Genomic DNA, 57,549 nt, shown 5'->3' with positions numbered 1-57,549 from the left:
GGGATAAACTCTGACGTTTCAGATTGTAGACAAACCTCTTTGCAAAATCAAACAAAGAGTTTTTTTGTCTGAAATATAGAATTGAAAAAATTTTAAAGTTCAAATCCATATTTTTACAATTAAATTATACCATAACTCAACTACACCATTTTTCTTTTTCGAAAAATGGCAAGAATTTGACCCCACTGATTTTAGAAAATAAAATTTAATAAATAAAAAATATATACCGTGGGCCACATTCTAAAACCAACTTTAGAAGGATCCACGGTGATCATATATTTTATTTTATTATCATTTTCATGATACCACTATTCTCATATCTTTCTAAATTGATAAATTTTTCCAAAAATAACATTCTATTTAAAATATAGTATTTGAATCAGGTTTATATTTCGGAATTAAAATTCTAATATTTATTGGTGGATAATTAAAATTCACCTGCCTTTGACAGCAATTTGGCGATTTTAAGGGAAATGGAACGGTAGAATGCGGGTTTGAGGCGTGTATTTTTCAGGAAGTCGAAAAATTGTGTGGCTAACTTTTGTTACAGAGAATTAACTATAATTAGTAATATATTAGTCCTTTTGGTGGTATAATATATATGACAACCACTGAAAGGAGATGTTTTAAAATGTATCCTAAAATATCAAAAGTGAAAGGAAAAAGATATTTAAGGATAATGGAAAGCAAAAGAGAAAATGGAAAAGTGAAACAGCATACAGTAATAAATTTTGGAAATATAGATAAGTATAGTAAAAAAGATATAACAAAACTTGTAGATAGTCTTTTTAAAATATTTGAAATAGATGAATATGAAAAAATAGAAGATGATTTAATGGAAGAAATAGCAAGAAGAAATTACGGAGCCAAAGTAATAGTAAATAAGATATTTGAAAGATATGAGATGAAAAGATATTTTGAAAGACTGGATAAAGAAATAAAATACAATGCAGAAGAAATGTTAAAAATAATGGTGATGAATAGAATAGTAGAACCGAAGAGTAAATTGGGAATATTTAATAATTTAGAGTATTTTGGATATAACAAAGTGGAAGTTAAAAAAGAAAAAGACCTGGAAGAAAAGATGTAATGTTGCACTGGTTATACAGAACATTGGATATATTAGCAGATAATAAAGAGTCGATAGAAAAACATATGTATAATCAAAGGATAAGTTTGTTTAATACAACGGTAGATTTAGTATTTTACGATGTAACAACATTAGCGTTTGAAACACACCTGAGTTTGACACTATTATTATCAACAAAATTCTAAAAAGTAGAATTATTCAAAAAAATAGCTATTGTTAACTTTTTATAAAAAGAGAAATTAGCCACACACCTCCTCCTTTTTGGCTTTTCATGCGTGTTTTAGGAGATTATTTTTTTAAATTCATCTAATTCCATCATTTTTTTCGGTTTTTCTATTTTTAATGTTTTTAATATGGCTTTTTGAAAATCGTTTAAATTGGCTCTTAATGCAAATAATTTGTCTTTTAATCTTATTTCAGAGTATTCCATTTTTTTTATAGCTTCTCTTATTTTTTCATGAGAGTATTCAATATTATTTTTTTCCAGTTCTAATTCTAATGTTCTTTGAATTATGTAAGATATGAAACTCATTACAATATGTCCTTTTATTCTTTTCGGTGTCCAATGAAATACCGGTCTTGTTTCAAGATAATTTTTTAATGTTCTGAATGTTTCTTCTACTTTCCATAATGTATGATATTGTTCTAATATTTCTTTTGGAGATAGTTTTGTGTTTGTTATTATTCCATAGTATCCATCGTATTTTTCATCATTTTCTATTTTTTCTATGTCCAATATATAATTTTGTTTGTTCTGTTCTTTTAAATATTTTTTCGCTCCTCTTTTACTTTTTGAATCTATATTTCCTTCTTCTAACATTTTTTTCGCTTTTTCTATTAATCGTAGTCTATCTGCTCTGTCTTTTTTGGCTCTTTCTTCTGAATATATTATGAGTAATCTTTTATTTTCATATTCTACTTCTCTATATTTTATTCCTTTTGCTATTTCTATGAATTCTCCTTCAAATATATTTACTTTTTTTAACTGTTTTATTGATTTTCCTACTATGAATTCATAATTAGAATTTTCTACTACTTCTATATTTTTTTTACTCATCATTCCTCTATCTGCTACTACTATTACTTTTCCTAATTGATATTCTTTTTTCATTTTTTCTATTGAATCTTTAAATGTATGCCCTTCAAATGTATTTCCTGCATATATATCAAAACTAACTGGCATTCTATCCTGATCTATTGACATCCCTAATACTACTTGCGACTCATTAAATTTCTTATCCTTTGAATATCCCATTTGTAATATTTCATTTGTTTGTTGTGTTTCAAACGCTAATGTTGTTACATCGTAAAATACTAAATCTACCGTTGTATTAAACAAACTTATCCTTTGATTATACATATGTTTTTCTATCGACTCTTTATTATCTGCTAATATATCCAATGTTCTGTATAACCAGTGCAACATTACATCTTTTTCTTCCAGGTCTTTTTCTTTTTTAACTTCCACTTTGTTATATCCAAAATACTCTAAATTATTAAATATTCCCAATTTACTCTTCGGTTCTACTATTCTATTCATCACCATTATTTTTAACATTTCTTCTGCATTGTATTTTATTTCTTTATCCAGTCTTTCAAAATATCTTTTCATCTCATATCTTTCAAATATCTTATTTACTATTACTTTGGCTCCGTAATTTCTTCTTGCTATTTCTTCCATTAAATCATCTTCTATTTTTTCATATTCATCTATTTCAAATATTTTAAAAAGACTATCTACAAGTTTTGTTATATCTTTTTTACTATACTTATCTATATTTCCAAAATTTATTACTGTATGCTGTTTCACTTTTCCATTTTCTCTTTTGCTTTCCATTATCCTTAAATATCTTTTTCCTTTCACTTTTGATATTTTAGGATACATTTTAAAACATCTCCTTTCAGTGGTTGTCATATATATTATACCACCAAAAGGACTAATATATTACTAATTATAGTTAATTCTCTGTAACAAAAGTTAGCCACACAATTTTTCGACTTCCTGAAAAATACACGCCTCAAACCCGCATTCTACCGTTCCATTTCCCTTAAAATCGCCAAATTGCTGTCAAAGGCAGGAAACTCATAACAATAATTAAAATTGCCCAGGAAAATATATATCTTGCTGATATTGTTTTATCCTTTAAATTATATCTAACATTTAATACATGAAAAAATAAAAGGAAGAAATAAGATATTAATGTTGTTATTGCTGCAATTTCATATCCAAATTTTGGTATTAATAATATATTTAATATTATATTTATTATTCCAGCTAATAATGTACCTATAGATATCGATCCTGTTTTTTTATAGAAAAACGCAAAGTTTACATATATTGTATATAAAAATTGCATATAATATGATGCAACTATTATCGAAATTATTGTTAGTGAAGAATTATAACTTTTAGGTGCCATTATTAATCCTAGTTCAGGTACTATTATAAATATTAAGGATAATATTATTACATATATCTCATTATAATATTTTGATTTAGTATTTATTTCTCTTCTTTTATTTTCATACATTTTATCATAAAACCATGGAACCACGCAAGATTTGTTGCTCCTAATATTATCAAGGGAATCATGCCTAACGTATATGCATAACTATATAATCCTACTTTTCCTGATCCCATTATTTTTTGTATCGCTAATCTGTCAAACTGAGATAAAATAAGACCAGATAAATGATGTGGAATTAGAGGAACACTTATTAACATTGAGTATTTCCATGCCTTTTTAAATAATATTTTTTTCCCTTTTAATAATACTACTAAAAATAATATTGAAGATATAATAAATTTAGAAAATATATCTCCATATATTTTACCCTTATAACTTTTAATTATTAATAATATATATATAGACATTCCAATATTTAATAGTGAAGATAATAAACTTAATAAAGTTTTCTTTTTATAATTTTTTTCGAATACTAATTTTGTTATAAAAAAATTAATGATAAAAGAAAAATACCCTGATAATAACGAAAAAATAATTATATCTTCAGTAATTTTTAATTTTATTGATAAATATTTTTTAAAAAATATAATTCCACTAGCTATAAAAAGAAAATTAATTAATGATAAAAACAATATCGAGGATAAAAATTCATCTTTTGTATGTTTGAAATCATATAACCCTGTTCCAATTGAACTATTCAAGTCTAATCCTGTAATTATAGCAAATATTCCTACTAAAACCATATATATAGATACTAATCCATATTCTTTAACTGATAATAATCTTGTAAAAATCGGAAGAGTTATAAATGCCATTCCTTTTAACATAAAATCTGTTATTATATACCATATTCCAGATTTTACTGTTATATTATCTTTTATAAGCCTTTTTATTATATTAATTATTCTCACCTCTTACTAAACGCTCATTCACTATACTTATTTATAAACTTCACAACATATTTCATTTCTTCTTTTGACATTCCATTGTACAAAGGTAAACTCAATATACTTTCTGAATATTTTTCAGTTATAGGAAAATCCCCTTTCTTATATCCAAACTCTCTATACGCACCAGAAAGATGTGGTGGAATTGGATAATGAATTTGGGTATAAATTCCACCACTTTCTAAATATTTTTGAAAGTTATTTCTATTTTTGGTTTTTACTACAAACAAATGCCAAACATGTTTAGATTTATCCTGTATTTTCGGCAATTCAATTAGCGGATTATTGATATTTTTTAAGTAAAATTCAGCAATTTTTTCTCTTTCTTCATTTAATTCATTTAAGTGTTTTAATTTTACATTTAATAAAGCTGATTGAATCTCATCTAACCTAGAATTAACTCCTTCTATTTCATGATAATACTTTTTCACACTACCATAATTTCTTAATAATTTAATTTTATCAGCAATATTCTTGTTATTTGTAACTATAGCTCCACCATCTCCAAATGCTCCAAGATTTTTTGTAGGAAAAAAACTAAAACAACCAATCTCTCCAAATGTTCCAACTTTTTGCCCATTATATTCTGCACCATGTGCTTGAGCACAATCTTCAATTACATATAAATTATACTTTTTAGCTATTTTCATAATTTTTTCCATGTTAGCTGGTTGACCATATAAATGAACTACTAATATAGCTTTTGTCTTATCAGTTATTTTTTCTTCTATTTTATCTGGATCAATATTAAAATATTCATCTGGTTCTACAAAAGTTGGAATTAAATCATTTTCAGTTACACCTAATACAGAAGCTATATAAGTATTTGCAGGAACAATAACTTCTGACTCTTCAGGTAAATTTAATGCTCTAAATGCTAGTATAAGAGCATCTAATCCTGAATTTACTCCTACACAATATTTTGCTCCTATATAATTAGAGAAGTTTGTTTCAAATTTCTCTACATTTTTTCCTAATATATACCATCCTGATTCTAAAACTTCTATAGCAGCCTTGTTATATTCTTCTTTATATTTCAAATATTGATATTTCAAGTCATTAAAAGGTATTTTCATTCCAATACCCACCTTTCACCATTTCTATAAATTCATCATAATTCCTAATATAATCATTTTCATTATAATAATCTGAAGCTAATACGAGCAAAATACTGTTATCTTTTAACCATTTCATCGTATGCCATACACCTTCCCCAAGATATAATGCCTCAGAAGGATTGTCTAAAATATGTTGCTTTTTTAATTTACCATTATCAACTTCCACTTCAATTTTTCCATATATGCAAATCAAAATCTGTTTTAATTTTTTATGAGCATGATGTCCTCGAATTATGTCTTTTTTTACTTCGTAAGTATAGTATACCCTTTTTATTTCAAAAGGTATATGATGTTGTGATTCTATAAATGTTAAAAAACCTTCGTTTAAATTTGATGTATTTATTTTTGGAATTTTTATAATTTCTGTATTCATGTTTCACCTCGTCAAGTAATTCTTCTCATAAAACTCCAAATATTCACCAGATATTACTCTTTCCATCCAATCCTTGTTTTCCAAATACCATTCTATTGTTTTTTCTATCCCTTCATCAAACATTATTTCTGGTTCCCATCCTGTTTCTTCTTTTATTTTTGTTGGATCTATTCCATATCTTCTGTCATGTCCCAATCTATCTTTTACGTGTTTTATTAATCCTTCATTTATTTTTTCATCTCCTGTTTTTTCTCTTAATATTTCTATTATTTTTTTTACTATGTATATGTTTTCTTTTTCGTTGTGACCACCTATATTATATACTTCTCCTGTTTTTCCTTTTTCAAATACTAAGTCTATTGCTCTACAATGATCTGTTACATATAACCAATCTCTTATTTGTTTTCCATCTCCATATACTGGTAATTCTTTGTGTTTTAATGCATTGTTTATCATTAACGGTATTAATTTTTCTGGAAATTGATATGGTCCATAGTTGTTTGAACATCTTGTTATATTTACTGGCATTTTGTATGTGTCATGATATGCTTTTACTATTAAATCTGCACTGGCTTTACTTGCTGAGTATGGACTGTGTGGATCTAATGGTGTTTTTTCTGTGAAGTATCCTGTTGGTCCTAATGAGCCATATACTTCATCTGTTGATACCTGTAAGAATTTTACTCCGCTTTTGTATTTTTGTGGTTCTTTTTCCCAGTATTTTTTTGCTACGTTTAATAATGTTTGTGTGCCCAGTATGTTTGTTTTGAGAAATATTTGTGGATCTAATATTGATCTATCTACATGGCTTTCTGCTGCAAAGTTTATTATTCCTTCTATTTTGTATTCTTCGAATATATATTCTATTAATTCCTGGTTATTTATATCCCCTTTTATGAATATAAACCTTTCTTTTTGTTCTGGTGTTAGTTTTTCTAAATTTTCTAAGTTTCCTGCATAGGTTAATTTATCTAATCCTATTATTTTTCTATCTTTATATTTTTCAAGATAATAATATACAAAATTACTTCCTATGAATCCTGCTACGCCTGTTACCAATATGTTCATTATTTTTCCTCCAATTCATCTGCAATTCTCAATATATATTTTCCATAATCTGTTTTTTCGTACTTTTTTCCTAATTTTATTAATTGCTCTTTATCAATCCATTTATTTCTATATGCAATTTCTTCAATACAAGACACATATAATCCTGTTCTTTTTTGAATTGTCTTTACAAAATCAGTTGCGTTCGCTAAACCATCATATGTGCCTGTATCTAACCAGGCATAACCTCTTCCCAATAAACTTACTTTTAACTTACCTTCCTTTAAATACTCTTTATTTAAATCTGTTATTTCCAATTCCCCTCTTTTTGATGGTTTTAAACTTTTTGCTTTTTCAACAACTGTATTATCATAAAAATATAATCCAGGAATTGCATAATGTGATTTTGGATTTTCTGGTTTTTCTTCTAAAGATAATACTTTCCCTTTATCATCAAATTCAACTACTCCAAAATCTCTAGGATTATTTACATAATACCCAAATATTAATGCACCATCTTTTAGTTTTGAAGCTTCTTCTAATATTAGCCTAAATCCAACTCCATAAAATACATTATCTCCAAGTATTAAAGACACTGGCTCATCTTTTATAAATTCTTCACCCACTATAAATGCATCTGCTAAGCCTTTTGGCTTTTCTTGAATTTTATATTCAATGTTCATTCCCAAATGATTTCCATTACCAAATAAATTTTTATATAAATCTACATACTCTGGGTTTGAAATAATTAAGACGTCTCTAATTTTTGCTAACATCAATATAGATAAAGGATAATATATCATGGGTTTATCATAAATTGGCAATAATTGTTTACTAATCGCGTGTGTAATAGGATATAATCTAGTTCCACTTCCACCTGCTAATATTATACCTTTCATTTTTTTCACCTCTCGTGTATACTGTTATTGAATAATTAATAAATTTGATAATTATTTTTAAAAAAAGAATTCTAACTCTGAGTTATTATTTAACTATAGTAATTCTATCACCTCTTGCACTTTAAGTGCTCTAAAAAGTCTGACTAACTTTGGTATATAAGTTGAATTGCTACCGGAGAATGAGCATTAGCTCCTACATACAGCGAGACTCTTTTCTTATATACCCAGAGTTAGAATTTAATCTAGAAAGGTTGTGTTTTTATGTTGTTTGTTGGTATTGATGTTTCTAAAGATAAGCTTGATTATTTCCTTAATAATTCTATCAAAGGCGTTGTTGATAATTCTATCGATGGTTATGAGATACTTGTTTCTATTTTTAAAGATAAGTAGTTGCTTTTTGTCTTAGAACCTACTGGTATTTATTCTAATAATATCATTATCTTTCTTAAATCTCATGGATTTAATAATTTATATATTGTTGCTCCTTATGATGTTTCTAATACCAGAAAGATCCTTAACTGGCCTAAGACTGATAAATTAGACGCTAAAATTATTCAAAAAACTGCTCATAAATTCCCGGAGAATCTTACTCCTTTTGTTCCTAAGGATTCTTTTTTGAATCTCTTAGAGAACTTACTCGCTCTAGATTCCATATTTCTCATCAGCTTGCTGCTGAAAAAACTTATCTCGCTGAGTTGATTGCTGCTTATTTCCCAGGTTTATCTAAGAAACTTAATTTATCAAAAACTCTTTTAACTATTTTATCCGACTATTCTGCTGATGATATTGTTAATATGTCCATTCAAGATTTGTTTGATATTGTCGCTTCTTTATCAAAAAGAAAACTTGGTATTGATTTTGCTAAAAAACTTAAATCCATTATTACTAAAATTTATCGTTCTACTTTAAATGATTTTAATACAGCCAATTTTAATATTGCTCTTGCTTTTGATAGAGTTAAACTTTTAAAATCTCAAATCAAGCGTATCGACAAACAACTAGAATTATATTTTAAACGTATTAATACAACTCTTGATACTATTCCAGGTGTTTCTGTTGTTTTATCTGTTTCTATTATTTCTGAGATTGTTAATATTGATAATTTCGCATCTGATTCTAAGCTTTCTTCTTATGCTGGGTTACGTTGGGATTTAAATGACTCCGGTAAAAAAATTGACAATCACAAAAATTTATCCAAAAAGGGTAATAAGTATTTGCGTTATTATCTTTATCAGGCTGCTTCTTTAGCTATTATGAATGACCCGGTTTCTAAAGCTTATTACAAAAAGAAAAGAGCTCAAGGTAAAATTCACAAAGCTGCTGTCGTTTTAACTGCTAGAAAATTATTTAGAAGTATTTTCTATATGCTTAAAAATAATGTCCCTTATAACCCTATCGAATTATCTCAACCTTCTAAAAAGGTGGTCTTTTTAAAAGATATTTCATAATAGTTAAAAAATTCCAATTTAATATTCTCTTTGTCTCTGCACTTTGTGCATAATCCTTTTTATTCCTTTTTTCATTTATCGTATATACCATTTACAATTCTGTTAATTTTTTTGTTTTTTTTCGTTCCACTCTTGATTTAAGACCGGAGACTATAACTTTAAATCATCTTTAAACATGCAATACCATATTAAATCACAATATCCTCCGTTAATATATACATGTTTTCTAAAAATCCCTTCTTTTTAAAACCAAATTTTTCATAGAATCTTATAGCTCTCTTGTTTGTAGATAATACATTTAAATATATTTTATTGAGATTAATTGCATTAAAACCGTATTTTAATATTTCTCCTGTTGCTTTTGTGGATATTCCCATACCCCAATATTTTTTTCTCAGTACAATAGCATATTCAGCATGCCTATCAATATAATTTATATTTTTCAAGCTTACAGTTCCAGCATATTCTTTATTTACTTCTATTGCGTAATGGAGATTTTCTTTACTTTCCCAACTTTCTTTTATAAAGTCTATCATCTTTTTTTTAGAATAAGGATACCTTGTAAATATAAAATTGCTCGAAATCTCCTCATCTTCAATAAACTCAAACATATATTCTATATCTTCTATCTTTAAACTTCTTAACTTAAAATCCAATTTCTTTCCCCCTTTTTAAGATAGAATTACTATTATCTCCCAAATTTCATTCTTTTTATTATTTAAAACGAGCTTATCATAAAATATTTTTATATTTTTTGTATTTATTTTAATCTTTGGCTTACTTCCAAATTATTTTTATTTTTCTGTTTTGTTTATCCCTTCACTATTTTTTGCCTTAAACTAGCCCTTTATTCCAGCTGAATCAATTTTTTTGAGTTTCCTTACATTCCTTCGTTCTATTTGAGGATAGTGAGTTCGATTTTTCTTAAATTAAGGATTTTCTCATAATTGGAAAATTCTGCATTTTACCTATACATATACCCTTTCTGTGTCATACTTTGCTTTACTTTTTGCTATTTTAAATATTATTCTTAACATTTTTAATCCTATTGCTACTATTGCTTGCATCCTTTTTAATGGATTATTTCCCTTTTCCCTCAACTTTTCATATTTTTTCTTCACCCCGTTATTGCATTTGATTTCTAGCACAATTCCACCTAGAAGATTTGGAAAAAATAAGAAACTTGGTTTCTAATATTAAAGAAAGATAGAGGTGAGTTTAATGAGAAAACATAAAAATTTTTCTCCTGATCTCAAATTTCAAGTTGTTAAGGAATACCTTAATTCTGATGAGTCTCAAAACGATATTTGTTCTGAATATAATATTTCTCCATATGCCTTTTCTATATGAATTAAAATATATGGGGAATAGTTTGTTTTTTGTTGTTAAAGGAACCAGAAAACCTCATTTTAAAGGTTTTTCTTTTACCAGTGATGGTGAAAAGGTTTCTGATGATTATATCAAGCAATTACTTATAAATTTATTATCTGTTGATAATCTTATCTCATTTTTTTTACAAAACTCTTGGCTCTAAGAAGTTATCTGCTATTTTTAGACAAAAGTATAATATTATTATTAATCACAAGAAGATTCACAGATTAAGAAAAGAATTAAATTTAATTAGAAACTATCATTATCCTCCCAAACACCCAAGAAAAAGACCTAAAAAAACCATGATATTACTAAACCAAATCAATATTGGGAATCTGATATTAAATTTATTCCTACTTCTGTTCAACATGAATTTGTTGAATCTATTGATTTTAATTATATTGATGATGTTTATAATTATTATATTTCATATATTTATTTTTATAATAATTTAATACCTCATGGTTATTTACATTATTTTACTCCAGATTTCGTTTTTAATCTTTTTTCTGATCAAATTAACAATATTGAATTATATGAAATTAAATCTATTAATTTTAATGACTTTGTTATTTGTGTGAAAAAATAAGTTTTTATTTTTACCTTCTCTAATATTTGAGGTAGAACACTATTTATTCCTTAAATCGTTTCTATTATCCATTTTTACTTATAAGGTTCTCCCCATTTCTTTTTAACTTTTAGGTGCAAAATTTTTTAAATCAAATCTATTATATTTATTATAATAAAAAATTACTATTATTAATATCAATCTAATAAAACTAGATATCAATAACCCTAAACAAAAGCCCCAAAGACCATATAGTTTTAAAAAATAAATAGACAAAAACATATAACTTAATATATCAATTCCATTTATAAATAATTGCCATTTAGCACTAAAAAACTTTAAAATTATAGAATTCATAATATTACCTATTGTTCTTATAATAATGTACAGTGTAGTAACATTTAAGTATTTTAAAGCCTCTTCATATAATTGTGGATATAAAAAAACTAAAAAATATTTATTAACCAGAATAATAATAAAATACCCAATGCTTCCAAATACAATCGATATAATTAACAAAAGATTAAAGTAAAAATTATTAAAGCTCTTCATATTAGATAAATAACTAAGTAGTACTCCTACTACAGAGTTTGCAGCTAAAGAAAAAGTTTTTCCTAAAATACTTGCAGCAAAATATATTGATAATTCTTCTCCTCCCAGCAAAGGAAAAATTATTAATTTATCTACATAAGTTAACAAACTAACCAAAATACCTGATATTGCAAGTAAAGATGTTTCTTTAACTGTTTGTTTAAATAAACTGGTTCTTTTAAAAGGCTCTTTTAATATTGAAGTTTTTATCAAAATATAAATAAAACTAAAAAAACTACCAAAAAAAAATATATATATCCATTTCCGTGTATATAAAAAAAACTGATATCCAAACATATAACCTATAAATATTAAAAAATTATTTAATAAAATTTTTTTATAATTTAGTTTTATTCTAAATTCAACACTTGCATATGAATTTAGCACTAATAAAACTGAGATTATCACAACAATAATTAATTCATAAAAAGTTAAAAATTTACCATAATAGATACTCCCTATTATTACAAAAAATATATCCATTATTATACTAATGATTAACAAAATATTAAAATCACCTTTATGTTCTAATTTTTCATATTTTTTAGATTGAATCAATCTAGAATTATTTAATACATTCCCAAAAATAGCAACAGATAAATTTATTAATGATATTAATGCTAATACTTGACCATAATATTCTTTATCCATTTTTAATGCTATTTTAGGAAGTATGTAAAATTGCAACACAAAAATTGGAATAAAAGTAGCTATTATGTTAAAAAAAGAATTTAAAAAAAACTTTCTCATTAAAAGCACCACCTAATTTTATCTAGAAAATATTTTTTGTTATTAATTATTCTAACACATTAGTCTTATCCAAGATCAATGGATAGTCTAAATTTAACCAAAAATAGCATTTTAATTTATGCAACTTTTTTCTAACAAATTTAATGCTTCATATACTTTTTCTTGTGAAGTCATGTAATTGATAGAACTGTGTATTCTTTTTCTATCGTAATCACCCCTTGGAAAATTTGGAGAAAAAATAAGAAAATGATATTATTAAACTAAAGAAATGAAAGGGGTGTCTTATATGAGAAAAAAGAAAAAATATCCTTCTGATTTTAAACTTCAGGTTGTTAAGGAATACCTTAATTCTGATAAATCTCAAAACGATATTTGTTCTGAATATAATATTTCTCAATCTGCCTTTTCTAGATGGATTAAAAAATATGTGGATTCTGGTTATGATGATAACATTTTTAATTCTAAAAAAGGAAGACCTAACTCTATTATTTCTGATATTTCTAAGGTTCCTCCTTTTATTTATGAGTCTGTTGGTATTGTTAAATCTGATAATAATTCCAATGATGCTATTCTTTAAAAAGGAAACTTGAATATTATGAACATCTTCTTCTTGAAAAAGATGTACTTCTTAAAATTCAAGAAGATGAAATTAAACTTTTGAAAAAAAACAAAACTGGAAAAAGTGACTTTTATTGGTGATTTGTTGATCATTTCTAAATTTACTAATTTTGGTATTTCTTTGTATTTCCTTCTCAGGAAATACAACATTAAACCCTCTACTTTTTATTACAAGAATAGATTGTTTTTTGTTGTTAAAAGAAACAGAAAATTTTATTTTAAAGGTCATTTCTATACTGTTGATGGTAAAAAAGTTTTTGATGAATATATTAAACAATTGCTTGTTGAATTGTTATCTGTTGATGACCCTTTGAATCCTGAATTTTTCTACAAAACTCTGGGTTCTAAGAAGTTATCTGCTATTTTTAGACAAAAGTATAATATTATTATTAATCACAAAAAGATTCACAGATTAAGAAAAGAATTAAATCTTATTAGAAATTATCATCATCACCCTAAACATCTAAGAAAAAGACCTAAAAACCATGATATTACTAAACCTAATCAATATTGGGAATCTGACATTAAATTTATCCCTACTAAATATGATGGTTATATTCCCATACTTAGCATAATCGATGCTTTTGATAGGTCTATTGTTGGTGTTTATATCGGTAATTCTATTAAAGCTAAAGATTTTATTTCTACTCTTAGCAAAGCTATTGTATTTAGAGGAGCTGATCCTGATTACCTTATTATCAGAACTGACAATGGACATTTGCTAAAATTACTGCTGCTTTTATGGAAGAACTAAATATTACACACGAATTTGGTTACAAAAATAATCCGAATTCTCAAGCTTATATTGAGTCATTTCATTCTAGTGTTCAACATGAGTTTGTTGAATCTATTGATTTTAATTATATTGAAGATGTTTATAATTATTATATTTCATATATTTACTTTTATAATAATTTAAGACCTCATGGCTCTTTACATTATTTTACTCCAGATTTTGTTTTTAATCTTTTTTCTGATCAAAATAATAATCTTGAAGAATTTAAATCTATTAATTTTAATGACTTTGTTGTTTGTGTGAAAAAATAAGCTTTTCTTATTTTATCTCCAATAGTTAGGGGTCAATCCGCACACCATTTCTGGTTTATCGTTGTTGTTTCAAAATCCCGATTTATTATGTTTAGCAATTGTTTGATTCCTTCTTTTGTTTTGTGATTCTTAAATTTTCTTATTACTATTGATCGGATTTTTAATTTTTTCATCCTCTTTTGAACTGTTTTTATATTAACCTTTATACCAGTCTTTTCTAATATTTTTTGTATCTTTGGTGCTCCATAGCGTTTTTTACTATCATAATATATCTCCAATATTTTTTGATCTAGTATTTCATTGAACTTTTCTAGCTTGCTTTTTTTACGATTTTTTGCTTTATAATATGTGCTCCTTGGAAATTTTAATACTTTACATATCATTATTACAGGGTAATATTTTTTGTATTTTTCTATAAATCTTACTATCTCTCTTGTTGTTTTCGTGCGAATATGGCTGTAGCTTTTTTTAATATTTCATTTTCCATTCTTAATTGCTGTAACTCTTTTTGCATTTTTTCATATTCTTTTTTACTAATTCCACCTTCTACTAATGGTTTTGTTTCTTTTATCCATTTATATATTGTTACCCTACTTATGCCATATTCGCTGCTTAATTCATGCACTTTTTTTCCCATTTCATGTAATTTTACTATTTGCTCTTTGAATTCATCATTGTATCTTTTGCCATTTTTACTCATATGGGTCACCTTCTTTCTTATTTTATTATACTATTTCCTTGTTAACTTTTCGGTGCCCACTTTTTTAGGTTAAATCCATATATATTTTACTGTTACCGTACTTATACTATTTTCACTGCTTAGTCCATACTCTTTTTTTCCATTGCATATAACTTTACTATTTGCTCTTTGAATTCCTTGTTATATCTTTTGCCGTTTTTACTTACATGAGTCACTTCCCTTCTGATTTCATTATATTATTTCCTTGTTAACTTTTTTGTACCCAAATTTTTAGGTTAAATCCACATCTTTCATTCTTTCAGTTATACAAAGAATATTAGATTTATTTTCTACTTATAAGATTTGCCTTGAAAATTTTGTAATATTTTATACTTTCCTTTATAAAATATCATTGTATAGATTTTTTTGCTATATTTATATAATGAAATTCTTTACTAATAGCAAATGTTTTTTCTTTATATTTATAAAGATTATTTTCATTCAGAACATGTTTTATTGCATATAGAATAGATTCGACTGTGGGTTTTTCAATTAAAAAACCATTTCCATTTCTTGTTAAATATTCATTTTGTGGAGTTTTTGAAAGAATTAAAGGTAATCCTGCACATATTCCATCAATAAAAACATGTGATAATGATCCAGGTTGAAGTAAAACATCACCTCCAATAAGTAATTTTTTTAATTCTGACGCTGTAGCCCAACCCAAATATTCAATTCTAGAATCTTTTTCCAAAAAATTTTTTAAACTATTCATTAATTTATCTTCCACACTTCCAACTAAAAACAATTTATAATTTTCATTACTTAATTTAGAAAAAGCTTTAAGTACTTCTAATGTTTTTTTTCGTTCAGACATTTTTCCTGTATGAAAAATAATCTTTTCTCTTTCAGATACTCCAAATTTGTTCCTAACATTCTGTCTAATTTCATTATATCTATCTAACAACGAACAATCACCTGGAAGGGGTAAATGTTCTAATTTACTTTCATTAATTCCATAAATTCTTATTGCAAAATCTTTACTTTCAGGTGCTACATAAAAAACTTTATAATAATATTTTTGAATTTTTTGAATTATTTTCTTCCAAAATACTTTATGATATATTTTACCAATAATTGTACTCATAGAATTATTTAATGTCGAATGTATGTCGACAACTAATCTTGTGTGAGGATGTTTTTTTACATATCGAACACAGGTTAGTAATTGGGGAGAATGATCATGAAAAAATATTAAATCTGGGTTAATTTTTTCTAAATATACATATAAATTTTTTAAAATGACAAATCTATTTTTATTTTCATATAAACTTTTAACTCTAATAATTTTTACTCCTTTATAATCATATTCACCCAATTCATATATTCTACTATTTTTATTAAATGAAAAATCTGGTTCATATCTACTAGTAATTATATAAACATCATTTCCAATTTCATATTGGCCTACAGTTAATAGATTTTCTTGATATCCTGCATCTGGTTTAAAATAACTTAAAACATGTACAATTTTCAAAATTATCGTCCTCCTAATATCTTAAAAGTTTTATATAGATTCTTTTTAAGAAATATTTAATTATTGGAACTTTAGGAAAAATTTTTTCATTTTTTTGCAATTTCATAGAACTATTTTTTATTACTAAATAATATTTCGGTGCTATTAATTCTATGTCAAATTGTTGGATTTTTTTTAAAGTTAATCTACTATAATATTCATAATTATTTACTATATTTTCTACACAAGTTTTTATTTTTTTTAAACTCATATTATCTTTTAAAACTGTTTCTCCCAAATTATATCCACTATTTTCACCAAAAATACCTAAACATACTGGCTCTTTAAATTTTTTATAGGAATTAGAGGGTAACATTGGTGCTATTAATGTTGGAAGCCCTAACTTAGCTGTTTCTAAAACTGATGTACCCATACAATATCCTATATGGTTTTCTTTAATAATATTATTTATTTCTTCTGGTGATGATTTCCCTATTATTTTAATATTTTTTATATTATTAAATTTAATATACCTTTCTATTTTTCTTTTATAATTACCATATCCTACTAAGGTAAAAAAGTACTTTGGATTTTCTTTTATAAAATTTATCATCATAATTATCGAAGAAATTTTAAAGTCTACAAATCTTCCAACCCATATAATTTTTATTCTATCCAATGAATACAAATTTCTTAATTTTACATTTTTATTAAGAGATATTGGGAGAGGAATTATATAACTAGTTTTTAATTTTTCACAAATTTGAGAATTTTTAGAACATTGTATGGAGTTATATAAATTTTCCTCATTCATAAAAATTACGGAGTTATTTTCTACATATTTTTTAATAATTCTTTATTTTTTTTTATTATTTTTCTCTTTATTAAACTATAACTAGATAAATATTTCGTATCATTTGGATGATAAATCCCTGTACTAAAATGTATTTTTGTTTCTGTTAATTCAGAAAACGCCAAATGCGCATTATATATATCCCTAAAACAAAAAGTAAATATATTTAACTCTTTATATTTTATAAACTTTTCTTTAAAGAATTTAATCACTTCTTTTTTCTCACTTTTATTCATATATAAAATACTATCATTTTTAGATGGCCAAACTATATAATTAAATCCATTTTTTTCTGCTTCTTCTAAAATATAACTACCTTTATATCCAATAACACAAAATTTAATATTTTCTTCTTTGAATTTCTTAGCAAGTCTTATAAGTAAGACTTCACCTCCACCTAAATACGCATTCAGATTAAATAGTACAATCATTGTATTTCGCTCCTTCAATAAAATTTTAATAATTGATAAAAAATATATTTATTATACTCCTATAAAGGCAATTCAGAGAAGTTAATACTAAAAAAACAATTAAATTGATTTTACTATATAAAATTTTATAATTTGGTCTTATACCCAAATCATTGATGGTCTAAATTTCCCATCTCAAATACTGTACAAATTTAGACTGCCCAAAAGTAAAAAATAGGCACTCCTTATTCAAGGTTAACACAAAAGAATAGAAAAATCAATACTTCCTTTGTTAAAAATGAAATTATTTTTGTTTTTAATATTATTGATATATTTTTTAAAGAGTCAAATTATTCTTTTGGTAGAAGAAAAAATATTCAGATAAAGTTATTTTAAAGATATTAATATTACTAAAGATGACAAAATTATCATATAGAAAATCTGAAAGTTTATTTCGTAATCATCCTGAATTTCTGTCTTTAATTGGAATAAATGAAATACCTTCATTTCAAACAATATCATACAGAGCTAATAAATTAGATTTTAGAAAAATTAATAATGATTAGATTAATTGGATATATAACAATATAAAATTATATAAAACACACGCAACAATAGATGCTAATATAATTAAGCCTTGTAAAGATACTAGATTAGGTATAGCTAAAGCTACTTTTAATAAAAATGAATTTGGGTTTACATACACAACTAAAGGTAAAGAATTTGGTAAAAAATTTTATTTATCTTTAGATATCAACAATGATTTTATTCTTGATTTTACTGTGGCTAAAGCATCTATTCACGAATCAAAATTTTTTGATGATTTATTTATCTCAATAAAATCTTTTTCAAAAATTTTATTAGATGCTGCATATGATTCATATGATATATTTTCAAAAATTAAATCTTCTGGTTCTATTCCTGTTATTGATTTGAATAAGAGAAATACTAAATATCTTGAATCATATAATAGATATGTTATGAAATCTAATGACTTTTAAAAACGATTATAAATTACGTTGGGAAATAGAACGAGTGAATGACATTATGGATATGTATTTTGGGACTGAATATGTTTGGTATATTAGAAATAGAAACTATTTAACTTTTGTTGGTATTTCTGTTATTTTATTTAATTTGATTGCTCTCTTTAATCTTTTTCATGGTTATGAGTTAAAAAAGGTTTCCAATTTTTTTAGTATTTAGACTTTTTGGACAGCTTATGTATAAATTAGTAATGGACAATCAATATTTTTATTTTAAGAAATTTAAGCCAATTAATTTTAATGATTTTATTGATTGTTTAAAGATGAGAGCCACTTATATCTTCTCTGATATTCTTGAACCAAAAAATTATTTGTTTTTAAAATTCATCGTTGCCTTTTTCTGTTTTTAACAGAAAGTTCATTCATTTTGGTTTTATTATATTATTCTTGAAAAATTTTTTAATCAAATATATTTGTGTTAACTTTTATGTGACAATTTTTTATATCTATCTCAAACTTTTAAGGAAATTTTATATTATTTTTATTTTTATAAATTTATCTGAAGATATATCAATAGTATAAACAATCAAAATATATATTAAAAAATAATCTGTTAGAAATAATTGAAAAATTGAAGAATTTATCAATTCAAATATATATACACTTCCTGTAACAAATGCAAAAAAATTACTTTTTCTTGAAGCTAAATATATTACATATATAACAAAACCAAGCAATATTGAGGCTATAATAACACCAATAATTCCAAGTTCTGCATATGCTGTAGCGATATATCCAGTATTAGCATTTGTTCCCTTTCCACCAAAGTAAGCTGTATCTATAATAAATCCTAATGGTTTTTGATAATTTTTTACTTGAAATAAAAATCCCAATTTTGATCCATTAAAAAAATTAAAAGGGTTAATTTTAAAAAATTTATAATATAAAATATTTAACATACCGGCAAATATATAAATCTATCAAGATAAGGATATATTATATGGGATTTTGAACAACCGCTATAAATTTTGAAATTATCATAATTAAAATCATAAATGTTGGCAAAAATAATGTATTATATTAAATAAATTTATATAAACGTATGATATAATTAATATCAATAAAAATATAAAAAGTATATTTTATGAGCAAAGGTTAAAAAAGAATACTATTGCCTAAAAAAGCTATAGTTAAATTTAAAATTTTTCTTTTTTAAATCCACTTAAAGTTAAATAAGGAGATATTAGCATTATAAATCCTTTTACCAAATATCCATCAATCCATAAAATTTATTTTTTTTCTAATATCATATATGTTCATAAATACATAATAAAATTAATATTAGAATTGTACTTTTTTAAAGAATATAGTATAATAAATAAACCATATAAAATAAAAAATATTTCTAAATATTTTTCATTAATTTTTTTCCCAATTTTTAATTTCGGTAATTTGATCATAAGTTTATATGAAATAATAGATATTATAAAAGAAGAAAAAAATAAAAAACTATATTCTAATGAGTTATCAATATAATTTACAAAAACTGTTACTGGAAAATATATGTAATATAAAATAATTCCAAACATAAATTTTATTACAATGTTTTTTTGTGGTATAAAAAAATATGCAATCGAAGTCATAATTAGGTTAATTATAAATTTAATCATTGAAAAGTTTAGATCTAGTCTCCACATATAATTAACAATAGGATTAACTTCTCTATATAATAAATTTAATAATATTAAAATAAACACAATTAATATTTCATCTATTACAAATTTTTTTATATGCATATTCAACTTCCTTCCAAAAATTTCTTTCATATTTGACAACTTTGTCATTCAATTTTCTAACTAAATTTTCATATTCTTTGCTGTGATTATCAATTACCCATTTTAATACCTTATACAAATCTTCTGAATCACCTTTTTTAAAAATCAAGTTTTTTATTGAAAAATCTGATTCCAAAAACATTTTTAGATCACTTGTGATTGATGGTTTTAATAAGCTACTTACTGTAGACAAAATCCCGCTATTTGTTCCTTTTGTATATGGTAATACAATATAATCACTATTCATTATAAACTCGATATATTCTTCATCTGTCAAATATTTATTATATATCTTGACTTTTTTTAATTCAATATAATTATAATTTGGATTATATGGGATATACCCAGCTATTATTAATTCTACATTCTTATATTCATTTTGAATTTTCTCCCACGCTTTGAATAAAATTTCAAGTCCTTTTTCTTTTCTCATTACTCCTAACATTAAAAACCTGATTATATTTTCTTTTTTTCTTTTATTAATTTTATATTTGTATTTTTTGAGGTCCATTAGAGGAAATCTATGAAAAAAAATATAATCTTTTTTCATAGGAAATTTATTTCTTAATACATTTTTTGAAAAATTGTTATGAACTATATAAAAATCACCCAAACTAAGAATTTGATCTTGATTTTTAAATATAAAATTAGGCCCTATATTAGAAAATGGCACTACATCATGAACTGTAATGCCAACTGATACATTCTCTATATTTTTTAATGCTTTAAGAAAATAATAATTTTGAATATATGTTTCATTTAAAGAATATATAATTATCACTTTATCATATTTTCTAGATATTTTTTTATTTGTCTGTATATTTGTATGTAATTAATTATTAATTCCATAAATCTTATTATTTTTCTTAATTTACCTCTATTCATCTTTTCAGAGTATTTAAAAAATATCTTACTATATTCAGCTTCATTAAATGTGAAATAATAATTTACATAATTTTGAGTAGATATTTTCCGTTCTTTCAATACATCAACAATTTTTTTTATATATAATCCCGCTGTTCCTTTTGAACCATAATATATGTGTAACACTATTTTCTCCATTTTATCCCCCTTTTTAAGATAGAATTACTATTATCTCCCAAATTTCATTCTTTTTATTATTTAAAACGAGCTTATCATAAAATATTTTTATATTTTTTGTATTTATTTTAATCTTTGGCTTACTTCCAAATTATTTTTATTTTTCTGTTTTGTTTATCCCTTCACTATTTTTTGCCTTAAACTAGCCCTTTATTCCAGCTGAATCAATTTTTTTGAGTTTCCTTACATTCCTTCGTTCTATTTGAGGATAGTGAGTTCGATTTTTCTTAAATTAAGGATTTTCTCATAATTGGAAAATTCTGCATTTTACCTATACATATACCCTTTCTGTGTCATACTTTGCTTTACTTTTTGCTATTTTAAATATTATTCTTAACATTTTTAATCCTATTGCTACTATTGCTTGCATCCTTTTTAATGGATTATTTCCCTTTTCCCTCAACTTTTCATATTTTTTCTTCACCCCGTTATTGCATTTGATTTCTAGCACAATTCCACCTAGAAGATTTGGAAAAAATAAGAAACTTGGTTTCTAATATTAAAGAAAGATAGAGGTGAGTTTAATGAGAAAACATAAAAATTTTTCTCCTGATCTCAAATTTCAAGTTGTTAAGGAATACCTTAATTCTGATGAATCTCAAAACGATATTTGTTCTGAATATAATATTTCTCCATATGCCTTTTCTATATGAATTAAAATATATGGGAATAGTTTGCTCGTCTTTTACTTCTATTAATTTTTCGCTGATTCATATATTTTTTACTTCTATTTTTCCAATCTTTCCCCATAGTCGCTTTTTTATACTTTTTCTACTTTATCTATCCATACTTTTAGTATATCTTTTGGAAATGGATGCTTTTTTCTATTAATCCTTTTGTAAATATGTTTTTATATAACCTTACATAAATTAATAATTTCCCCAAACAATCCTATTAACATAATCTGTGTAAGATAAAATAATTCTTAACACTTTTTCTGATACATTTTCCACATCATAATCTTTTACAATTTTTATAGTTTCTTTTCTTTGCATTTCTAACACCTCAAGCCCCTGTAATATTCTTTCTTTTGTTAATCCAACCATCATAACCGTTGCTTCTTCCATTGCCTCCGGCCTTTCATGTGCTTCTCTTATATTTAATGCTTTTAATCCCAAAATAGATGTTTCTTCACTAATTGTTCCACTATCACTTAATACTGCTTTCGCATTCATTTGTAACTTTACATAATCTAAAAACCCAGTGCTTTCATTGGTCTTATTAATGGATGAAATTCTATTCCTAATTGTTCAATTCTTTTTTTAGTTCTTGGATGTGTACTTATAATTACAGGCAATTGATATTTTTCTGCTATTGTATTTAAACTTTCTACTAAATTTAAGAAATTCTTTTTATTATCTACATTTTCTTCTCTATGAGATGAAACTAAGAAATATTTATCTTTTTCAAGACCTAATCTTTTCAGTATATCTGATTTTTCAATTTTTTCTATATTTGCTTGTAATACTTCATACATTGGACTTCCTATTTTTATTACTCTTTCTGGTGGAAATCCTTCTTTTACTAAATATTCTCTTGATAATGTGCTGTATGTCAAATTAATATCTGCTATATGATCTACTATTTTTCTATTTATTTCTTCTGGTACTCTTTGATCAAAACATCTATTTCCTGCTTCATAATGAAAAATTGGAATATGTTTTCTTTTTGCTGCATATGCACTTAAACAACTATTAGTATCTCCTAACACCAAAAATGCTTCGGGTTTTTCTTTTTCTAATATTGGCTCTATTTTCATTAATATATTTCCTATTGTTTCCATTGGCTTTCCAACTGCTGCATTTAAAAATAATCTGGCTTTCTTAATTCTAAATCTTTAAAAAATACTTCATTTAATTCGTAATCATAATTTTGCCCTGTATGTACTAATATATGTTCTATTGCTTCTGATTTATCTAATTTTTTATTATTTCTGATAATCTTATTATTTCAGGTCTTGTTCCAACTACTGTCATTACTTTTAATTTTTTCATATTATACCTCCAAATAATATGTATCAGGATTCTCAGGATCAAATGGTTCATTTGCCCACATTATTGTAACCATATCTGTATCTCCAAGATTTTCTATATTATGTGTATATCCTGGTGGTATATCTATTACTTCTAATTTATCTCCGTTTACATAATATTCTATTACTTCATCGGAATCTATCTTTCTGAATCTGATAACTCCTTTTCCACTCACTACTAAAAATTTTTCATTTTTTGTATGATGCCAATGATTACCCTTTACAATACCCGGCTTGGAGATATTTACAGAAACTTGACCTCTATCTATTGTTTTTATAAATTCAGTGAAAGAACCTCTATCATCAATGTTCATTTTTAACTCATAACTAAACTTATCTTCAGGCAAAAAGCTTAAGTATGTACTATACAGCTTTTTTACAAACGAATCTGACATATCAGGTATTGATTTATCTTCTCTGCTTTTTTTAAATGAATACAATAAATCAACGATTTCACCTAATGTTTTAGTATATACTACCGGAACACTACAAAATTTTCCAGATTTTGTTTCAGTGTTTTTTAATGCTCTAATAAATTCTTCTACAACATCATCTATATACACAAGATTTAATACTGTTTTCGGATCGTTTACTTTTATTGGTAAATTTCTTGATATATTGTAGCAAAATGTTGCTATTGCACTATTATAATTTGGTCTACTCCATTTTCCAAATACGTTTGGAAGTCTATATACTAATACTTTTGCACCAGTTTCTTTACTATATGAAAATAATAAATCTTCTCCCGCTTTTTTACTTCTGCCATATGAATTATCTCTTTCTGCCTGAATAGACGATGTCATTAATATAGGTGCTTTATTATTATGCTTTTTTAATAATTCTAATAATTCTGAAGTAAAACCATAATTTCCTTTCATAAATTCTTCTTCATTTTTTGGTCGGTTCACTCCTGCTAAATGATATACAAAATCACATTCTTTTGTATATTTGTCTAAAAGATTTTTATCTGTTTCTCTTGTAAATTCAAATATATCTTCATATCCTCTGTTTTTTAATTCAACTACCAGGTTTTTACCTATAAAACCTCTGGCTCCTGTAACAAGAATTTTCATATCATTTCACTCCAAATTCTTTTAAATCTTCTTGTATTTCCCTTAAATTTAAAAGCATACTTTCTAATTCTTCCTCTTTTAACCTATATGTATTATGTGAATTATATTCTTCTGCTTGGGTTATTACTTCATCACCATTTTCAAAATATTTATTATAATTTAAATCCCTTGTATCTGGTTCTATTTTGTAATATTTCCCTAAATCTTTTGCCCTTACCATTTCTTCCCTTGTTATTAGAGTTTCATATAACTTTTCGCCATGTCTTGTTCCTATAATTTTTATTTCATGATTTGGTTTCTTCAGTATTTTTCTAATTGTTTCACCTAACAAACCAATTGTTGCAGCTGGTGCTTTTTGAACAAAAATTTCTCCATCTTTTCCGTTTTTAAATGCATATAATACTAATTCTACAGCCTCATCTAAACTCATCATAAACCTGGTCATGTTAGGATCCGTTATTGTTATTGGTTGATTATTTCTAACTTGGTTTATGAACAACGGAATTACAGAACCTCTTGAAGCCATTACATTTCCGTATCTTGTTATACATATTGTTGTTCCATTATTTGCTCTGGATTTTGCAATTGCTACTTTTTCCATTAAAGCTTTTGTTATTCCCATCGCATTTATTGGATATACCGCTTTATCTGTACTTAGACAAATTACCTTTTTTACTCCCGCATTTATTGCTGCATTTAATACATTTTCTGTACCTATTACATTTGTTCTTACAGCTTCCATTGGATAAAACTCACATGATGGAACTTGTTTTAATGCCGCAGCATGAAAGATATAGTCTACCCCTCTAAATGCATCTATTAATGAATCGTAATTTCTTACATCTCCTATATAAAATTTTAATTTTGGATTTTTATAATATTTTCTCATATCATCCTGTTTTTTCTCATCCCTTGAGAATATTCTTATTTCTTTTATATCAGTATTTAAAAATCTTCTAACAACCGCATTGCCAAATGATCCAGTCCCACCTGTTATTAACAATGTTTTATCTTTAAACATTTTAGCACTCCTTTATATCTTTTTTATTTATTATTTTTTCTAACATACATTCTAACCTTTTAAAAAACTGCTCTCTTGAAAAATTATTTTCATAAAACTTTCTTGCATTATCTCCATATTCTTTAATTAAATTCTTATTTTGATATAGTTTTAATATATTTTTCGATAATTCTTCATAATCTTCTGCTGGACCGCACATACCGCAATTTGCTTTATTTATTATCTCCGAAGTTTCTCCATTTATCGCCCCAATGATTGGTTTTCCATAAGCCATATAAGATTGAACTTTACCAGGTAATGTATATGAAATAATTTTATTGTTTTTAAGAGTCACTAAAAAAGTATCTGCTATACTATAAAAATAATTCATTTTTTCAATTTTATGATAACCATGAAATATAACATTTTTTAATTTTTTTAATTTGGCTAAATTCACCATATTATCCTTTTCAGAACCATCACCAACTATATGAAATAAAATATCGTTATTATTTTTTAATAAATCTGCTGCTTTTATAATAGTTTCCACACTCTGCATTTTTCCAATATTTCCAGCAAATAATAAATTAAATTTATTATTATATGGATTTTCAATTTTTTCTTTTCTATTTTTTTCAAAAATAGTTTCAGCATATACCGGGAAATAAATTAAATTATTATCGATATTATGATATTCTTTAAAATATTTTTCAAAAGAAAAAGAACTCATAAAAATATAGTCTGCTTGTTTATATATCCACTTACTTATTTTAGAAAATAATTTATAAATGAAATTATCTGGTTCTATTTTTGCTGTTTCTAAACTTGCCGGCCATAAATCAAAACAATAAATTATAAAAGGTTTCTTTGTTATTTTTTTTAATAACACTCCACCTAAAACCTGTGTGATTGGAGATGTTTGATGACCAATAATAATATCAAAATCTTTTTTTATAAACAATGTTCCAATTGTAGAATTTACAGCAAAACTTATATAATTCAATGCTAATCTTACTAAACTTTTACCACGACTTATTAATGGAACTCTTATTATCTTTACTCCTTTAATTATTTGTCTTCTATTTCTGAAAAATTTATATTCTTTAGGTATCTTTCCTGAAGGATAATTTGGTAACCCTGTTAAAACTGTTATATCATAACCTCTTTTTGCTAATTCAAAAAAAATATCATTTATTCTAAATTGTTCAGGATAAAAATGTTGCGTGATAAATAATATTTTCATCTTGCCCCTCTCATTCCTAACATGGTTTCTAGTGTTAAAAGCATTATTCTTAAATCTAACCATATGTTTTTGTTTTTTATATAATATAAGTCATACTCTGTTTTTTTTATGTAATCTTCTAATGTTGATGTGTGTTTGTAGTTTATTTGTGCCCAACCTGTTATTCCTGGTTTTGTTTTTAATCTATATGTGTAATATGGTATTTTTCTTTTCATTTGATTATGAAATTCTATCATTTCTGGTCTGGGCCCTACCAAAGACATGGAACCCTGAATTACATTTATAAACTGCAATGATTCATCTATTCTAAATTTTCTTATTATTTTCCCTACTTTTAAAACGCTTTGATCTATTTTTTTATTTGGATTTTCTGGATCTATCTTATCATTTTTTAATGATCTTAATTTTTGAAGCATAAATATCTTTTCATTTTTTCCTACTCTTTTTTGTTTGAATATTACTGGAAATTTATCTTCTAGAAATATAAGTAATGAAAATATGGCTATTAATGGTGAAAATATTATAAATAATACTATTCCTGAAAATACATCTAAAACTCTTTTTGATGGTGATTCATAATCCCGTTCGAATATTACTGAGTAATATTCTTTAAATTTTTCTGCTACTTCTAATGGTATTCGTTTTAAATGTTTTTCTACTACATTGGGTAAATATTCTATTTCTATTCCAGATTCTTTATATTCTTCTAATTTATCTTTTACTATTTCTTCTAATTTTGGATCTGTTACCAATATAGCATTATATTTTGATTTATCTTCCTTATAGGTAAATTTTATTATCTTATTAATCCTATTTGCCTCTTTTTTTGTGAAACCTTCATTAACAAGCTCGTCTAATTTTACAGGTGAAGGATTTATATAATCAATAAATTGTAGTTTATTTAATGTTTTTTCACTAATTTCATCTAAAATATGGCCTATTTCATTTTTTCTTCCTATAACCAGATATCTTTTAGGTTTTGCGTGTTTTTCAAAAAGCTTATATTCTACTTTATGCATTAAAGGAAAGATAATTATTGAAAAGATGAGGTTATTTATAAATGTATTTCTGTTTATATCGTTTTCAAGAAATAGCGGATAAAAGAAAAGCAATATAACAGACCCCAATAAAAAACCTGCAAATATCCTTATAATCGATTCATTTAAGGAATTCATTGTTTCTAAATCATATGATCTAAATGCATAATAACCCAAAAATAATGATATTGAAATTATCAATGATATATACCATGTATAATTCAATAAAAAGAGATTAATTAAAAATAATATAATCAAATCTAACATTTTGGGTAATCTTCGCATATTAACACGTCCTATATTTTTAATATTTTCTTACCTTTTTCTACAATATCCTTATACTTTTCAAAAAGTGAAAAATCTATGGGTTTTCTTTTTTTGCCATGGTAATCTGTTGCTATAAAATCAATAAGATTGTTTTTTAGGTAATATTTATCATCGTTTATGTATTCAAGGTTCATCTGGAAATATACATTCATTCTCCTTAATTTGCTTATTAATGATTTATTACTTTGAAGCCATTGATATCTTTCTACATGAGCAAGGATTACTTCATAACCTTCTAATTGTAAATCGAAGATTTTATCGAGTAAATAAACAGGATATATTGTTGTTGGTAATTCTATTAATACAAAATAATCTTTTATGGGTATAAATTCTTTATTTTGTGGTTGTAAATATAATTCGCTACCTAAATATGTGGTTATTCCTATTTCTTCTGCTTTTTCTTTTAATATTTCATAATGTTTTTTTATTGTTTCTATATCTGTTTTTACTGTTGGATGATTAACATGTGGTGTAAAAAATACTGTATCAATGCCATGATTTTTATATTCTTTTAATATTTCTACGGATTCTTCTATTGTTTCTATACCATCATCTACACCGTATAATATGTGATTATGTATATCAAACATAAAATCCCCATCCTTTTTTAATTTTTTACTTTACTATTTATTCTTTTTATGCTTTCTTCTTTTTTTCTTTTGACCATCTTGATAATAATAGTAATAATAATAGTAATAATAATTTGATGATTTTTCGTTTATATCGTTTATAATCAAACCAAGTAAATTGGTATCTGATGTAATAATATTTTCAAGTGCTACCTTTAATGAATGCTTCTGTGTTTTTCCTGCTCTAACTACCAGAATTAAACCATCTGCATGTTTTGAAACTATTAATGCATCTGCTGCAGCCAAAATTGGTGGTAAATCTATTACTATTTTGTCGTATTTTTCTTTTAATTTATTTATTAATTCTCCAAACTTCTTTGATGTCAATAATGCTGTTGGATTGGGTGGAATTGGACCAACTGGAATAACATCAAGATTTTCCATGTAATTTTGAGTTATTCTTTCTATCGGAACACCTTTTAATATGTGATTAACTACACCGATATTAAATCTTTCCAATCCTAAAGCCTTTTCTACCCTTGGTTTTCTCATATCTAAGTCTAATAACAATGTTTTTAATCCATTTTGCGCATAAGAAATTGCCAGGTTGGCGGAAGATACTGTTTTACCTTCAGACGGGCCTGAACTTGTAATGGAAATAATTTTGGGTTCAGGAGTTACTGAATAATTGATATTGGTTGCTGTCAATTTTATTGACTCTGATACCGGCGATGTTGGTGAATTCAATACTATTAATTCTGGATTTTCATATTCTTTCTTTTGTTCAAATGTTGGAATTCTACCCAATACTGTTTTCCCTTTTGCCATTCTTTTGATTTCTTCTTCATCTTTTATACTTTTATCTGCATATTCAACAAGGAATGCTACTAAAATTCCTAAAAAGATTCCTAAAACCCCACCTATCGCTGCGGTTAATTTTTTATTTGGTTTTATTGGTTTATTAGGAACTATAGCAGAGTCAATTAATTTTGCTGTTCCTGTTACTCCCGCTTCTGCTATTCTTGTTTCTTCTAATTTTTCAAGTAATAATGTATAAAGGTTTTCTTTTACTTTTATATCTCGTTCTAATTCTAATAATTGTTGTTCTAACAATGGTAATTTTACAAATTTTTCATTATATGTTTCTTTTAGTTTTGTTAATGACTGTATTGTTGCTTTCAATACTTCTGTTGTATATTGGGCTTCTATTAATTGTAAATATATATCCTGATATGCCGGATTTATTGTTTGTACCTGTGAAGATATAACCTTTGATACTTCATTTTTTAAGAGTTTTTCTGTTTCTGCTATTTTATCTTTTATTTCTTTTACTTTTGGGTCTGTTTCTGGATATACATTTAATAATCCTGCTAATTCCACTTTGTAGTCTATTAATTTTGATTTTAATTGACTTACCAAAGGATTTGTGGATATTGTTTCGGAAGATATAATCTTTTCATTTACTCTTTTTAGTAAATCATTAAAGGTTTTTACCTTTGATTTTGTTTCTTCTAATTGAAGATTATATTGGTTTATTTGTCTATCATATTCTAAGGTAAATGATAATATATTTTTTGCTTCTTCATCGAGCAAAAATACCTTGTTTTTTTCTTTGAATTTTCTTATTCTCTCTTCTGCTGCTTTTAATTCTGCTTCCACTTTTGGGATTTGTTCTTCGATAAACTCTCTTTTTACAGTGTATTCATTTTTTGAAAGTGTTTTTAAAAATTCATTATATACTTCTGCAAGCTTATTGGCTATATTTTTAGCTAATTCTGGATCATCGCTTTGTACAGATATTTTTACTATATTTGTATCTTTTACAGGAGAAACTGTTATCATTTCTGATAATGTTTTTACTATATCCTGTTTTGATATTTCTGTGTTTTTATCTTCTGACTTATTTTTAAAATATTCAATTAAATTTAAATCATCTATTACCTTTTCTATATTTGTTCTGCTTTTTATTAATTCTACTTCTGTTGAGATTTCTGGCCTTGCGGAAGTAATTTGGGAGGTAAATAAGTCTGATATTGAACTACTTTGTTGGGGTTCTATTTTCAGGGTAACATTGGCTTCATATATCGGGGTTGTTGTGAAAAGATACGCCATAGTAATTGCTACTGTTACTACTACTGTTAAGAAAAACCACCAAAAACGTTTTTTAAAAATATGTATTATATCTTCGAGAGTTAACTCGTCTTCGTAGATTTCTGGTTCCATTTTATTCCTCCGTTCTATATTTTTCCGTTTATATATTTTATCATTAAATATGTGATATTTCAAGTTTTTTTCTTTAATGTTTCGTTTTATTTGGTTGGAATTAATATATCAAGTGTTTAAGTAATTATAATATAATAAATAATCCATATAATGATCCGAGACCATATGATATATGTAATATCCAAAAAGAAAATAATGTTGGAAAAAAGAGTTTTAGGTTTTTATTTTTTATTGAGATTTTTAATGAAAAGTATATGCTTAATATTAGATATAATGAAAGAATACTAAGATATATGATTCTTGATATAGGTGAAAATATTGAAGCTATAAGTCCGAATATCAGAAATAATACAAAAAGTAAAGGTATAATGTGTCTTAATGAAAATGCTTTTTTGGAATAATGCGTGGAAAGAATTACCCAGAGTCCATTTTGAAAGTTATTTTTGAATAAATCTTTGTAATTATCTCGAGCGTAATAATATGCTTTTGCTTCTGGGATGAGCATTATTTTGAAACCCGCTTTTTTTAATCTCAGGTTCATTTCTATATCCTGATTTCTTTTAGTTCTGGAACAAATAATCCTGCTTTTTCAAATACTTCTTTTTTATATATTCCATATGCCACTGTGTCTACATATTCTTCTTTTGTATTTTCTATTCTATATTTTCCACCTCCTATGCCAAATGAATGTGATAATACTTTTGATATTGCTAATGCTATATTTTTATTATTTCCTGGTTTTGTTATTACAGAGCCTCCTGCTACATCGCATTTATTCTCTTCTAATCTTTTGACACATGATGATATATAATTGTTTGAATATGTTGTGTGTGCCCCTGCTATCATAATATAATCACCAGTTGATTCTTTGATACCAAAGTTCAAAGCAACTGGTGTTATTTTTAATTCGTTGTCTATTATTTTTATTTCTATATTTTCCATATTTTCATATTTCTTAATTATTTCTCTTGTTTTATCATTGCTCATTCCATCAACGATGATTATTTCTTTTTCTGGATAATCATTGTTGATTAAAGAATTTATACAATTTTCTATGTGTTTTTCTTCATTGAGCGTTGGAATAATTATGGAAACCTTGGGCATAATGATCCTCCTTATACAAAATTACTATTATATTTGAGATTGTAGACAAAGTCTAAAATAAAATAAAATAATCAAAATAATATTCACTCATCCGGTGAAAATTCTTATTCCTCAAAAATGTTCATTCTCGCCTGGCGCTCAAACTCACATCCTTGTTCGGTTTCGCTCAATTTTGCATCCGTGCAAAATTGACCGTCTCCATTCACATTTTTTCGGGAATTTTCAAGGATTCGCTCATATTATTTTTTCTTATTTTATTTTGTCAACAGTCTGATTATATTTCTTTTTATTATTATATCATAATTATATTAAAAAAATGGGCTTTTTGCCCGTTATAATTTATAATTATAATAGAACAAAATTTATAAATTTTTCTTCTTTTTCTTTATTCCAGATAAATTCATTTTTATATTTTTTTATGTTTTCTATTAGTTTATCATAATTATTATATGCTTCTAATATTTTACTTACTGATTCATTTATATTTTTAGGATTTATTACTACACCTATATTATATTTTTCGACTTCTTTCGCCATGGAGATGAATGTGTTTTTTACTATAACTGGAGTTTCTGTTGCTATTGAGTCATAATATTTATTTGGTAATGAGAATATGTCATTTTTATAGCTTCTATTTTTTACTGTATTGAAAGATATTAAGGAGAATGCTGACTTTGAAAGTTCTTCCATCATCCTTTCATATGGTAAAAAGTTGGTGTGTTTATGCGGAATATCCTTGAAATACTCTGATTCCATTCCTATTATTCTAAATGTAAAACCTTTTTGTATTAATTTTTTTAATATCTCTTTTTCATCGTCGAGATTTCTATTTATTTTCCCTACAAAGGATATTTCTTTATTTTTCTCTATTGATTCCACTGCCATTTCAGCGTAATTTTTTTGAATATAATATTTTTTATTTATTTTTAATTTTTGATATATATCTTTTTGTATTTCTTCAGAAACGAATATTAATTTATCTGATAATTTTAATTGTTCTTCAAAAAGCCTCCATAATATTTTTTCTTTTAATTGCTTTTTTGATCCTGCTAGGTTGTTTAAGAAATTTTCAGGGTGATATTCGTGAATATCATATATTATTTTTTTATTTCTTTTTTTAGCTATTTTAAACGGTTCAATTGGTCTGGAAGCTAAAAAGTGATGCATGTATAGAATATCATAGTTATAATTTTTTATCATCTCTAATATTTTTTTATCTAACTTTCTTCTGTTTTTTAGTTTTATTAATGGATTTGCCTGAATATTTTTGGTATATTTTATTGGTATATAATTTATATTATTTTCTGTATATTCTATTTCTTCTTTATCTGTCCAGTATTGGTATATAATTTTACTTTCTTTTGATAATACTTTTACCGTTCTGAAAACTCTTTTATCATATTTTGGATGCATGTAGCCTATTATTAAAATTGTCATATTTTTACCCCGTTTCATTATTACCATAAGTCTTTTCTTAATTGTTCTAAAATTTGAAATGCCTCTTTTAATTCTTCAAAATCTATTTTGGTTAAAATATCCAGAGCTTTTTTTAATTCTGTTGTGGATAGCTTGGATATATGTTGTAATATATTTTTTATTTCTGTTGAAGATATCCCTTCTGTTCTTGGTAAATATACAACCTCACAATATTCTTTTAAAAAGTCAAACTTCCCTTTCCAGTCTTCTCCCATAACAAATATATCAACATTATATTTTTTTATGTCTTCTATTTTTTGTTCCCAATTATTCTCCGGTATTACTATATCAACGCATTTTATATTTTTTACTATTTCTGATCTTTGTTCATATGGAATTATTGATTTCTTACCTTTTATTTGATTGAATTCATCTGTTGATACTGCAACAATTAATTTATCCCCTAATTCTTTTGCTCTTTGTAATAATCTTAAATGTCCTATATGAAATAAATCAAATGTGCCATAGGTTATAACTGTTTTCATTATTTCACCCCGATTTTTCCCATTATTTTCCTTATTATTTTTCTATCTTCTTTAGCAGGAGAAAACATAAAAGTTATTGTAATTATTATAAATATAACAATAGAATTTATTAAAAACCACATGATTACATTGCTTATATTTTTAGTTATACTGAACACTAATATTGATATTATTCCCGTTATAAATATATAAAATAATGTTTTTGATTTATAAGGGTATATCTTATATATTATTGCTACTTCAATAAATTTCAATACATTAACCGTTATTGTTGCCAGAGCTAAAGATAGTGCTATACCCAGCTAAATCTGGAACCAAATATATATCCAGAGGATATACCGGTAATAATCATTACTATACCATTATATATTTCAAATCTCTGATATCCTGACATATTTAATAATGTCCCATTTGGTCCACAAAGGAATTAATAAATTGAGATATTAGAATAAGTGAAACTATTATGGTTCCATTTGAATAATCCTTTCCGAGAAAGGTTAAAACTCTATTTAAATTGGTTATTAAAAATATAATTAATGGAAGGATTATAAATGAGTTCCATCTGGATACTTCTTTAAAAACATAGTCAATTTTTTCCATGTTTTTTTCTTTCCAGGCTTGGGCAAATTCAGGCATTGTAACTGAAGCCAGCGCAGAACCCAACATAGCACCAATACTTCCAAGGGTTATACCTATTGAAAGATAACCAACGGCTTCATTTGTTGCATATGCTTTCTGAAGTATTTTAGAAAAATTGTTATATAACGTATAGGTTATAGAAATTAGATAAAATTGCCATGAATTTCCAAATATCCATTTAATTCTAAATGATTTTATTTTTTTTAATTTTGTTAATGATATAATAAAAGGTACGGATAATGATATTACTGCAGCTAATATATAAGCTATATAATTGGACAAAAAAATATATAATACAAAAAATGAAATTACACGAATTACTCTAAGAAGAGTATCCCTTAAAAAACTGGTGTAATTTTGTTTTTTTATTCCAATATAGTAAGCATATAAAAGATTTGCTATTTGAGTTAGTAATAATGATATTATAATAATTGATAAATTAAAATTATTGAAAATATCTGTACTTTGCAAACTCTTTTTTAGAGTTAAAAATATAATGGGAAAAAAGATTATATCCAGTAAAATGTAAGTATTAAATAATTCTGTAAAAAATTCCTTTGATTTTTCAGGATTTTTTCCAGTTTCTCTAATTAATAATGTTGGCAAACCAAAACTCAATAGCGTATAATAAGTTCCTACAAAACCGAGAATTACATTTGCCTTTCCAAATTCAGCGGCTCCTAAAATTCTGGCTATAATTATTTGAAATATAAATCCTATTCCACTTCCTAAAAATGTCCATGAAAATGTTTTTATACTTTTTTGAAAAGAGACATTTCATTCCTCCATCATTATTTTATCTATTAATTCCCATATTCTCTGACTGGAGTTTCCATCCTGATAATAATGCACTATATCTTTTAATTCTTTTCTTTTTTCTATATATTCATCATTATTAAATGATTTTAAAATTGCTTTTTGTAGTTCTTCCTGAGTTAATGCTTTTTCACCAGGTGTCCAATAGTCATATGGTTCTAATAGGAAACCCTTGTTTTTCTATATTCTTCAAGGTCTACCGGCGTAAAGATTATCGGTCTGTTTAATAATAAATAGTCAAAATATATGGATGAATAATCTGTAATCAATAAATCCACACCATTTATTAGTTCATATAAGTCCATATTATTTCTTTCCAAATCTTTATCTTTTAGCAATTTAAAATTCTCTCCATTTATATCTATTTTTATCTTATTCTCTTCATTTGGATGGAGTTTAGCAATAAAGAGTAAATTGTTTAATTCCAGAAATTTTATAAACTCTTTTTCATTGAAATCCTTAAAACCAAAAATATTATTGAAATTTTTATTGCCTTCTTCTCCATTATATCCTTTTCTAAAAGTTGGCATAAAAAATATTATTTTTTTATTTTGAATATTGAATATTTTTTGTAGATTTTTTCTTCCGTCAGATTTGAATAAAAAATCATTTCTTGGCATTCCTGTTATTATAAATTTATTTGATGGAATTCCTGTGCACGCAGACATTAAGACATTATACATCTGTGAATATGAGGCAATATAATCTACTCCATTATATATTTCTTTTATCTTATTTTTTCTCATTTCATGATTATCCATTAATCCCATGGATTTTAATGGGAATCCGTGCCAGAGTTCAAAATTTGTTATATTTCTTTTATTTAATAATGGTCCATGAGTTGTGAATATTAATTTCGAAGAATTTATTTTTTTTATTTTTTTTGTATATTCTGATATGCTTTTATATTCTTTATTTTTTAATGCTTTTTTTAATGAAAAAGGTTTTTCTTTGTACAAAAAAACATTATATTTCTTTTTTATACTTTCTGGCATTAATTTAAATAATGAATATGTATTTGATCCACTATTTGTTTTATAGTGTATTGTAATTTGATTATTTTCTATTTTGGTAAATGAATAAAGATAATATAATAATTTTTTCATTTTCACACTTCCTGACTATTAATTAGTTTTTTCATTAATTCATATTCCTCTTTTATTGTTTTTTTAAAGTTAGCTTTTTTTCTAATGCTTTCTGCAGCATTTTTACTTTTTTCAATAAAAATTTCTGGGTTATCATACATTTCTATTATAGCATTTGCAATTTCTTTATAATTTCTGGTTAAGTATCCCGCATCTTCATTAACAAATTCTGGTATGGCTGTATTATATGAGGTTATCGGGACCAACCCACTTGACATTGCTTCACACATAGATACTCCCTGAGAATCCTGTCTTGTCGGACATAAAAAAATCCCATTGTTGTCATGTAATTTTTTTATCTCTTTATGCGTTAGAAATTTGTTTATTAGAGTAATATTAGGAAAATGTTTTATTTTAGCTGTTTGTCTTTTCCAAAGAACACCTTTCCCTACAATTGTAAATTCTAATTCATTAAATTTGTTGAATTTTTTTGAAAGCTCAACTATAGCCTTTATTGCAATATCTGTGGCATATTTTTTACTATTGAAATTTCTTATTAATAATATTTTTTTTCTTTCATTCTGCATTTTTTCTTTAAAAGAAAAGAAATCTGTATCTATGTAATTTGGAATAACTTTATAATTTTTTGCAATTTCGCCAATATCATTAAAAGCTATGTTCTTCATCCAATTTGAAACAAAAACAAAATATATGTCATCTCTGCTATTGGCGTATTTTATAAACTCTCTATATTTTTTTAGTTGTATTGTATTATCATATATATATCTAATGAATGACTTACCTTTAAAAATATTGAATAGTCTTCTTTTCCATGAAAGCGCTTCATAACCATGCACCCAAATTATTACAGGCTTTTTTATGGTTTTAATCAAATTAAAATATTGATATTTGTAAAAATGAATTAATAAAATATCTGGATCATATTTTTTGATAAATTCTATGGCATCTTTAATATAATAATGTTTTACATTTATACCCTCATATTCATAATCATCAGGTAAAGGCATTCCATTTTCTTTTATTGATAAAAAAATAATTTCATTTTTTTCTATTTTATTGTATCCTTTTAATCTTTGATGTATAAACCCATTTATATATAAATTCTCTTTACTCGGATATCCATAGGAAATAGTTATAATTTTCATTATATCCTCCTAATAAATTTTATCTATGATTGGTCGTAGTTTTACTTCCCATTTTAAATGTTTTTCTGCATATTCTCGCATTTTTTTTAAATAATTATAATCTTTTATATTATTGTAGAATTGTATTATTTTACCAATATCTATTGGTGTTTCATCCTGAGAAACATAATGAATATATTTAAAACTTTCAGGAAAATCCTCATCTTTTGAAGATAAAATAAAAGGTAAACCTCTCGCACAATATTCTCTATTTTTTAATGCACTTTCTTTGTATATTCCTTTTCGGTGATTCCCAAGACTTCCAATTCCTATATCGCTTTTACCAAATAGTTCATCCAGGTCTTTCCTTTTTTTAAAACCATGAAATATTACATATTTTTCCAGCTCTAATTTTTTGATAAGTTTTTTAAATTTTCTAATTCTTCTCCATCACCTGCTATATGAAAATAAACTTTTATTTCTGGGTTTTTTTTATAATATTCATATAACCCATTTATTATTCTATCATAACCATGCCATTTACTGAGCTTAGCTACCCTAAAAGATTAATATATTCATGCTTTTCTGGAATTCTGAGTGGAATATCTTCTAAATCTATTCCATTTTCTATTTTTATGGTTTTTATATCAAATATTTTTTCATGATCAGAAAATGTCACGATATAATCGATATAATTTTTTAACTGATTAATATAAAAATTTTCAATTAAATAGGTTATTTTTGCTTTTAATCTTTTATCCTCATCATGAAATGGGTAAGTGGGAATTTCTAAAAAAATTTTTAGTTTTTTTATTTTCTTTAAAAAGTTTATAAAATAAAAATCTGTATATGGATATCGTATATACAGATTTTTTACATTATTTTCTTTTATTACTTTATATAGATAATCATACATATGTATTCGCTTATCTATTTTATTTTTAAATGATTTAATAATTTTCTTTTCAGATGATAAAAACTCTATATTATAACCATTAAAATATATTAAACCTGTATCTGTATATTTATTAAATGCTTTATATTGAGAAAATATTTTTTTCTTTACTCCATAATAATTTTTATCTTCTAAATTATAATGTGTAAAATAAATAAGATTCAAAAGAATCACCTCATAATGATATATAGGAAAGCAATGCTTCAAATACTAATATTAAACCATATATAAACTTATATTCTTTAATTTTACTTATCTTTATTTTGGTTTCATTTAAAACAAAAAATACGAAAAATGTGAGTATTACAGCTCTTTGTCTTATATCCGCACTTCCATATACTACCTGATATACAGCAAAGGTTAAAAAGGAAATGGAAAAACTAAATAACGAATCTGTATTTATATTATTCAAATAGAAATATTTTTTTATATCCAGCATAAATATTATTAAAATTATTGGAAAGGTTAGATAAAATAATATATGTAAAAAATAATATAAATAACCCTGAGAACCTAGAAATGGTTGAGCAAAGTAGTTTTTATGAAATAAATATCGAATTGGTGTCGGCCCAAATAATGCCCTTATAGGTGACGTTATTGAAAATCCTGGACTGCTATCACCAGAAGAACCTAATTTGTCTAATACTGAAAAAATCGTTTGACTATATATCAAAAATACTGCTGCAATTAAAAGAAATATTAATGAATAAAGCAGGAATAAATGTTTTTTTTGTATTCTTTCGTTTTTTAAAAACGGCAAAATTATGAGAAAATAGAAAAATTTAAAAAATGGTCTAACCATGTCAATGAGATAAATAGTAAAAAATAGTATTATTGATTGATAAATCTTATTCTTTGTTTTTTGTAAGAGATATATTCCTGATAACCCTAAAATAATAATATAATTATCTTTAAAGAAATTTACTGTAGTAAATATTAATGTATGATTCGTATATAATATGAAAAAATATAAATCATTCCAATTTTTGGTTATTAACATCAACAAGAAGAAAATAATATTTGATTGAACTATTAATGCAAAAAAAGCATTTTGAAATGGATAAATTAATATTTTTAAAAAAAGCGGATATTGATAAAATAAATAATTGTGAATATCTGAAATGTACGCTTTAAATGCTGTGTGATATAAATATGTATCTGAGGTTTTCGGTTCTACTTGATATAGCGCTTCATAATTTTGAATGCCATATAGGTATATTAATGTTAAAACTATTATATTATAAAGAAAAAAGTGCCATTCTCTTTTTTTTGTATATGAAACATAGATTGATAATATCAATATTAATATACCAAGCATTAAAAAATCAGCTCCAGAGTATTTTTTTTAAATTCTTAATTCCAAAGTTCAGATCAAATTTATTATCATGCGAATACTTTCTTAGGTTTGAGTTATAAAATTCCAATACTTTATCTTTTGCTTCTGATAAATTATCTACAATAAATCTTTCTTCTAATAAAAATTTGTTTAATTCAGTATTATACGCTACTATTGGAAGATCAGCATTTATTGCTTCAATAAGAGCTAATGGCATCATTTCTTTTCTGGATGGAAAGAAATATAAATCTGATATATGTAAGTATTTTTCCACATCATTTACTAATCCTGGCCAGATAATATTATTATTTAAATTATTTTTTACTATTTCTCTTTCAGGTCCATCACCAAGGATTAAAAACTTTATGTTTTTATAATTTTTCAACTGTTTTGATAACTCTATTATATGTGACACATTCTTACCTTTTTTAAATACACCACTAAATGTAACTATATAATCATTATCTGATATTTTTAATTCTTTTCTCAATTCATTTCTAATTTTTAATTTTTCTTTTTCATCGTATTTATTTATATAAAAATTTGGAAAAAAATATATCTGTGTTTTTATATGTTTTTTTATCATATCTCGTGTAATAGGGGTTATTTGAATAAATCCTTTACATGTGTGATTTATCATTTTGGATAGCATTTTTAATTTTTTCTCTGAATAAAATAAATGTTGTATATAATACATTTTTGGTTTTTCTTTTTTCCAGAAATATTTTGTATGCATTTTTAATAAATTTCTATTGGTGTGTATGAATAAGATATCATTAGTGTTTTCTTTAAATTCTTTTTTATTAAGATATTTTATTTTATGATTTTTTAGTTTTTCTAAAAACTTATCATCCATATAATCTGCTACAATATAATTTTCTATATTTAATTTATTTAATACTATAGCATAATTAACGGCTAGATTTTCTCCACCACCAAAACGAAATTTATCCAATAATTGAAAAACCCTCATTTTATCATCCTTTTATATATATTACTTTTACATTTGTATTTTTATTTAATACTTCATATAAATCTTTTATTTTATATTTATTCGCAATTATATATATTTCATCCAGATGATCTTTGTATAATGTATATTCAAAAGATTCAACATTATCTATTAAAACTGCTTGATATTCTGTGCTACTTTTAAACTTATTAAAATGTTCCATTACCTTTTCTTTGTGTGCAGTAATTATTGTATAACCATGAAAAAATAATATTTCTGAAACTTCTTCCTTTAAATAGTCTGTTGAATTTGAAAATAAAATACCTATTTTCTTTTTATTGTTTAACTTTGCATATATTGCAACATTGGCAAAATCTTCTGGATTGCTAATTATAAAATCTGGATTACCATAAACCTCTTTTAGTTTATAAATATCATCTATTTTTGTATTTAAAGTTTCTTTTAGATTTACTACAAAAATAGAAAAAAATATGGAAAATATAAATCCTATAGCTAATCCCATTTTTTTATTGGGAGCTACAGAACTTTCCGGAACATACACTTTGTCTATAATTATAAACTTGTCTTTTAAGGTAGTAATTTTTAATTTTTCATTTTCCAGGTTATTTAAATACATTTGATATTTTAATTCTGTTATTTTTTGATCCTTTTTTAATTTTAAATATTCATAGGCAGGACCAGTTCTTTTATTTATCTCTTTATCTATTTTTTCAAGTATTCCCTGATATGTTGATTTTAATAAATCCATATTGTCAAGGGCAGATATTACCGTTGTATATTCTTTATATAAATCTCTGTCTATGCTGGCTAAAAATGCTAATTTATCCTGGTTTAACGCCTGCTGAAGAAGATTATTATATTCTTTGTTTAATGTTTTTAATGTAGTTTCTAATTCCAAAATTTTAGGTGATTGTGGGAGAGTAATTTTGTTGTTTCCAACTCTATATTTAAATCTACAATTCTGCTTTTTAATGACCTTAACTGACTGCTGGAATTAAACACCAATAATTTTTTTAAATCTGAATCCATATTGTTAATATTATTTTCTATATTAGATTTTTTTAATTCGTATTCTGTTTTTTGTTTTTCAAGAGATAATAAATTTGTATATGTATTTACATAATAATCTATAAGGTATTTATTAATATTATCATCTGAAATTTTATTTTTGCCTGAAATTCTACTATTTTTCTATTTATATTATCTAAATCTTTTGATATTTGATTAAATCTACTTTCTAATTGTTCGATATATTTTTTAGAAATTTCCATATCCAATGATCTTGTATAATCTTTATAATATTTATACGTAAGAGAAATAATAGAAGCTGCATAAGTTGGATCCATTGTTCGTATTTTAACTTCTATTATATTTGGATTTTCTTTAGAAGGAAAAAATTGAATATTATTTTTTAAATACTTTATCGCATTTCTTTCTGAATATTTTACTTTAAGTAGTTTCTGATATAGTGATAGATGATTGTTTAAAAAATCTATTATATTCAATTCATCAACTACTTTTTTTAGTACTTCATCTGATTTCATTCTATTTAGCTCTATATATGCATTTGAATTTGATTGTCCAGCTAAATCTCCTAAAATGCTTAATCCAGATATTCCCTGCGTTGATAGATTTTCACTATATTCCACAACCTGTCTTGCTTCCCAATATTTTACCGCTATATATTTTAAATATACAACAGTTAAAAATATTATTAATATGAATGTACCTATAAATAATATTTTATTTTTTAAAATTGCATGAAATATGCCGTGTATTTCTTTATTCATTTTAGAATCATTCATTTTTTTCCTCCTAAAACCTTTATTATATTATTTCTAAATATTTCAAGAGAAAATTCTTTTGCTCTTTTTATAATTCTTTCTTTAGAATAATCGCTGTTGCTTATTTCTATTATGGCATCACTTAATGCTTCAGAATTTTTTGGTGGTACCACTTTTCCTGTTACTCCATTTATATTATGGAAAGATGTTCCTGTCCCTAATTCTGTTGTTATTATAGGAGTTCCACAAGCCATAGCTTCTATTGCAACCAATCCAAATGCTTCTCCCCTATCTATTGATGGCAATACAAAAACATCCGCAGCAGAATAATATTCTGGCATTTCTTTATAGGATACATGATCTAAAAAAAGTACTTTTTTAGAAGGTTTTTGTTTTGTACTAATTCTTTTAATTTTTCTTTTTTAGGTCCATCTCCTATTATTACAGTGTAATAATTATAAGGAAGTTTTTCTGTTGCTTTTATTAAATATTCAATTCCTTTATATCTTCCCAATCTCCCTATGTACATTATTAATTTTGAATTTTTATCGTGTTGAGGAAATTTTTTTAATATTTCTTCTCTTTTATTTTCTTTTCTATAATAAAAATGGCTGGTATCGACAAATAAAGGAATAATTATTATCTTTTCTTTAAATGATTTTAGAATAGGCGAAGAATTTATTATATTTGGGAAGTCACTATTATTTTATCCATTTTTTTCAGGAAAGTTTTTACCACAATAGCATTGTATAATTCTCCTAAAAATCCCCTTCCAGCTATATCAGCATGATAAAAACATATTTTTTCTGAATTTTTTATATTATTTATTAAAAAAAACATTTCTGGTTGAAATGCTGGAAAATGAAATATTATTTTTTTTGCCATTTTAGAGACTTTTTTTAAATAATTATTATATTGAAAAGATATCCTCAGAGGGTCTTTACGAAAAACCGTTTTTAATCTATGAATTTTTACACCGTTAATATCATCTATTTTTAATGTTTTTTCTTTATTAAAAGTAATGACTTCAGATTGTCCAAAATATGATTTTCCTATTTCTGCTACTTCTTTGGCTACTACCTCTACTCCGCCCATTTCTGGAGGATACATTTTTACAACGTTTAATAGCATATTTTCTCCTTTCTAAATACCTTTTTTCCAGAAAATAGCTTCTATTGTTTGCATTATTATTTTTAAATCCAATAATGTTGTTCTATTTTTTACATAATATAGATCATAACTGGTTTTTACTTTTGTTTCTTCTAATGTTGTGGGATATTTATAATTTATTTGTGCCCAGCCTGTTAATCCAGGTTTTACTTTATGACGAAATTCATAAAATGGAATTAATTCATTAAATTGCTTTACAAAACCTGGTTGTTCTGGTCTTGGCCCAACAAAAGACATATGTCCCTTTAATATATTAATAAATTGTGGGATTTCATCAAGTCTAATAGGTCTGATTATTTTTCCTGATTTCATTATTCTGTCTTTTTCTTTATCAGCAAATTTTTCAGAAGTAGTTTTTTTGTTGTTATACATGCTTCTAAACTTTACTAAAACAAATTCTTTTTCGTCCTTTCCTATTCTTTTTTGTCTAAAGATTATAGGCATACCATTTTCTATAAATATTGCTATACTGATTAATAAAAAAACAGGAGATAATACGATCAATGCAATTAGAGAGATAAATATATCCACTATTCTTTTTGCCGGAGATTCTTTTATTTCACTAAAAGCCACTTCATAATGAGCTTTAAATTTCGTGGCTACCTGTATAGGTATTCTTCTTAAAAATCTTTCTACAATCACCGGTAAATATTCTACTTTTATACCCTTTTCTTTAAATTCATTTATTTCATCAATTACCAATTGTTCTAATTCTGGATCTGCAACTAAAACTCCATCATGCTCTTTGATTAATTTTTTTAATTTCACCGGCGATGGATTTATATATTCAACAAACTTTAATTTACCCAAACTCTTTTTTTCTATTTCATTCATTAATTCTTCCCATTCATTTTTTCGTCCTATTACAATATATTTTTTAGGTTCTATATGTTTTATTAAAATATAATAGCTAATTTTATGAACAATTGGAAGTACCAGGATAGTAAATAAAAAATTATCAAGAAAATATTGTTTTAAAATATAACCATCAAAAAACGCATAAAAAGAGAGTATTACCAGAAAACCTAACATCATCCCGGCAAATACTCTAATTAACGTATCGTTTAAACTTTCTATATTTTCAAAGTCATATGTTCTAAATGCATATATACCCAGGTAAATAAATGTACTAAACAATAAAGAAATAAGTACATTTTGGGTTATGTATAAATTATATGTTAATAATATTATATAATCAATAAGTTTTAAAAAATTTGAATTTATTTTCATTTCATGCCTCCAACACTATTTTATCCCAAACATAATTATAGCACATTTTTGATTTTTTGTTTTTATAATTAAATAAGAATTTGTTAATTTTATAAAAAAATGCCGGATAATCCGGCATTTTTACTCACTATACCCATCTGGATTATTTTTTTGCCAATTCCAGGAATCTCTACACATATCCACTGTATTTCTTTCGGCTTTCCAGCTCAATTCCTTTAATGCTTTTGCAGGATTTGCATATAATTTATCTACATCACCTGGTCTTCTATCTGTTATTTCATATGGTATTTTTACACCATTTGCTTCTTCGAAGGCTTTTACAACATCTAATACACTATACCCCACACCTGTACCAAGATTATATATTTTTACTCCTGAATCTTCCATTATTTTTTCCAATGCTTTTATATGTCCTATTACTAAATCAACTACATGAATATAATCCCTTACTCCAGTACCATCATGTGTGTCATAATCATTACCAAATACATATAATTTTTCTCTTTTTCCTACTGCTACCTGTGTGATATATGGCATTAGATTATTTGGAATACCATTTGGATCTTCTCCTATTCTGCCTGATGGATGTGCTCCGATAGGATTAAAATACCTGAGTAAGGCTATAGACCATTCGTTGTCTGAGACATATAAATCTTTTAATATATATTCAATGAATAATTTTGTTCTGCCATATGGATTTGTTGCAGAAAGAGGTGCGTCTTCTGTAACAGGTATTTTTTCAGGATTGCCATATACCGTTGCAGAAGAGCTAAATACTATTTTTTTTACATTTTTTTCCTGCATTATTTCTAATAAGTTTAATGTGCCTGTGATATTATTATGATAATACTTTAATGGTATTTTAACTGATTCGCCTACTGCTTTTAATCCTGCAAAATGGATTACAGCTTCTATTTTATTTTCATCGAATATTTTTTTCATTCCATTTTTATCCAGTAAATCAACTTCGTAGAATTTAAAATCTTTTCCTGTTAATTCTTTGATTCTTTTTAATGCTTCTGGTTTGCTATTTGAAAAGTTGTCCATTACCACAATTTCATACCCTGCATTTAAGAATTCAACACATGCATGAGATCCTATATAACCTGCTCCACCTGTGATTAATACTGCCATAACTTCACCCCCGATATTTTTTCTTTACTTATTATAACATATTTTTATTTTACTATTCTAAATTTTGGAAAAATTTGATATAATTTATAAAAACGACTGGAGGTATTTTTATGGAGGATTTTGAAAATGAATTAACATTGTCCGATATATTGAGGATATTTAAAAGAAGAAAGGTTACATTCTTTGTTATTTTTATTATAACCATTTTAATTACAGGATTATATCTTTTTTTTGCAAAAGATATATATGAAGCGAAAATGGTGGTGGAAACAAAAAATACCTCCAAAACCTCGTCCTTACTCGCTCAATATGGGAGCCTTGCTTCAATGGTTGGTATCAGTTTGCCATCTGGTGGAAATTCTATAAGTACAATTATAGAAAAGATGAAATCAGACCAGATTTTGTTAAAGGTTATAGAAAAAAATAATTTGCTGGATTATTATTTAAAAAATTCTAAGCCTTCTTTTATCAGCAAAATTTTAAATAAAAATAATAGTAATGAAATAAATAAATACGATATCGTGAAAAGTATAAAAGAAAATCTTGACATTCAACCACAAAAAGATACATCTCTTATTAAAATTTCATATAAATCAACGGATCCAACTTTAGCAGCATCTATTGTACAATCGGTTTATGATGAATATGTTAAATATGAAAGAGAAATAGCTTTAGCGGATTCCAATTTTTATTTGAAAACATTAAAAGATTTGTTTAAAGATGTTTCTGATAAATATTTAAATATACAAAAGAAAATTCTGGATTTTCAGGTTAATAATAAGATTTTTGATGAAAATTCGCTGGACCCTTTTGTTTCGCTTTATTCTAAATTATATTTTGATTTGATAGATATAGACAGTAAAAAAACAGAGTTGGAAACAAAAATTAAAACAATAGAGGATAATCTTGTTAATTTAAATCCCGATTTGAAAAAGTTTTTTCTGGAAAATAATGAATCTATAAAACCATTAAAAAGTGAATTGGTAAATTTAAAAATAGAATATGAAACATTAAAATTAAATTCTACTCAAAATCCAAAATTAATAGAATTGGAAACAAAAATCCAGGTTTTAGAAGACAATTTGAAAAGTCAAATTAACAGTATTATGGAAAATAATTTGAAGTATCTTGCAAGTACGGATATTGATACATATAAGGAGTATGTAAATGATAAAACACAACTGGAATTATTGGATGTTGTTAAGTCATCTACCATTTCTTTAATGCAAAAAATAGATTCCGAAATCAAGGCTAAATCTCCTTTGTTATATGAATATTTTTTACTGAAAAAGGACTCTGCTATTTTGCAAACTAAATATAATAATTTAAAATCATCTATTGAAACTCAGGAATTACAAACCAAATTTTTACAACCTTCAATTAGAATTGTCGATGATGTGTATATTCCATATAAACCTGTAGCACCAAATAAAAAATTAACACTTGCTATTGGTGGTGTGCTTGGAATATTTCTTGCAATACTTGGGATTTTTATGAAAGAATATCAGGATAATAAGATTAAGGATGTTTATGAATTTGCAAATAGATATAAGGCACCTGAATTTGTTTTAAAAAGTTTCAGCAATGAAAAGGATATAAAAAGGATTGTGAACTTCATTTATATTAATAATTTAAAAAAGATTGGCGTTACGAGAATTGGTGAATTTGATTATAAGAATATTGTGTATGATTTGAGAGAAAAACTTAATGAAATGCAGACATTTTATAGCATTGAAAATGCTGAACTTTCTTTAGAAGAGTATGAAGAAAATAATATAGTTAGGATTGTTAGAAGCGATGATGGTGGTGATTTTGTTGTTAAGATACTTCCAGAATTAACTGATCCAGATTTTATTTTATATGAAAAGTATTTTGAAAATGTTATTATTTTAATAAAAGAAGGAGTTAGTGAAATTGAGGTAATTGATAGATATAAGGAGTATATTATAAATAATATTGTAGTCTATATGGAAAAATAAATTAAAAATCCAAAATTTAATAAAAGGGGGTCATGGGGATGGCTTTAAAACACAAAGAAGGATTTTCTTTGTATGAGGTGTTGATTGTTCTGGCGGTTATTGCTATTTTGGGGACTTTTGCTGTACCAATGGTGAATAATGTGATTCTGAAGGCAAAGATGACGAAGATTATAAACGATATGAAGGTGCTGGAGAATTCTATTATTCAGTATTATTATGATGAAGATACTATTCCTAATGATATCAGTGCTTTGATTGCAAATAATTATCTGGAAAATAATGTTGATAACATCAACTTTAGCACAAATTCCAATGTTGTTTATGTTTATTATGAGAATGCTGTTGATAAAGCAGATGATCTGGAAAATCTTGATGGAACGTTGAAGTGGAGTGCTTCTAATAGTGATTTTTCAACACTTGCTGATGCTCCATCTGATACACAGAAGTATCCAGTATTAAAAGTGATATTCTAATAAGAACTCCCGGGTTTCCCGGGAGTTCTTATTAGCTTTGTAGATCATATTCATCTACAACCTTTAAATCTTCTTCAGTTAGTGAATCTAAAATTCTTGTTAGCTCTTCATTTTCTTCATCATCACAAAATGGTGCTTTTGACATTATCTGAAAATATATTTTGTTGTACATTTTTTTCACCACCTATTGTTTTATTCCTCAAAATCAATGAGCTCGTCTGCTTCTAAGGCTACGGAAGTTGCTTCGTGATAATATATTTGTGTTGTGGATATACTTTTATGACCCGCTATTTGTTTTGCTGCTTCTATACCATGGTTTAATGCGATTTTTGTTATTACTGTGTGTCTGAAAGAATGTGCTGAAAGTTTTTTATCTCCTCTAAATTCTTTTAAACCCAGTTTGTTGAAGTATTTATCTATTATCATCTGTACTGCTCTTTCTGTTAATGCTTTTCCATATGAATTTCTTGATAAGGATATGAAAAGCGGATCATTGGCTTTGTATTTTTGTATTTTTTTTCTTTCACTGAGATATTCGTTTATTGCTTTATATACATCATTATGCAATGCGATTAATGAATCTTTCCCAACATGACCTTTTGATTTATAATGTAATAATACTTTTTTATTCCTTTTGACTATATCTTTTATTTTTATATTTATCAATGAATATATTCTTATTCCTGTATATGCCAATGTTTTTATTATTGCCATATCTCTTTTTCCTGAAATGGTTGAGGTGTCTATTGTTTCAAATATCTCCCTGATTTCTTCATCTGTTAATATGTCTTTTCTGTGTCCAAATGGTCTTTTTGCTCCTTTTATATTTCTGGCTATATTTGTGTATAATCCTTTATCTTCAAGAAAGGCAAAGAAACGTCTTATACCGGAAAGGTATAGATTTACTGTATATGGGCTTTTGTCTTTTAATAGATATGTTTTCCACATTTTTACCGTTTTTGGTGTGGGTTTTGATATGTTGTGTTTTCTTAAATAATTAAGAAAATATTTTATGGACTTTGTATATTGTTTTTTAGTTGATGAAGTTACATCATCCAGCTCTTCGAGAAATTCTATTAAGATTTCATCGAATTTATTTATCTCTTTTCTTTCTATTTCCACCATAGCAACCTCTTTTTATTGTGATGTATTTTCTTTAAATTTCTTATTCCTTCTATTACCAGACAATTTACTGTATCTTTTTCAAAGTTTCCATGTTCGTCCAATTTTCCTGCTTTTTTATCCATGATTATTTCTATTGCTTCATCTACATTTTTTACTGCGTATATGTGAAATTTATTTTCTTTTATTGCATTTTCCACTTCATGGTTTAATACGAGATTTTTTACATTTTGATATGGAATTATTACCCCTGTTCTCCTGTTAATCCCTGAATTTTACAGACGTTATAGAAACCTTCTACCTTTTCTATTATTCCACCAACGGGCTGTATATTCCCATTCTGGTCAATTGAACCTGTTACTGCTATGTTTTGCTTTATTGGAACGTTTGATATTGATGAGATTAATATTAGTATTTCAGCCAGTGATGCACTATCTCCTTCTAGCATTGAATATACCTGTTCAAAACTTATTGATGCAGAGAATACCATGTGTTCATCAAGATGATATTTTGAATAGAAATAATTTTCTATGATATATGTGGATTTTCTATGGATTTTTCCGCTTAAATCTGCATCTCTTTGAATATCCAATAATCCTGCCTGTTTTGCAGAATATACTTTTGCTGTAATTTTTACCGGCACACCAAATGAATATGAGTCTATTTCCATTACTGTTAATCCATTTATTTGACCAATTTTTTTTCCCTTTGTTTCGAGTATTAATTGACCTTCTTTTATTGAATCCATGATTTTATCTCTATATAATGAAAACATATTTTCGTGTTTTGATATTGCTTCTTTTACAGCATTTTGATCTACATAAGGGATGGTATCGCTGTATCTATCGGATATATAATTAGCTTCTAATATAATATTTTTTAATAGTCCAAACTTTGCTGATAATCTATCATTTTTCCCGTTTAATCGACAGGAATATTTTATTAATTCTTCTACGGCTTTTTTTGTAAAATCTTTTAAATCATTTTCTTTTATGATGTTTTTTACAAATTTTGCGAAATACTGAGCATTTTCTTTATTTAATTCTATTTCTGTATCAAATGGCACTTTTATGTTAAATAGTTTTTTGAAATCCGGATCATATGCGTATAATATTTCATACATCCATTCTTCGCCTATCATTATTACTTTTATGTTCAATGGTATTGGATCCGGCTCTAATGTGTGAACCACACTTAATCCCATTTTCCCTTCGAGATTTTCTATCTTTATTTCTTTATTCATCAGTGCATTTTTAATGCATCCCATACATATGGATTTCGCATTACTTTTTCTGCATCGAGTATTAAATATCCACCATTTGCTTTATGCAATAACCCTGGTTTTATCATTGTAAAATCGGTTTTTAATACACCCATCTGGGATATATATTCTATTTTTCCGATGAGATTTGAATAGGTTGGATCTGTGGCTTCTACAACAGGTGCTCCGCTAATAGAAGAATTATCTACAATAATATTTATGGAATATTTTTTCTTATAGTACTTTAATAAATTTTCATCTGATAGTATTTCAGGAAATTTTTCTGAGATATCATTTTTTATTTCATTGAGATATTCAACAATATCTGAATTTCCGTTGTATTCTTTTATGAGATTTTCAAATATGCTGGATATGGTAAATAATGCCCAGTATTTTTCTAAATTTCTTAATTGTTCCCTGTAATTTTTGTCTATTTCTGTAATTTTAATCATTGTTTTTTCCATTAGTTGTCTGATTTGAGGCGTTTTTTCTTCATATTGATTTTTATATCTTCTGGCAATTTGTCGTATTCTTCATCTGTCAATTCTTTTCCTTCATATACCGGTATTGTTACTGCTCCATCTGAGGTAAATTGCAATTTAAAACTTAATTTTTCTACCTGTTTTTTAATTCTTCCCATATTTTTTTCTTTCACTTAAATATTCCTGTTCAAGTTTTGTTCTTTTTTGTGAAAAATCCTCGCTTTCTATACCCTTTTTTATGGCATTAAATGCCATTTCTACTGTTTCTTCAAGTTCTTTTTTAAATTTTATTGCTGTTCCAGATTTTAATGATATTGCTTTTGGTTTCATTGAATCTTTGAAGTTATAGACATATATATAATCATTTGGTGTTTTTTTGTTTGTAGAATATTTTGAGAGTATGTTTTTAGCAAATGTTCTTCTTCCTGTGTTTACCGGACCTGCAATAAAGATATTGTGTGTTTTTTGATTTATTTCTAACCCCATTAATATTGATTCATATGCTCTTTTTTGACCGAAGTATTCTGTAATTGCTGGTAATTTTTCGGTATTATCAAAATCCAGCTCTGGAATGTTAATGGCAAAATCCTCCAATTTTAATTTCATCATTCCACCCCTAAGTTCTAAAAAAACAAAAAATGTTTAATACACTTCTTGATGAGAACCTATATTTATCAGTATTATTTTTTTATTTTCGATTATTAATTCAAGAGTAATTCTATAACTCATATTAATTGAAATAGAATAAAGATTAGAAAGTTTTCCTTCTAATTTATGAAGTCTCAAAGATGGATGGTGTGGGTCATATTCTAATATTTTTAAAATTTTTATGTATCTTTCCAATAAATCCGGGTGCTTTTTGAAAAACTTTTTGGCTCTTTTTTCGTATGTATTTGAAAATATTATTTCATACATTGTCATCTTCCTCATTTATATATTCTTTTATATCTTTTATATGTTTTTCAATTGATGTGTGATATTTTTCGTTTTTAATGTCTTCTTTTATTTCCAATAATGCTGCTTCTAATTCACATTCTTTTAAATAATTATATGTTTCTAATGGCAAGATTACATATTTTCCTTTTCCTCTAACGCTTATTATTGCTTCTCCTGTCTTTTTTATTATTTTCGATATTATTGATACGCCATTTTTTTTCAAGTCTGTTGCACTTATTAAATTATTATACATTTAAATCACCTCTTTATTATACATTTTATTGTACTATTTAGTGTACTATAAATATAACATATTAATATGTATATTGTCAATTATGATTTTAATTTTGAATAAATTTATGGTAGAATATAGATAAAATGTTTAAAATAGGTGATATTATGAAACTTTTTTATTTTGAAGGTAAAGAATTCAATTTAAAAATAAAAGGTTATGTTCTTGGAAAAAATGATATAGAAGCTTTAAAAAATATTGATGATAATATAGAAATAGAAAACTTTAAATATGTTAAAAAATTAGATTTAAAAAGTTAAATATGAAAGAACATATAAAACTCATAAAGATGATAAAGGCGTTTATATCTTCTGGATTAAATTTTTACGAAGCTATTCTTTATATCAGGGAAAATCAGGAAATTTCAGAAAGAATAAAAATTGTTCTTGATTTATTGATTAATAATATAAAAATCGGAATTCCTTATAAAAAGGCTATGGAGATGAATACTTTTTTCGATTATGAACTCAGAAAATCATTATCAAAGGTTTCTGACAATAATGAACTATTAAAAGTTCTCAATCGTCTGGAGAGTATTTATGAAAACAGATTAAAGAATGCTCAGGATGTTAAAAATATGATGGCTTATCCTATTTTATTATTTTCTGCTTTAATATCGCTTCTTTTATTTTTGCAATTTATAATTGTTCCAATATTCAGAGATAATTTTCATACAAATTTTAATTTTATAACTTCGTGGATTTTAGTTGGAATTATGATTTTCACCATTACAACAATTATTTTTCTTTTTAAAAATAAAAAGCGATTCGATAATCTTATTTATAAATTGCCGTTTATTAATAAGTTTTACAAAAAATATGCTTTGCTGGAATTCGTTGAAACAACGTCTATTTTTATAGAAAGTGGAGACACTACATATGAAGCATTTGAAAAAAGCTCTGAGATTATTTCTTCAAAAAATTAAAGGAAGAAATTATTAATATTTTAAGCCTTATTGAAGAAGGAAATAATATTATAGATGTTTTGAAAAGTACGGATTTAAATGAATTGGTTTTCAGCATTTCATTATCAAAGGATTTAAGCAGTTTGAAACAACCGCTTGATATACTGGAGGCTCAATTGAATTTTGAATTAAATCAAATTATACAGAAAACTAAAAAATTACTGGAACCTTTGCTTATAATGATTATATCTATAATAATATTTGAGGTTGCTTATGGTTTTTATGGAGGTATATTCAATACTATAAACTCACTGGGAATATGAAAAGAAAGAACGGATTTGTGTTATATGAATTACTGATTATGTTACTCATTGAAAGTATTCTTTTTATAAGCTTTTCTTTTGTTATAAAAACCTCTTTTTTGATGATATAAAAAAGAGGATTGATTTTATTGAAATGATGAACTATTTTCTTCAAATAAAATATCATTCTATTGATTTTAATGACCAAAACACAAAAATTGTAATCTCTTCCCATAGCTATTTTGATGGAATTATATATAAGGAAATACCATATAAAACTTCCGATTATACGAAAATATTTAATTTTTATAATTTAATTTTAAAAAGTCCTGGCAATACTTTAAAAATAGGAGATGCAAATCTCGTTATTTTGCCTATTACATCATCATTTAGATGGAGTGGAATACAATGGTAATCAATTTTTATTTTAATAATAAATTTTTATATAGGTTTAAAAAAAATGGATTTGGTTCTAAAAAAATAAACATTATTGATTATTATGGCGTTATAATGGCTTTTGCTGATGAAATAGAAAGAAATAAATTCATCATAAAAAACTCTAAAAATTATAATATTTCCACTCAAAAGGTAAAATACGTCACTTTAAAAGAAAATATATATTATCTATATATCACCAGCAATATCAAAAGATTCAGGTATTCTATCTTTTTTGATTATACTATTCCTCTTAATTTTTTATTGTGGTTTTTTCTGGAGAAAAACAAATTCGATAGTGATTATATTTCTTTTAACGGTGATCTTTATAACATAATTTACCAGAGAATAGAAAATGATTATTTATACGGTGTATATTCAGATGAAAAAACTGGAAAAGAAATACAACTTGATGACAGGTTATTAATAAAAATTATAAATGAAATAAAAGGGGATTTTCTAAATGCTGTTTATGTTTAAATCAAGAATAAGATTTTTTCTTAATATTATTTCCTGGATTTTTCTGATTATGTCATTAATAATGCTATTTTTCTCATATGTAAGTTTTCAAAATAAAAAAGTTTGAATAAAATCGAGCAGATTAAAAAAAATGAAAATATTATGAGTGAGTATAATTTAAAAATTAACAGTGCAAGAAAGGCAAATAGTGAATTATTTGATTTTCTTGATTTTCTGGAACAGATTAAAACAAAGGTGTTTGTTCAGGCTATTGATTATACACCGGGGAGTTTGGATTCTACTATTTTAATAGAAGTCATAGATGGAATGAAAATCATTTCTCCATATCAAATAAAGGAAAAAGGAACATTTGACCTGATATATAAAGAATATAAAATACTGGAGCTGAAAAAATGATATACAGATTTTTATTTTCTATTGTTGCAATTATTTTTTCAATTTTTTTGATTAATCTAATTCCAGAGGATAATTTTAATAATATACTTATACCAAAATTTATTATTTCCGATATTGAGAGTAATTATGTTAATACAGCTATTTCAAAGGAAGAATTAAACAATATCCTGTCAAAATTAAAGGGAGAAAAAGGAGTTTTAATAGAAAAATTCAGATTAAAATCAAACTATGATTTTTTTTCAAATAAAAGTTATTCTTTGTATATAAAAAGGGATATTCCGGAGAATACAAAATTAAATGTGGGTTATAAAAATTCTGATTACAAAATATTTGATTTTTTAAATATAGATATGGAGAAGTTATGGAAAAACAGTTTAAATATGCATAATCCTGAGTTTTTTGAATTTTCTGGTGTGATTATAAAAAACGATCAAAAAGAAGCTTATATATATTTTAAAGAGTTATTGAAAAAAGTTACTGAGGGACAGAAAATAGGAGATTATAATGTATTAAAAATCTTTGATGATGGCATTTTATTATATAATGAATATGAAAAAAGATTTGAGGTGCTTAGATGAAAAAATCATTTATTATATTTTTATATTGCTTTCGTCATTATTTTTTCTTATGGTATAAAAATTGATTATATTGATAATAACAATATTATTGAGATTACAGGAATTTCTACAGATATTACTCTTTTTGAAAATGATACAAAAACAAATTATAAAATAAAATTTAATGGTATTAATTTTGAGAAAAAGGATTATATTTTACCTCGAGGTCCAATAAAAAAAATAAGTTTATATGATGATATTATTGAAATAGCAATGATTTTTCCTGGAGATATTATAATAACCAGAAAAGATAAAATTATTATTACTGCGAAAGGTAAAGATGCATTAAATAATGAAATATTTAAATTTAAAAGCATAAAAATAAAGGATTTACTCAGTTTATTGTTAAAAGAAATGGGATTTAATCAATATTATTTGACAGATATTCCGGATAAATCAATTTCACTGGACTTAAAGGTTTTTTACCCTGAAGACTTATTCAGAATAATACTTGATTCCACTGGTATTTATTATAATTATATCAGCACTAAAGATGTTTATATTTCTAAAAGCCCATTATATAGCATAGATTATCCAATAATAAGCTCAAATGATTCAACTATGAATGATGATGATGAAATTTATGTTTCTTTACAAACAAATATACCCAATTTTAATAATTTACTCAACCTTATAAGTTTAAAATTTGTAAAAATAAAAGATTCTTTATATGTAATTAAGGGAACAAAGGATAAAATTGAACTTGTAAAAAAAATCATTAATACTTTACCTAAACAAACAGAAAAGCAGAAAAAAATCATCATTAAAGATTCTCCAGAAATCATTAAAAATAAGATACATAAAGTATTTGAATATAATTTACCTCAAAAGGATATTATAAAAGTATTTAATATTGAATATTCAGAAATTACCAGTAATTTAATCTTACTTACAGGGTTTGAAGAAGATATTTCACTTTTTGAAGAATTTTATAATAAGGCATATGAAATATTTCAAAAATCAGAAGCAAATAAGAAACCCGATAAACCACCAATTAAAATATCAGAAGAACCCACTTCTGTTGCTATAGAAAACGATTCTACAATTACAATAATAGATACAGATATACCAATAGAAAATTTAACTGATACATTGGATTTAACGATTAAAAAAGTTGATGACACTATATATATCGTCAAAGGAAAAAACGTTGAAAATCTAAGTAATCTTATATCAAAAATACGTCAAATAAAAGAAATGAAAATTAACAAAAATTATAACGATAAAAATTTAAAGAACGATGAAAAAATTGAAATAATACATTCTAATCTGGATTTATTACCATTTAATAAAATTTTTAAAGATACTATAATCCAAAA

71 protein-coding genes and 5 pseudogenes (1 of these 76 cut by a window edge) are annotated in these 57,549 nt (G+C 25.3%); 23 read left to right on the top strand and 53 right to left on the bottom strand.

Going from position 1 to position 57,549, the window contains the following annotated elements; genetic code table 11:
• Nucleotides 1-631: 631 nt before the first annotated feature.
• Nucleotides 632-1,257: pseudogene (locus tag DJ007_RS04820) on the top strand (IS1634 family transposase N-terminal domain-related protein); the annotation flags it as partial.
• Between the two features lie 113 nt (nt 1,258-1,370).
• On the opposite strand, the gene DJ007_RS04810 reads toward DJ007_RS04820, so the two are convergent.
• The 7 genes from DJ007_RS04810 to rfbA form a co-directional block, all read right to left on the bottom strand.
• On the bottom strand, nt 1,371-3,005 hold the full coding sequence (locus tag DJ007_RS04810) for an IS1634 family transposase (protein WP_129407806.1): 1,635 nt from the start codon (nt 3,003-3,005) through the stop codon (nt 1,371-1,373).
• A gap of 133 nt (nt 3,006-3,138) precedes the next feature.
• Nucleotides 3,139-3,621 carry a polysaccharide biosynthesis protein gene (locus DJ007_RS04805; protein ID WP_129408565.1) on the bottom strand — a complete coding sequence of 161 codons (483 nt, stop codon included), beginning with the start codon at nt 3,619-3,621 and terminating at the stop codon, nt 3,139-3,141.
• A complete protein-coding gene (locus DJ007_RS04800) occupies nt 3,594-4,469 on the bottom strand; it encodes an oligosaccharide flippase family protein (RefSeq protein ID WP_129408564.1) in 876 nt (291 codons plus the stop codon). The genes DJ007_RS04805 and DJ007_RS04800 overlap by 28 nt, the downstream gene beginning before the upstream one ends.
• Nucleotides 4,470-4,483: 14 nt before the next feature.
• Nucleotides 4,484-5,581 carry a DegT/DnrJ/EryC1/StrS family aminotransferase gene (locus DJ007_RS04795; protein ID WP_129408563.1) on the bottom strand — a complete coding sequence of 366 codons (1,098 nt, stop codon included), beginning with the start codon at nt 5,579-5,581 and terminating at the stop codon, nt 4,484-4,486.
• Nucleotides 5,565-5,996 (bottom strand): sugar 3,4-ketoisomerase, encoded by a 432-nt coding sequence (locus tag DJ007_RS04790; RefSeq protein WP_129408562.1) that lies wholly within the window; start codon nt 5,994-5,996, stop codon nt 5,565-5,567. Before DJ007_RS04790 ends, DJ007_RS04795 begins: the two co-directional genes overlap by 17 nt.
• 3 nt (nt 5,997-5,999) lie before the next feature.
• Nucleotides 6,000-7,064: a dTDP-glucose 4,6-dehydratase gene (gene rfbB / locus DJ007_RS04785; RefSeq protein WP_129408561.1), complete on the bottom strand. Its 1,065-nt coding sequence runs from the start codon at nt 7,062-7,064 to the stop codon at nt 6,000-6,002.
• On the bottom strand, nt 7,064-7,942 hold the full coding sequence (gene rfbA / locus DJ007_RS04780; protein WP_129408560.1) for a glucose-1-phosphate thymidylyltransferase RfbA: 879 nt from the start codon (nt 7,940-7,942) through the stop codon (nt 7,064-7,066). Before rfbA ends, rfbB begins: the two co-directional genes overlap by 1 nt.
• Before the next feature lie 261 nt (nt 7,943-8,203).
• Between rfbA and DJ007_RS18855 the strand changes: the two genes are divergently transcribed.
• Genes DJ007_RS18855 through DJ007_RS04770 form a run of 3 tightly spaced genes read left to right on the top strand, consistent with a single transcriptional unit; the run spans nt 8,204 to nt 9,390 of the window.
• The gene (locus DJ007_RS18855) at nt 8,204-8,332 is read left to right on the top strand and encodes a hypothetical protein (protein ID WP_276318647.1); all 129 of its coding nucleotides are present in this window, start codon (nt 8,204-8,206) and stop codon (nt 8,330-8,332) included.
• Nucleotides 8,333-8,641: an IS110 family transposase gene (locus DJ007_RS19960; protein ID WP_129408559.1), complete on the top strand. Its 309-nt coding sequence runs from the start codon at nt 8,333-8,335 to the stop codon at nt 8,639-8,641.
• On the top strand, nt 8,638-9,390 hold the full coding sequence (locus DJ007_RS04770; protein ID WP_129408558.1) for a transposase: 753 nt from the start codon (nt 8,638-8,640) through the stop codon (nt 9,388-9,390). The genes DJ007_RS19960 and DJ007_RS04770 overlap by 4 nt, the downstream gene beginning before the upstream one ends.
• A gap of 188 nt (nt 9,391-9,578) precedes the next feature.
• Here the strand turns inward: DJ007_RS04770 and DJ007_RS04765 are convergent, their stop codons facing one another.
• Both DJ007_RS04765 and DJ007_RS04760 read right to left on the bottom strand, forming a co-directional pair.
• Nucleotides 9,579-10,046 carry a GNAT family N-acetyltransferase gene (locus DJ007_RS04765; protein WP_129408557.1) on the bottom strand — a complete coding sequence of 156 codons (468 nt, stop codon included), beginning with the start codon at nt 10,044-10,046 and terminating at the stop codon, nt 9,579-9,581.
• Between the two features lie 312 nt (nt 10,047-10,358).
• Complete coding sequence (locus DJ007_RS04760) at nt 10,359-10,538, bottom strand: hypothetical protein (RefSeq protein ID WP_129408541.1); 180 nt, start codon at nt 10,536-10,538, stop codon at nt 10,359-10,361.
• 73 nt (nt 10,539-10,611) lie between these two features.
• On the opposite strand from DJ007_RS04760, the gene DJ007_RS04755 reads away from it, so the two are divergent.
• Together DJ007_RS04755 and DJ007_RS19955 are read left to right on the top strand one after the other, a co-directional pair.
• Entirely contained in the window at nt 10,612-10,740 is a 129-nt protein-coding gene (locus DJ007_RS04755; RefSeq protein WP_129408540.1) for a transposase, read from the top strand.
• Between the two features lie 140 nt (nt 10,741-10,880).
• Nucleotides 10,881-11,216: an IS3 family transposase gene (locus tag DJ007_RS19955; protein WP_165974011.1), complete on the top strand. Its 336-nt coding sequence runs from the start codon at nt 10,881-10,883 to the stop codon at nt 11,214-11,216.
• A 236-nt stretch (nt 11,217-11,452) separates the two neighbouring features.
• Here DJ007_RS19955 and DJ007_RS04745 read toward each other — a convergent pair whose 3' ends face one another.
• Nucleotides 11,453-12,670 carry a lipopolysaccharide biosynthesis protein gene (locus DJ007_RS04745; protein ID WP_129408556.1) on the bottom strand — a complete coding sequence of 406 codons (1,218 nt, stop codon included), beginning with the start codon at nt 12,668-12,670 and terminating at the stop codon, nt 11,453-11,455.
• A gap of 286 nt (nt 12,671-12,956) precedes the next feature.
• On the opposite strand from DJ007_RS04745, the gene DJ007_RS04740 reads away from it, so the two are divergent.
• The 3 genes from DJ007_RS04740 to DJ007_RS04730 all read left to right on the top strand — a co-directional run bounded on the left by DJ007_RS04740 (nt 12,957) and on the right by DJ007_RS04730 (nt 14,335).
• Nucleotides 12,957-13,247, top strand: a complete 291-nt coding sequence (locus DJ007_RS04740) for a transposase (RefSeq protein WP_165974010.1) — start codon at nt 12,957-12,959, stop codon at nt 13,245-13,247.
• Nucleotides 13,248-13,469: 222 nt separating this feature from the next.
• Nucleotides 13,470-14,042, top strand: coding sequence for a DDE-type integrase/transposase/recombinase (locus DJ007_RS04735; RefSeq protein WP_165974009.1), 573 nt, complete (start codon nt 13,470-13,472; stop codon nt 14,040-14,042).
• A complete protein-coding gene (locus DJ007_RS04730; RefSeq protein WP_129408553.1) occupies nt 14,030-14,335 on the top strand; it encodes an integrase core domain-containing protein in 306 nt (101 codons plus the stop codon). Before DJ007_RS04735 ends, DJ007_RS04730 begins: the two co-directional genes overlap by 13 nt.
• Nucleotides 14,336-14,367: 32 nt before the next feature.
• On the opposite strand, the gene DJ007_RS04725 is transcribed toward DJ007_RS04730, so the two are convergent.
• The 5 genes from DJ007_RS04725 to DJ007_RS04705 all read right to left on the bottom strand — a co-directional run bounded on the left by DJ007_RS04725 (nt 14,368) and on the right by DJ007_RS04705 (nt 17,814).
• A complete protein-coding gene (locus tag DJ007_RS04725; protein WP_129408552.1) occupies nt 14,368-14,718 on the bottom strand; it encodes an IS3 family transposase in 351 nt (116 codons plus the stop codon).
• A 41-nt stretch (nt 14,719-14,759) separates the two neighbouring features.
• On the bottom strand, nt 14,760-15,035 hold the full coding sequence (locus DJ007_RS04720) for a transposase (protein WP_129408551.1): 276 nt from the start codon (nt 15,033-15,035) through the stop codon (nt 14,760-14,762).
• 388 nt (nt 15,036-15,423) lie between these two features.
• Nucleotides 15,424-16,551: a glycosyltransferase family 4 protein gene (locus DJ007_RS04715; protein WP_129408550.1), complete on the bottom strand. Its 1,128-nt coding sequence runs from the start codon at nt 16,549-16,551 to the stop codon at nt 15,424-15,426.
• 13 nt (nt 16,552-16,564) lie between these two features.
• Nucleotides 16,565-17,209 (bottom strand): glycosyltransferase family protein, encoded by a 645-nt coding sequence (locus DJ007_RS04710; protein WP_206076096.1) that lies wholly within the window; start codon nt 17,207-17,209, stop codon nt 16,565-16,567.
• A 155-nt stretch (nt 17,210-17,364) separates the two neighbouring features.
• Nucleotides 17,365-17,814: a hypothetical protein gene (locus DJ007_RS04705; RefSeq protein WP_129408548.1), complete on the bottom strand. Its 450-nt coding sequence runs from the start codon at nt 17,812-17,814 to the stop codon at nt 17,365-17,367.
• A 395-nt stretch (nt 17,815-18,209) separates the two neighbouring features.
• On the opposite strand from DJ007_RS04705, the gene DJ007_RS04700 reads away from it, so the two are divergent.
• Complete coding sequence (locus tag DJ007_RS04700; RefSeq protein ID WP_129408547.1) at nt 18,210-18,359, top strand: hypothetical protein; 150 nt, start codon at nt 18,210-18,212, stop codon at nt 18,357-18,359.
• Nucleotides 18,360-18,794: a transposase gene (locus DJ007_RS04695; RefSeq protein WP_129408546.1), complete on the top strand. Its 435-nt coding sequence runs from the start codon at nt 18,360-18,362 to the stop codon at nt 18,792-18,794.
• A 515-nt stretch (nt 18,795-19,309) separates the two neighbouring features.
• Here the strand turns inward: DJ007_RS04695 and DJ007_RS04690 are convergent.
• From DJ007_RS04690 to DJ007_RS04670, 5 genes are all read right to left on the bottom strand, one after another.
• On the bottom strand, nt 19,310-19,672 hold the full coding sequence (locus tag DJ007_RS04690) for a hypothetical protein (protein ID WP_206076095.1): 363 nt from the start codon (nt 19,670-19,672) through the stop codon (nt 19,310-19,312).
• A 423-nt stretch (nt 19,673-20,095) separates the two neighbouring features.
• On the bottom strand, nt 20,096-20,575 hold the full coding sequence (locus DJ007_RS04685) for a hypothetical protein (RefSeq protein ID WP_129408544.1): 480 nt from the start codon (nt 20,573-20,575) through the stop codon (nt 20,096-20,098).
• Complete coding sequence (locus DJ007_RS04680) at nt 20,547-21,395, bottom strand: glycosyltransferase (RefSeq protein ID WP_129408543.1); 849 nt, start codon at nt 21,393-21,395, stop codon at nt 20,547-20,549. The genes DJ007_RS04685 and DJ007_RS04680 overlap by 29 nt, the downstream gene beginning before the upstream one ends.
• Nucleotides 21,392-21,676 carry a hypothetical protein gene (locus DJ007_RS04675; RefSeq protein ID WP_129408542.1) on the bottom strand — a complete coding sequence of 95 codons (285 nt, stop codon included), beginning with the start codon at nt 21,674-21,676 and terminating at the stop codon, nt 21,392-21,394. Before DJ007_RS04675 ends, DJ007_RS04680 begins: the two co-directional genes overlap by 4 nt.
• Before the next feature lie 310 nt (nt 21,677-21,986).
• Entirely contained in the window at nt 21,987-22,166 is a 180-nt protein-coding gene (locus tag DJ007_RS04670) for a hypothetical protein (RefSeq protein WP_129408541.1), read from the bottom strand.
• Between the two features lie 73 nt (nt 22,167-22,239).
• Here DJ007_RS04670 and DJ007_RS04665 point away from each other — a divergent pair, with 73 nt between their 5' ends.
• On the top strand, nt 22,240-22,368 hold the full coding sequence (locus DJ007_RS04665; protein WP_129408540.1) for a transposase: 129 nt from the start codon (nt 22,240-22,242) through the stop codon (nt 22,366-22,368).
• Between the two features lie 216 nt (nt 22,369-22,584).
• Here the strand turns inward: DJ007_RS04665 and DJ007_RS19950 are convergent.
• The 7 genes and pseudogenes from DJ007_RS19950 to DJ007_RS04630 all read right to left on the bottom strand — a co-directional run bounded on the left by DJ007_RS19950 (nt 22,585) and on the right by DJ007_RS04630 (nt 31,219).
• Nucleotides 22,585-23,608: pseudogene (locus DJ007_RS19950) on the bottom strand (UDP-N-acetyl glucosamine 2-epimerase).
• A gap of 102 nt (nt 23,609-23,710) precedes the next feature.
• The gene (locus DJ007_RS04655) at nt 23,711-24,820 is read right to left on the bottom strand and encodes a capsular polysaccharide biosynthesis protein CapF (RefSeq protein ID WP_129408539.1); all 1,110 of its coding nucleotides are present in this window, start codon (nt 24,818-24,820) and stop codon (nt 23,711-23,713) included.
• Between the two features lies 1 nt (nt 24,821).
• On the bottom strand, nt 24,822-25,841 hold the full coding sequence (locus tag DJ007_RS04650; protein ID WP_129408538.1) for a polysaccharide biosynthesis protein: 1,020 nt from the start codon (nt 25,839-25,841) through the stop codon (nt 24,822-24,824).
• Between the two features lies 1 nt (nt 25,842).
• A complete protein-coding gene (locus tag DJ007_RS04645) occupies nt 25,843-27,063 on the bottom strand; it encodes a glycosyltransferase family 4 protein (RefSeq protein ID WP_129408537.1) in 1,221 nt (406 codons plus the stop codon).
• A complete protein-coding gene (locus DJ007_RS04640) occupies nt 27,060-28,385 on the bottom strand; it encodes an exopolysaccharide biosynthesis polyprenyl glycosylphosphotransferase (RefSeq protein ID WP_129408536.1) in 1,326 nt (441 codons plus the stop codon). Before DJ007_RS04640 ends, DJ007_RS04645 begins: the two co-directional genes overlap by 4 nt.
• A gap of 11 nt (nt 28,386-28,396) precedes the next feature.
• On the bottom strand, nt 28,397-29,017 hold the full coding sequence (locus DJ007_RS14575) for a CpsB/CapC family capsule biosynthesis tyrosine phosphatase (protein WP_165974008.1): 621 nt from the start codon (nt 29,015-29,017) through the stop codon (nt 28,397-28,399).
• Between the two features lie 33 nt (nt 29,018-29,050).
• Entirely contained in the window at nt 29,051-31,219 is a 2,169-nt protein-coding gene (locus DJ007_RS04630) for a GumC family protein (protein WP_129408534.1), read from the bottom strand.
• 254 nt (nt 31,220-31,473) lie between these two features.
• Here DJ007_RS04630 and DJ007_RS15515 point away from each other — a divergent pair, with 254 nt between their 5' ends.
• Complete coding sequence (locus tag DJ007_RS15515) at nt 31,474-31,620, top strand: hypothetical protein (protein WP_206076094.1); 147 nt, start codon at nt 31,474-31,476, stop codon at nt 31,618-31,620.
• A gap of 142 nt (nt 31,621-31,762) precedes the next feature.
• On the opposite strand, the gene DJ007_RS15510 is transcribed toward DJ007_RS15515, so the two are convergent.
• The 17 genes and pseudogenes from DJ007_RS15510 to galE all read right to left on the bottom strand — a co-directional run bounded on the left by DJ007_RS15510 (nt 31,763) and on the right by galE (nt 46,551).
• Nucleotides 31,763-32,323 carry a glycosyltransferase gene (locus tag DJ007_RS15510; protein ID WP_206076093.1) on the bottom strand — a complete coding sequence of 187 codons (561 nt, stop codon included), beginning with the start codon at nt 32,321-32,323 and terminating at the stop codon, nt 31,763-31,765.
• A 345-nt stretch (nt 32,324-32,668) separates the two neighbouring features.
• Entirely contained in the window at nt 32,669-33,760 is a 1,092-nt protein-coding gene (locus DJ007_RS04620) for a glycosyltransferase (RefSeq protein ID WP_129408533.1), read from the bottom strand.
• Between the two features lie 20 nt (nt 33,761-33,780).
• Nucleotides 33,781-34,284, bottom strand: coding sequence for a glycerol-3-phosphate cytidylyltransferase (gene tagD / locus DJ007_RS04615; RefSeq protein WP_129408532.1), 504 nt, complete (start codon nt 34,282-34,284; stop codon nt 33,781-33,783).
• Nucleotides 34,284-34,538 carry a hypothetical protein gene (locus DJ007_RS04610; RefSeq protein WP_129408531.1) on the bottom strand — a complete coding sequence of 85 codons (255 nt, stop codon included), beginning with the start codon at nt 34,536-34,538 and terminating at the stop codon, nt 34,284-34,286. Before DJ007_RS04610 ends, tagD begins: the two co-directional genes overlap by 1 nt.
• A 142-nt stretch (nt 34,539-34,680) precedes the next feature.
• Nucleotides 34,681-35,679 carry an oligosaccharide flippase family protein gene (locus tag DJ007_RS04605; protein WP_129408530.1) on the bottom strand — a complete coding sequence of 333 codons (999 nt, stop codon included), beginning with the start codon at nt 35,677-35,679 and terminating at the stop codon, nt 34,681-34,683.
• Between the two features lie 21 nt (nt 35,680-35,700).
• Nucleotides 35,701-36,845: pseudogene (locus DJ007_RS04595) on the bottom strand (CDP-glycerol glycerophosphotransferase family protein).
• A gap of 2 nt (nt 36,846-36,847) precedes the next feature.
• On the bottom strand, nt 36,848-37,990 hold the full coding sequence (locus tag DJ007_RS04590; protein WP_129408528.1) for a glycosyltransferase family 4 protein: 1,143 nt from the start codon (nt 37,988-37,990) through the stop codon (nt 36,848-36,850).
• A 9-nt stretch (nt 37,991-37,999) separates the two neighbouring features.
• Complete coding sequence (locus tag DJ007_RS19945) at nt 38,000-38,410, bottom strand: glycosyltransferase (protein WP_129408615.1); 411 nt, start codon at nt 38,408-38,410, stop codon at nt 38,000-38,002.
• Nucleotides 38,411-38,522: 112 nt separating this feature from the next.
• Entirely contained in the window at nt 38,523-39,089 is a 567-nt protein-coding gene (locus DJ007_RS04580) for a hypothetical protein (protein WP_129408527.1), read from the bottom strand.
• A 10-nt stretch (nt 39,090-39,099) separates the two neighbouring features.
• On the bottom strand, nt 39,100-40,242 hold the full coding sequence (locus tag DJ007_RS04575; RefSeq protein WP_129408526.1) for a hypothetical protein: 1,143 nt from the start codon (nt 40,240-40,242) through the stop codon (nt 39,100-39,102).
• A gap of 7 nt (nt 40,243-40,249) precedes the next feature.
• Nucleotides 40,250-41,215, bottom strand: a complete 966-nt coding sequence (locus DJ007_RS04570) for a glycosyltransferase (protein WP_165974007.1) — start codon at nt 41,213-41,215, stop codon at nt 40,250-40,252.
• Nucleotides 41,216-41,237: 22 nt separating this feature from the next.
• On the bottom strand, nt 41,238-42,131 hold the full coding sequence (locus DJ007_RS04565; protein WP_129408524.1) for a GNVR domain-containing protein: 894 nt from the start codon (nt 42,129-42,131) through the stop codon (nt 41,238-41,240).
• Nucleotides 42,132-42,360: 229 nt separating this feature from the next.
• Entirely contained in the window at nt 42,361-43,038 is a 678-nt protein-coding gene (locus DJ007_RS04560; protein WP_129408523.1) for a Wzz/FepE/Etk N-terminal domain-containing protein, read from the bottom strand.
• A pseudogene (locus tag DJ007_RS04555) lies at nt 43,035-43,546 on the bottom strand (glycosyltransferase). Before DJ007_RS04555 ends, DJ007_RS04560 begins: the two are co-directional and overlap by 4 nt.
• A gap of 152 nt (nt 43,547-43,698) precedes the next feature.
• Entirely contained in the window at nt 43,699-44,148 is a 450-nt protein-coding gene (locus DJ007_RS04545; protein WP_129408520.1) for a glycosyltransferase family protein, read from the bottom strand.
• Nucleotides 44,149-44,160: 12 nt separating this feature from the next.
• Nucleotides 44,161-45,417: a sugar transferase gene (locus DJ007_RS04540; protein ID WP_129408519.1), complete on the bottom strand. Its 1,257-nt coding sequence runs from the start codon at nt 45,415-45,417 to the stop codon at nt 44,161-44,163.
• 120 nt (nt 45,418-45,537) lie between these two features.
• Nucleotides 45,538-46,551 carry a UDP-glucose 4-epimerase GalE gene (gene galE, locus DJ007_RS04535; protein ID WP_129408518.1) on the bottom strand — a complete coding sequence of 338 codons (1,014 nt, stop codon included), beginning with the start codon at nt 46,549-46,551 and terminating at the stop codon, nt 45,538-45,540.
• Between the two features lie 110 nt (nt 46,552-46,661).
• On the opposite strand from galE, the gene DJ007_RS04530 reads away from it, so the two are divergent.
• Both DJ007_RS04530 and DJ007_RS04525 read left to right on the top strand, forming a co-directional pair.
• The gene (locus DJ007_RS04530; protein ID WP_129408517.1) at nt 46,662-48,530 is read left to right on the top strand and encodes a GumC family protein; all 1,869 of its coding nucleotides are present in this window, start codon (nt 46,662-46,664) and stop codon (nt 48,528-48,530) included.
• Between the two features lie 38 nt (nt 48,531-48,568).
• A complete protein-coding gene (locus DJ007_RS04525) occupies nt 48,569-49,003 on the top strand; it encodes a type II secretion system protein (protein ID WP_165974006.1) in 435 nt (144 codons plus the stop codon).
• A 31-nt stretch (nt 49,004-49,034) separates the two neighbouring features.
• On the opposite strand, the gene DJ007_RS14570 is transcribed toward DJ007_RS04525, so the two are convergent.
• From DJ007_RS14570 to DJ007_RS04485, 9 genes and pseudogenes are all read right to left on the bottom strand, one after another.
• Nucleotides 49,035-49,175: a hypothetical protein gene (locus tag DJ007_RS14570; protein WP_165974005.1), complete on the bottom strand. Its 141-nt coding sequence runs from the start codon at nt 49,173-49,175 to the stop codon at nt 49,035-49,037.
• Between the two features lie 20 nt (nt 49,176-49,195).
• Complete coding sequence (locus DJ007_RS04520; protein WP_129408515.1) at nt 49,196-50,128, bottom strand: tyrosine-type recombinase/integrase; 933 nt, start codon at nt 50,126-50,128, stop codon at nt 49,196-49,198.
• Entirely contained in the window at nt 50,116-50,325 is a 210-nt protein-coding gene (locus DJ007_RS04515; protein WP_129408514.1) for a hypothetical protein, read from the bottom strand. The genes DJ007_RS04520 and DJ007_RS04515 overlap by 13 nt, the downstream gene beginning before the upstream one ends.
• A 44-nt stretch (nt 50,326-50,369) precedes the next feature.
• Nucleotides 50,370-50,573: a S16 family serine protease gene (locus DJ007_RS19940; RefSeq protein WP_368359446.1), complete on the bottom strand. Its 204-nt coding sequence runs from the start codon at nt 50,571-50,573 to the stop codon at nt 50,370-50,372.
• Between the two features lie 342 nt (nt 50,574-50,915).
• Nucleotides 50,916-51,838 (bottom strand): annotated as a pseudogene (locus DJ007_RS19935) (AAA family ATPase); the annotation flags it as partial.
• Between the two features lie 11 nt (nt 51,839-51,849).
• Nucleotides 51,850-52,026 carry an AAA family ATPase gene (locus tag DJ007_RS04500; protein WP_129408511.1) on the bottom strand — a complete coding sequence of 59 codons (177 nt, stop codon included), beginning with the start codon at nt 52,024-52,026 and terminating at the stop codon, nt 51,850-51,852.
• Nucleotides 52,013-52,477 carry a Lon-like protease helical domain-containing protein gene (locus tag DJ007_RS04495; RefSeq protein ID WP_129408510.1) on the bottom strand — a complete coding sequence of 155 codons (465 nt, stop codon included), beginning with the start codon at nt 52,475-52,477 and terminating at the stop codon, nt 52,013-52,015. Before DJ007_RS04495 ends, DJ007_RS04500 begins: the two co-directional genes overlap by 14 nt.
• A gap of 33 nt (nt 52,478-52,510) precedes the next feature.
• Entirely contained in the window at nt 52,511-52,783 is a 273-nt protein-coding gene (locus DJ007_RS04490; RefSeq protein WP_129408509.1) for a type II toxin-antitoxin system RelE/ParE family toxin, read from the bottom strand.
• A complete protein-coding gene (locus tag DJ007_RS04485; RefSeq protein WP_129408508.1) occupies nt 52,776-53,057 on the bottom strand; it encodes a prevent-host-death protein in 282 nt (93 codons plus the stop codon). The genes DJ007_RS04490 and DJ007_RS04485 overlap by 8 nt, the downstream gene beginning before the upstream one ends.
• Before the next feature lie 146 nt (nt 53,058-53,203).
• Between DJ007_RS04485 and DJ007_RS14565 the strand changes: the two genes are divergently transcribed.
• From DJ007_RS14565 to DJ007_RS04450, 8 genes are all read left to right on the top strand, one after another.
• Nucleotides 53,204-53,356, top strand: a complete 153-nt coding sequence (locus tag DJ007_RS14565) for a hypothetical protein (protein WP_206076092.1) — start codon at nt 53,204-53,206, stop codon at nt 53,354-53,356.
• Nucleotides 53,357-53,358: 2 nt separating this feature from the next.
• On the top strand, nt 53,359-54,021 hold the full coding sequence (locus DJ007_RS04480; RefSeq protein ID WP_129408507.1) for a type II secretion system F family protein: 663 nt from the start codon (nt 53,359-53,361) through the stop codon (nt 54,019-54,021).
• A 59-nt stretch (nt 54,022-54,080) separates the two neighbouring features.
• Nucleotides 54,081-54,323 (top strand): hypothetical protein, encoded by a 243-nt coding sequence (locus DJ007_RS04475; protein ID WP_129408506.1) that lies wholly within the window; start codon nt 54,081-54,083, stop codon nt 54,321-54,323.
• A 133-nt stretch (nt 54,324-54,456) separates the two neighbouring features.
• Nucleotides 54,457-54,717, top strand: a complete 261-nt coding sequence (locus DJ007_RS04470; RefSeq protein ID WP_129408505.1) for a hypothetical protein — start codon at nt 54,457-54,459, stop codon at nt 54,715-54,717.
• Nucleotides 54,711-55,217, top strand: a complete 507-nt coding sequence (locus tag DJ007_RS04465; protein ID WP_129408504.1) for a hypothetical protein — start codon at nt 54,711-54,713, stop codon at nt 55,215-55,217. Before DJ007_RS04470 ends, DJ007_RS04465 begins: the two co-directional genes overlap by 7 nt.
• 141 nt (nt 55,218-55,358) lie before the next feature.
• Nucleotides 55,359-55,613 (top strand): hypothetical protein, encoded by a 255-nt coding sequence (locus DJ007_RS04460; RefSeq protein WP_129408503.1) that lies wholly within the window; start codon nt 55,359-55,361, stop codon nt 55,611-55,613.
• Entirely contained in the window at nt 55,610-56,191 is a 582-nt protein-coding gene (locus DJ007_RS04455; protein WP_129408502.1) for a hypothetical protein, read from the top strand. Before DJ007_RS04460 ends, DJ007_RS04455 begins: the two co-directional genes overlap by 4 nt.
• A 252-nt stretch (nt 56,192-56,443) precedes the next feature.
• Nucleotides 56,444-57,549, top strand: the 5' portion of a protein-coding gene (locus DJ007_RS04450; RefSeq protein WP_129408501.1) for a hypothetical protein. 298 nt of this gene lie beyond the right edge of the window; 1,106 of the gene's 1,404 nt are visible here — the first part of the coding sequence; the start codon lies at nt 56,444-56,446; the stop codon falls past the right edge of the window.

This window comes from Marinitoga lauensis, from assembly GCF_004135675.1.
GTDB lineage: Bacteria > Thermotogota > Thermotogae > Petrotogales > Petrotogaceae > Marinitoga > Marinitoga lauensis.
The sequence above is the reverse complement of the archived record's forward strand: the minus strand, read 5'-3'. Positions and strand labels throughout refer to the sequence as shown.

Excerpts from the sequence above, each read along its gene's own strand:
- DJ007_RS14575 (WP_165974008.1), bottom strand. The coding sequence starts at position 29,017 with ATGTTTGATATACATAATCACATATTATACGGTGTAGATGATGGTATA.
- DJ007_RS04545 (WP_129408520.1), bottom strand. The coding sequence starts at position 44,148 with ATGCTATTAAACGTTGTAAAAATGTATCCTCCAGAAATGGGCGGAGTA.
- DJ007_RS04630 (WP_129408534.1), bottom strand. The coding sequence starts at position 31,219 with ATGGAACCAGAAATCTACGAAGACGAGTTAACTCTCGAAGATATAATA.
- DJ007_RS14570 (WP_165974005.1), bottom strand. The coding sequence starts at position 49,175 with ATGTACAACAAAATATATTTTCAGATAATGTCAAAAGCACCATTTTGT.
- DJ007_RS04665 (WP_129408540.1), top strand. The coding sequence starts at position 22,240 with ATGAGAAAACATAAAAATTTTTCTCCTGATCTCAAATTTCAAGTTGTT.
- DJ007_RS04755 (WP_129408540.1), top strand. The coding sequence starts at position 10,612 with ATGAGAAAACATAAAAATTTTTCTCCTGATCTCAAATTTCAAGTTGTT.
- DJ007_RS04490 (WP_129408509.1), bottom strand. The coding sequence starts at position 52,783 with ATGTATGAAATAATATTTTCAAATACATACGAAAAAAGAGCCAAAAAG.
- DJ007_RS04500 (WP_129408511.1), bottom strand. The coding sequence starts at position 52,026 with ATGGGAAGAATTAAAAAACAGGTAGAAAAATTAAGTTTTAAATTGCAA.
- DJ007_RS04525 (WP_165974006.1), top strand. The coding sequence starts at position 48,569 with ATGGCTTTAAAACACAAAGAAGGATTTTCTTTGTATGAGGTGTTGATT.
- DJ007_RS04805 (WP_129408565.1), bottom strand. The coding sequence starts at position 3,621 with ATGTATGAAAATAAAAGAAGAGAAATAAATACTAAATCAAAATATTAT.
- DJ007_RS15515 (WP_206076094.1), top strand. The coding sequence starts at position 31,474 with ATGCTTAATATTAGATATAATGAAAGAATACTAAGATATATGATTCTT.
- DJ007_RS04540 (WP_129408519.1), bottom strand. The coding sequence starts at position 45,417 with ATGAAAATAAATTCAAATTTTTTAAAACTTATTGATTATATAATATTA.
- DJ007_RS04495 (WP_129408510.1), bottom strand. The coding sequence starts at position 52,477 with ATGATGAAATTAAAATTGGAGGATTTTGCCATTAACATTCCAGAGCTG.
- DJ007_RS04590 (WP_129408528.1), bottom strand. The coding sequence starts at position 37,990 with ATGAAAATTATAACTATTTCCTATGGATATCCGAGTAAAGAGAATTTA.
- DJ007_RS04655 (WP_129408539.1), bottom strand. The coding sequence starts at position 24,820 with ATGAAAATTCTTGTTACAGGAGCCAGAGGTTTTATAGGTAAAAACCTG.
- DJ007_RS04455 (WP_129408502.1), top strand. The coding sequence starts at position 55,610 with ATGATATACAGATTTTTATTTTCTATTGTTGCAATTATTTTTTCAATT.
- DJ007_RS04725 (WP_129408552.1), bottom strand. The coding sequence starts at position 14,718 with ATGATATGTAAAGTATTAAAATTTCCAAGGAGCACATATTATAAAGCA.
- DJ007_RS04575 (WP_129408526.1), bottom strand. The coding sequence starts at position 40,242 with ATGCTTGGTATATTAATATTGATATTATCAATCTATGTTTCATATACA.
- DJ007_RS18855 (WP_276318647.1), top strand. The coding sequence starts at position 8,204 with ATGTTGTTTGTTGGTATTGATGTTTCTAAAGATAAGCTTGATTATTTC.
- DJ007_RS04790 (WP_129408562.1), bottom strand. The coding sequence starts at position 5,996 with ATGAATACAGAAATTATAAAAATTCCAAAAATAAATACATCAAATTTA.
- DJ007_RS04705 (WP_129408548.1), bottom strand. The coding sequence starts at position 17,814 with ATGATTGTACTATTTAATCTGAATGCGTATTTAGGTGGAGGTGAAGTC.
- DJ007_RS04470 (WP_129408505.1), top strand. The coding sequence starts at position 54,457 with ATGATGAACTATTTTCTTCAAATAAAATATCATTCTATTGATTTTAAT.
- DJ007_RS04745 (WP_129408556.1), bottom strand. The coding sequence starts at position 12,670 with ATGAGAAAGTTTTTTTTAAATTCTTTTTTTAACATAATAGCTACTTTT.
- DJ007_RS04795 (WP_129408563.1), bottom strand. The coding sequence starts at position 5,581 with ATGAAAATACCTTTTAATGACTTGAAATATCAATATTTGAAATATAAA.
- DJ007_RS04465 (WP_129408504.1), top strand. The coding sequence starts at position 54,711 with ATGGTAATCAATTTTTATTTTAATAATAAATTTTTATATAGGTTTAAA.
- galE (WP_129408518.1), bottom strand. The coding sequence starts at position 46,551 with ATGGCAGTATTAATCACAGGTGGAGCAGGTTATATAGGATCTCATGCA.
- DJ007_RS04480 (WP_129408507.1), top strand. The coding sequence starts at position 53,359 with ATGAAAGAACATATAAAACTCATAAAGATGATAAAGGCGTTTATATCT.
- DJ007_RS04740 (WP_165974010.1), top strand. The coding sequence starts at position 12,957 with ATGAGAAAAAAGAAAAAATATCCTTCTGATTTTAAACTTCAGGTTGTT.
- DJ007_RS04620 (WP_129408533.1), bottom strand. The coding sequence starts at position 33,760 with ATGACAATTTTAATAATAGGCTACATGCATCCAAAATATGATAAAAGA.
- DJ007_RS04700 (WP_129408547.1), top strand. The coding sequence starts at position 18,210 with ATGACAAAATTATCATATAGAAAATCTGAAAGTTTATTTCGTAATCAT.
- DJ007_RS04640 (WP_129408536.1), bottom strand. The coding sequence starts at position 28,385 with ATGCGAAGATTACCCAAAATGTTAGATTTGATTATATTATTTTTAATT.
- tagD (WP_129408532.1), bottom strand. The coding sequence starts at position 34,284 with ATGAAAACAGTTATAACCTATGGCACATTTGATTTATTTCATATAGGA.
- DJ007_RS15510 (WP_206076093.1), bottom strand. The coding sequence starts at position 32,323 with ATGCCCAAGGTTTCCATAATTATTCCAACGCTCAATGAAGAAAAACAC.
- DJ007_RS04650 (WP_129408538.1), bottom strand. The coding sequence starts at position 25,841 with ATGTTTAAAGATAAAACATTGTTAATAACAGGTGGGACTGGATCATTT.
- DJ007_RS04645 (WP_129408537.1), bottom strand. The coding sequence starts at position 27,063 with ATGAAAATATTATTTATCACGCAACATTTTTATCCTGAACAATTTAGA.
- DJ007_RS04460 (WP_129408503.1), top strand. The coding sequence starts at position 55,359 with ATGAGTGAGTATAATTTAAAAATTAACAGTGCAAGAAAGGCAAATAGT.
- DJ007_RS04675 (WP_129408542.1), bottom strand. The coding sequence starts at position 21,676 with ATGGAGAAAATAGTGTTACACATATATTATGGTTCAAAAGGAACAGCG.
- DJ007_RS04730 (WP_129408553.1), top strand. The coding sequence starts at position 14,030 with ATGGAAGAACTAAATATTACACACGAATTTGGTTACAAAAATAATCCG.
- rfbB (WP_129408561.1), bottom strand. The coding sequence starts at position 7,064 with ATGAACATATTGGTAACAGGCGTAGCAGGATTCATAGGAAGTAATTTT.
- DJ007_RS04520 (WP_129408515.1), bottom strand. The coding sequence starts at position 50,128 with ATGGTGGAAATAGAAAGAAAAGAGATAAATAAATTCGATGAAATCTTA.
- DJ007_RS04810 (WP_129407806.1), bottom strand. The coding sequence starts at position 3,005 with ATGACAACCACTGAAAGGAGATGTTTTAAAATGTATCCTAAAATATCA.
- DJ007_RS04685 (WP_129408544.1), bottom strand. The coding sequence starts at position 20,575 with ATGCATATAAAAAAATTTGTAATAGATGAAATATTAATTGTGTTTATT.
- DJ007_RS04560 (WP_129408523.1), bottom strand. The coding sequence starts at position 43,038 with ATGAATGATTCTAAAATGAATAAAGAAATACACGGCATATTTCATGCA.
- DJ007_RS04530 (WP_129408517.1), top strand. The coding sequence starts at position 46,662 with ATGGAGGATTTTGAAAATGAATTAACATTGTCCGATATATTGAGGATA.
- rfbA (WP_129408560.1), bottom strand. The coding sequence starts at position 7,942 with ATGAAAGGTATAATATTAGCAGGTGGAAGTGGAACTAGATTATATCCT.
- DJ007_RS04720 (WP_129408551.1), bottom strand. The coding sequence starts at position 15,035 with ATGAGTAAAAATGGCAAAAGATACAATGATGAATTCAAAGAGCAAATA.
- DJ007_RS04485 (WP_129408508.1), bottom strand. The coding sequence starts at position 53,057 with ATGTATAATAATTTAATAAGTGCAACAGACTTGAAAAAAAATGGCGTA.
- DJ007_RS14565 (WP_206076092.1), top strand. The coding sequence starts at position 53,204 with ATGAAACTTTTTTATTTTGAAGGTAAAGAATTCAATTTAAAAATAAAA.
- DJ007_RS19940 (WP_368359446.1), bottom strand. The coding sequence starts at position 50,573 with ATGCTAGAAGGAGATAGTGCATCACTGGCTGAAATACTAATATTAATC.